This window comes from Oceanobacillus halophilus (genome assembly GCF_003628505.1).
Classification (GTDB): Bacteria; Bacillota; Bacilli; order Bacillales; family Amphibacillaceae; genus Oceanobacillus; species Oceanobacillus halophilus.
This window is the reverse complement of record NZ_RBZP01000001.1, coordinates 1-57,671: the sequence shown is the minus strand read 5'-3', so window position 1 is coordinate 57,671 and position 57,671 is coordinate 1. Positions and strand designations below refer to the sequence as shown.

The following is a 57,671-nucleotide window of genomic DNA, read 5'->3' as shown; positions in this document are numbered from 1 at the left end:
CACCTGTTAACAATTTCATATTAGATGCTGGGTGCATACGTATCTCTGCTTGATGTTCAAATAACAAATTTCCTGTTTGTGGGGAGCGTAGACTTACACCCGTTAAAGCTCCATTTAATTTAGGATGTTCTTCTATGTACTTTTTTAATTTTTCCTTCATAGTAATCCTCCTTTTCATAAATTCTCATAATTACAATATGTACTTATAATTCTACAAAACTACGATAATATCCTTTATTACAACAATTCCACCTTAGAATATACGTAGACTACTAAAAAAAGAAACCCGTCCCTCCAGAAAGCAGAATATAATTTTCTCAAAGGAAAACCCGAACATGATTGGTGGATTGGTGCATAAATACCGCTCCGGAAATATACTTCGCTTTCCGCGGGGAGCTGGTGAGCCTCCTTCGTGCTGCCGCACTACGCAGTCTCACCTATGCTCTTCTTCCCGCAGGAGTCTACGTATATTTCCTCCGCTATGTAGCACATTGTTCATTTTCTGAGTTAAACACTTTTTCGCTCCGCCGGAAGGTTTAGTCATTTTTGATATTAACCCTTTTTTTCTTTTGCTCCTCCGCATATTCCATCAAGACAGCACCTATTAATCGAAACGCGGACTGTGTATTAGGAAAGTTTCGGATAACTCGTTCTCTTCGTCTAACCTCTTGGTTTAATCGTTCCAGAGAGTTGGTACTGTGAATAAAACGATGGTATTTCGGCTCTTCATTCATATGTTGAATGGCGTCATCAAAGTCTTCCTCTAGCTTTCCAATAACTTTTTCTAACTTAGGGTTCTCTACATATTGATCAATGAATTCCTCTTTAAACTTTCTTGCATCTTTCACTTCAACTGCGTCAAAAATTCTTTTTATACCAACTTTAACTTTCTCCACGCCTTTTTTTGGCAGCTTGTCAAAAAGATTTCTTTTGAAATGAACTGTACAACGCTGCCAAGAGGTGCCTATAAACTCCTGTGATATAGCCTTTTTCAACCCTTCATGGGCATCAGAAATTACTAGTTTCTGAGATTGTACACCTCGCAATTTTAAGTGTTTAATAAAACTTCTCCAGGATTTGTAACTCTCATGATGATCTACCTTTAAACCAAGTATTTCTCGTTGGTTCTCCTCATTTAGTGCGGTCGCAATATACACACCTTTGGAAACGACCTTATGATGTTCTCGTACCTTGATATACATCGCATCCATAAAAATATATGGATAGTAGGTAGTATTTAAAGGCCGATTAGCCCACTCTTTTACTACAGGGTCTAGCTTCGCAGTTAAAGAGGGTACAAACGATTTAGAAACGGTCTCACCACACAATTCCTCCACAATATTCTTTACTTTACGGGTGGATACTCCATTCACCACCATTTCAAGCATGGAAAGCACAAATACTTAATCACAACGCGCATATTTTTTAGAAGGGGCAAATTCCCCACTCCGTGTTCGAGGTACACGTAAACGAATCTTACCAATACTCATCATGAAATCACGCTCATAATAGCCATTTCGATAGTCTTTACGGGCATCTGAACGCTCATAAGATGGAACTTGTAAATGTTCATCTCGTTCTTTTTCCATGTACTCATTTAAAACTAGAACAGCAGTTGATTTAAGTACCGCATCCATGTTCGAATTCATAATTGAGTCTTTAAAAGATCAAAATCTAGATTAAACTGTAATTGGGTCATATTAATTCCTCCTACTTTGTTTATCGTGGTTGAAAACATTGTATCATAGGGGGGTTAATAGACCCTTTTTTTATATCCTTTTTACACAATTATATGGACTTAATCCGTTTGGGGTTGTTGTTCCTCCTGAAAACCAATTTTTCTAGTTAAAATCAAGTAGAGCAGGAACTTAGCGGAGGAAATACACGGAGACTCCTTGAAAAAAGAAGACCACTTTTTTCTGCGTGCGATGTTTCGCTGCCGAAGCGTTCCTTGTCCTGCGGGAAGAAAAGCCTAGGTGAGACTACGGAGAGCGATAGCTCGGAGTAGGCTCAGCAGCGCCCGCGGAAAGCGTAGTGTATTTCCGTAGCGGACATATAGCAGTATTCTTAATTAAAGTAATCAATAGTCTATATAAAATACATAAAAAGCAACAAATATTTTCGGAGGGACGAGTAACCGCTGTCCGAGCTATTAGAAAGGTTCCTTTTTAAAAGAAAGTTTCTTTTGTTTCATTCTTATCTAGTTATCTCCATCTTATCGATACTTCCAAACGACAGCAATCTGAATCGTCCACTTTGGAGTTAAATACCATTCGGATATTATCTGGATTAAAACTTATATCTACATTAGAAGATATGCCTGTAGATTGTATTAACCGCTTCACTTCTTCCTTATTAGATTCCTGCGCCGCACTCATCACAGCTTCATCAAATTCCGTGGAATCTGCTAATCTGTCCAACACAATACTTGCATCATTCATTAGCATTCTCATCTCATTTGCAGATTGATGAAACAGATCTGGATTTACTGGAGGATATTGACGAACAGGTATATAGTTCGGGTAATAATTCGGATAATACATAGGGTAGTAATAGTAGTACATATTAAATATCTCCTTTCATCAAATTACACTATTATCCTATGCATGAATACCCATTTTGGGTAAGTAATTTTCTGTATTTCATATTAGTGCAATTTTACAGAATCATATGATTATATTATGATGTTTTTATGACAATGGAAGGAGTGCCATCATATTGACTACTACAGTAGAAAAAATTGCAACGGAGCTTTTTAATGCTTTTCAATTAAAAACACCTATTGAATTTATACAAAGTCACTATTCTCTTGACGAAAAAACAGCTTATGCTGTACAAGATGCATTAATCGAGAAAATACGCAAGAATCGAAATGAGGAGATTGTTGGATATAAAATTAGTATGACTAGCGCAGAAACACAGGCTATTGCAAACACACATGAACCAGCATATGGAACATTGCTACAATCTAATGTGCTAAAGAGTGATGAAACCGTATCTCTATCTAGCTTATTCACACCGTTAGTTGAACCAGAATTAATGTTCATTCTAACAGACGATCTTTCCCCAGAGGACACGGAGAACGAAATATTACGTAAGAGTAAATTAGCTGCAGGAATTGAAATTCCTGATTCGAGATACATAAATTGGTTTCCAAACTTTTCCTTGGCCGATTTGCTTTGTGATAATACGGCTACAGGGTTAGTAATCGTTTCAGAATCAATTCTTCCTCCTTCTCTGGAAGAGCTTGCCAATGTCAACATGGAACTTTTCCATAATGGAGAAAAGATAAGTGAAGGAAATTCATCTGCCGTACTAAGTAACCCTGTGTCTGCTGTTGCTTGGTTAGTTAAGAAACTTGCTAGTCACAATAAACAGCTGAAAAAAGGTATGGTAATTTCTTCAGGTACATTTATTTCGCCATTATCTGTAGATGCTGGTATTTATGAAGTAATTTATTCCAATATAGGTAAAGTTAAAGTATCTTTTACCAAATAGAATTAGATTTGCTTTCTCAAATTAGTTTTTTTTAGTTTTCAGCCCTTCCTCCCCCTCTTCCTTCCACATATACTATTTACAAATGATAAAGGGGGGTGTAAAAATGGGTTACAGCGGCGGAGGTACTAATAACTTTGCGTTAATTGTTGTTCTTTTCATCCTATTGATTATTGTAGGGAGTGCATATGTTGGAGGTTACTAATCCTCTATAACCTGCTTCATAAACTTACCTTCCTCCTCTTTAAATTTCGGCAAAAATAAAAGGAGATGCAAATATAAAATGCATCTCCTCTTATTTTTTATTGTTGGGGCGATGACGGTGTAGATATACTTGAAAGTGCTTGTTCAGCCTCATTTGCATATTGATTTTGTACTGCTAAATCTCCTAATGCGACCATTCCTACTAGCTGTCCATTCTCTACTACAGGTAAACGGCGAATTTGCTGTTGTGCCATCAACTGTGCTGCCTGATGCACATCCATATTAGGATTACCTTCAACCATGCGTTGTGCTGTCATTACTTGGGAAACCGGTGTTCCAGCATTTTGACCTTGTGCTGTTGTGCGAAGTGTGATATCACGATCTGTCACAATCCCTGTCATCTGTCCACTGCTGTTTACTACAGGTACAGCGCCAATATTATATTGGCTCATAATCGCCGCTGCCTCCTGTACAGATTGTGATTCATTTACTGTCATTACATTGGACGTCATAATATCTCTTAAGTATTGTGCCACATTCATTACCTCCTTTTACTGATCATGTATAGGTTGCTTGAGTTTTGATAATGTTATACTTAGATATTTTTGGGAATAATTTTCCATTGATATTTTTTTGCTAACTCTCTATAATATAAGAACAAACGTTCTCTTTAGAGTTAGGTGGTGATTTTTTGGATTATTCTTCTTATCCTCGAAATGATGTACTTTGTATTGACATGCGTTCTTTCTACGCAAGTGTAGAAGCTGTTAAATTAGGACTCGATCCCATGACTGCCTTGCTTGCTGTTGTCGGGGATCCAAATCGGTCAGGAAGCATTGTGCTAGCAGCTTCTCCTGCTCTGAAGAAAAAGCATGGTATTAGTAATGTCAGCCGTTATTTTGAATTACCAGAGGATCCAGACATTCATATCGTCCCAGCTCACATGGCGGATTATCTGCAAGTATCCGTTGAAATTACTAAATTAATTAATCAATATGTACCAAAAGAGGCCATTCATCAATACTCTGTGGATGAAGTTTGGGTTACAGTTAATGGACTAAAAAGGCTTTTTGGTAACCGTTGGGAAGTGGCAAGTAAAATAAAACAAGATATTCTTGATAACTTTGGTATTACTTCTTCCATTGGAATAGGAGATAATAAATTTCTGGCCAAAGTCGTCATGGACTTACATGGAAAAAAATTAGGAATTGCAGAATGCAAATATGAAGATGTGGAAGAAAAACTGTGGCCATTTCCTGTAGAAGACATATGGGGAATTGGCGGAAGAATGAAGCGCAATCTTAATCGAATGGGGATCGTCACCCTCGGGCAACTTGCTAATTATGATATAGAACAACTAAAAAAACGATTTGGCATCATGGGAGAGCAACTGTATTGGCATGCTTGGGGAGTTGATTTAAGCCCTGTATATGGTAATTTTACAAAAACAGAACAAAAAGGATTTGGTCATGGTGTTGCCTTATTGCGTGACTATACAAAAGAAGAAGTTGCTACTTGTATCCTTGACCTTTCCGAAGAAGTATGTCGAAGAGCTAGAACCGCTGACAAAACCGGCAAAACCATCCACCTTAGTATTGCCTACTCCAAAGAAACTGGTGGTAGCTTTTCACGTTCCAAATCGATTGAACTTCCAACTAATGTAACGATGGATGTCTACCGTGTTTGCATGCAGTTATTTCATCAGTTTTATGATGGCTATAGTAACATCAGGCATGTTTCTGTCAGCCTGGATAACCTATTTGATAAAGGAGAAACACAATTAGATTTATTTGAAGATCGGACTAAAAAGACTGACATCGGTTATGTAATGGATGCCATTCGTGACAAATTTGGTTCCACAGCCATCCTTCGCGCTTCCAGTTACACCAACGCAGGCGTAACCATCGACCGAAGCAAGAAAATCGGTGGACATTATGCATAGAGGCTGGGACATAAATAAAGAGTTAATTCAAGGGAAGAACAACGCACAAAATAAGCGTAGGAAATATACGTAGACTCCTGCGGGAAGAAGAGCATAGGTGAGACTACGTAGTGAGGGAACTACTTGAATAACCTCACTTGTCCCTTGCGCCGAGAAAGCCCGCTTCGAAGCATTACTGGAAGACGCAGGCGCACACGCTCTTCAGCACGAAGGAGGCTCGCCAGCTCCCCGCGGAAAGCGGAGTATATTTCTGGATCGGGTGTATGCTCAAATAAGGTTCGTATTTTTCACAATTAAACATCTTTTGTCCCAGCCTCTTAACTAATTTTTTTCGTCATCATAACTGAATCTTCTTTATTAACCTCCTCTTTCATATAAGCTAAATAATAGAAAAGACTAACAAAAATAGCGCCACCAACAGCATTTCCTAAAAATACGGGAATAATATTTAAAATAAAGTCTCCCCAGGTTAAATAACCGGCAAAAATAGCTGCTGGAATCACAAACATGTTTGCAACTACGTGCTGAAATCCAATCAGAACAAATGTCATAATAGGAAACCAAATGGCTAAGATTTTGCCGAGATAATCTTTCGCCCCATAGCATAACCATACTGCCATCGCAACTAGCCAGTTACAGCCAATACCAGAAACAAAAGCAACCCAAAAGGAAGCATCTACTTTTGCTTCAGCAGTATGAACTGTTTTTTCTAAAAAGGCTCCTTCCGTAAGTCCAACAAAATGACCAAAAAAATAGGCAACAAACATGGCTCCTATCATATTAAAAAAGGCAATAAGCAACCAGTTCTTGAGTAGCGCTGAAAACCGTACTTTCTTTGCGAAATATGCTATGCTAACAGCCATCATATTCCCAGTTAAGAGTTCCCCTCCTCCAATAAGAATACAAATCAGACCAATAGGAAAAACCGCTGCTCCCAAAAAGGTTCCAAAGCTCCCCCATTCTGGAGGGACCGTACCAGAAATACGGATGTATGCAAGATATCCCAAAGCAATAAAAGCACCACCTAGGAAACCCAATATGGCTACAGATACCTTTGAAAGCTGGACCTTCTCCATCCCTTTTTTAATAGCAACCTCTGCAATTTCTTTTGGATAATAATCGCTCATAGCTTCTTCCTACTTTCAAAATAAAATGGATAATAAATTAAGTACACTTTCCTTCTAAATCTTATCAGAAAAAATCGTTCCTTAGATTACAATGTTCAATAATTCACAAAAAGTTTATAATATATTACCCTTCTTTTATAAAAAGGCGCTTTTCGTATATTTGGTTAAACGTCTTGGTAGAAACTCCTGATTTATCTAATTTAAGAATAGTGCTTTATATCCGCTACGAAAATAATCTGCGAAGACGCTAAATCCGTGCCCGAGAAAAACGTAGTATTCTACCGGAAAAAGGCAGCTTTAAAAAAGCGATTCTATTATTAAAAATCAACGAAATCTTTAATTGTAATAATTTATTTGTTAGAATCTATTTATATAACTAGCATAATTGTTCGTAACAAACATTTGTAAGGAGGGTAACAAATGTATGAATTAAAAACAAAAGAGAATGATAATAGTGTATTAGAGTTTATCGAACAAGTAGATAACCCTAAAAAAAGAGAAGATGCATACAAATTACTGGATATCTTTACAGAAACAACTGGACACCAAGCTAAAATGTGGGGTACAAGTATTATCGGCTTTGGATCGTATCATTATAAATATGCTTCTGGTCATGAAGGAGATGCGCCATTAGTTGGGTTCTCTCCACGAAAGGCAAACTTTAGCTTATATTTTGCAACCGGAGATGAGAACCGGGATAAACTATTAGAAGAATTTGGTAAGCATAAAACTGGGAAAGCTTGTGTTTATATAAATAAAATTGCTGATATAGAAGTTGAAGTTTTAAAGAAATTAATCATTCAGTCTATTGAATTCCTACAAGAAACTTATCCCGCAAATAATTAATAATTTATCATAAGAAATTCAAACGTTTGTCTAATCATTAACAATCATGTAAGCTAGATGGATAATTTATAGAAAGTGTGTTTGTTATGGGCATTGTCATCATAGAAGTGTGTGATTATAATTTACTCTCTTCTGACGAACTCGAGGAGGTATTTAATCGACCTGAAGTTGCCGTCATGAGCTATGAGTGCATGAACTATTGTGGAATGTGTGCAGTTCGTCCATATGCAATGGTTAACGGAAACCGAGTCTTTGGAAAGACGAGAGAAGAATGTATAGAGAAAATAAAAAAGGCTGTTGACAAAGAATTAGAAGATTTCTATGCTTAAACAGACTTAGAAGCAGAAAGGAGATTGTCCCCAAACAACGGGAAAATCTCCTTTTTTTGCTTCCCTTCCTTATCTATTTTCGATATACTCAAATTATTATAGAAATGTAATAATTATTTGATATCGGAGGAGATTACATGGAAACTGTCATAAAGAATGCGGTCACTGATTTAGAAGATATCCTTCAAAACGATCAAATCAGTACGAACCCTACTATTCTCGAACAACACAGTAAAGATGAATCCTATCACAAATCGAGTTTGCCAGATGTTGTTGTTTTCCCAAAATGCAATAAAGAAGTAAGTGAAATTGTTCAAATTGCTGCTAAACACAAGCTACATGTGACACCTTTTGGATTAGGCTCATGCTTAGAGGGACACGTTATTCCATACGAACACGGAATAACTATTGATTTTTCCTTAATGAATAAAGTACTGGAAATAAGAGAAAAGGATTTTATCGTGAAAGTCCAACCAGGGGTAACACGTAAACAATTAAATAACGAGCTAAAAAAATATGGGTTGTTTTTCCCAGTTGACCCTGGTGCAAATGCAACAATTGGTGGCATGACAGCCACAAATGCTAGTGGAACCATGTCAGTAAGATATGGAATTATGCGCGATAATGTACGCAATTTAGAAGTAGTACTCGCTGATGGCAGCATTATACATACCGGAAATTCTGCTGCAAAATCATCTTCTGGACTACATTTGAACGGACTATTTGTTGGGTCTGAAGGAACTCTTGGATGTTTTACAGAGATTACTCTAAAGGTTTACGGAATACCGGAGCATATTACAGCAGCTCGAGCCTCATTTCAAACCATTAATGAAGCAGTAGAAGCAGTTGTCGCTATTAGACAGGCTGGAATTCCAGTTGCACGAATGGAGCTTGTTGATGAGCCATCAATGGTTCAAGTCAATCAGCACATGGATTCCAACTACCAGGAAGTACCAACCTTATTTTTAGAGTTTCATGGAAATGAGGCTGGCTTAAAACAAGATGTAGCCTTTACCGAGGAAATTGTAAAAGACTTCAATTGTATAGAAATCCACTTTGAAACCGATAATGCCAAACGGAATCAATTATGGGATGCTCGTCATAATTTGGCGTATGCATATATTCATGCATATCGAGGAAGGAAATTAATGGTAACTGATGTATGCCTACCCATTTCGGAGTTAGCTGGAGCCATTCATCATGCTAGAGAAGCATTAGATACACTCCACTTACCTGGAGGAATTGTTGGTCATGTTGGAGACGGAAATTACCACGCACTAATTATGGTTAATACAGAGGATTCAGAAGAAATTCAAAAGGCGGAAGCATTTAATAAACAAATAGTAGATTACTCCCTATCTCGTGGGGGAACATGTACCGGAGAACATGGAGTAGGTATTGGCAAAGCAAAATATCAACAGCAAGAGCATGGAGATGCACTAAACGTAATGAAGAGCATCAAAAAAGCACTTGATCCAACTGGACTGTTTAATCCTGGTAAGATATTTTAAAAATAGGCTCTTTTCTAAATATACGTTGCTATTTAACATGACTTTACTTTAACAGTTTATATAGACTATTGATTACTTTAATTAAGAATACTGCTATATGTCCGCTACGGAAATACACTACGCTTTCCGCGGGCGCTGCTGAGCCTACTCCGAGCTATCGCTCTCCGTAGTCTCACCTAAGCTTTTCTTCCCGCAGGACAAGGAACGCTTCGGCAGCGAAACATCGCACGCAGAAAAAAGTGGTCTTCTTTTTTCAAGGAGTCTCCGTGTATTTCCTCCGCTAAGTTCCTGCTCTACTTGATTTTAACTAGAAAAAATTCTGTATTCTAGAAGGACCAACTACCCTAAACGTAAAATTATGAAGTTTAGCTTTAAAAATATCTAGTGCATGTAATATAGCGGAGGCAGAATACAGGGACTCCTGCGGGAAAAGCACGTGTCCGAAGACCCCGCAGGACAAGGAAAGCTTCGTCAGTGAAACATCGCACGCAGAAAAAGTGCTCTTCTTTTTCAAGGAAGTGGGTTTCTTCCGAGGAGGCTGAGGCCGTGCCCGCGGAAATCGAAGTATTCTGCCGGAGCGAATCCTAGCACAAAACTTTCATCAGTGTAAGCGAGAGCAAACTATTCTTAATTAAATAGATCATAAGTTTCTAACAACTGTAAAAGTTCAAAAAACAAACTATACAGGGCCTAAAATTAAGTTAGAAAGTAATTGTGTCACCAAGTATTTTGAATAATTTCTAATTTCGTTATATATTTTTAGTAAAAAAACAGGCGCTTTTTCTAGCACCTGTTTTTTCTTTGAAATATACTATTCTGTTAATAAAGGATAATATCCTTCTTCGTTATGTGTTTCCGTTCCAACCAATGGAGGATTAAATACACAAATCATTTGCATTTTCTTTCGTACACGTAGTTTATGTTTATCATTATCGTTTAGTAGATACATAGTGTGAGGTTTTAGTTGCCATACTTCACCAGTTTCTACCTTTTCAATTTCGCCTTCTCCTTCAATCAGATAAACAGCTTCGATATGATTTTTATACCAGAAATAATTTTCTGTGCCCGCTTCGATAGTTGTATTAGTCACACTAAAACCAACACCGTCTTTTTTTAAGACAAATCTGCGGCTTGCCCAAGTATCTCCCTTTGTTTCATCTTCTGTTCCAATGATATCTTCTAGTGATTTTACAATCATTCTGTTATTCCCCTTTACTAGTTGTATTGATTGGTATAGTTATATGCTTTTTTATTTCGAAAGAACTTGTGCAATACTATCTTCAAGAATAGTCATACCTTTAGAAATTCCTTCTTCATCTATAACAAGTGGTGGAAGAAATTTTACTACTTCATCACTTGGTCCAGACGTCTCTACAATAAGTCCGCGGTCAAAAGCTTCTGCACAGATTTCACCTGCAAGTCCATCTACTTGGACTGCTATACCTTGCATAAGACCTCTACCACGTGCTTCAGCTTTTAGTTCCGGAAACTTAGCAATAATGGAATCGATTTTTTCTCTCAATAGATTTGCTTTTTGTTTTATACCATTAGAAAAATCATCTGTTTCCCAGAAACTTAAAGCTTCTTTTGCTGTGATAAACGCTAGATTATTACCACGGAAAGTCCCATTGTGTTCGCCAGGTCCCCATTGGTCAAACTCTGGTTTGATCAGTGTAATGGCCATTGGAAGACCAGAACCACCAATAGATTTAGAGAGACAAACAATATCTGGGTTAATTCCTGCAGGTTCAAAGCTGAAGAATGTGCCTGTTCTTCCACATCCTGCTTGAACATCATCAACAATTAATAAGATGTCCCAACGTCTGCAGATGCTTTCAATTTTCTTCAACCAATCCAAACGAGCTGCATTGATACCGCCTTCTCCTTGTACAGATTCTAGGATAATTGCTGCAGGTAATGCTACACCACTACCACTATCTTCTAGGAATCTTTCAAGATAGGCAATGGAATCTTGATTTTCCACATAGTCATCAAATGGCATTGCTACCGTATGATGTAGTGGAACACCAGCTCCATGACGTTTAAACGAATTACCTGTAACAGATAACGAACCAATCGTCATCCCATGGAACGCATTCGTGAAGCTTATAACTGTGTCACGACCTGTTACTTTTCTGGCAATTTTTAGTGCACTTTCAACTGAATTCGTTCCTGTAGGTCCTGGAAACATAACTTTATAGTCGAGGTTACGAGGTGTAAGTATGACTTCACGGAACGTTTCAAGAAATTCTTTTCTTGGTGTCGTTCCCATGTCGAGGCTATGGAGAATCCCATCTTCCCGGATATATTCAATTATTTTTTCCTGCATTTTCGCATCATTATGTCCATAATTTAATGCGCCTGCCCCTGCAAAGAAATCAATATATTCTTTTCCGTCTACGTCCCAAATTTTATAGCCTTTAGCTTTGGTAAAAACTGTTGGCCAACCACGGCTGTAACTCCTTACTGCCGATTCTAGTTCTTCAAATGTTTTCATTCTATCATTGCTTATTACAGCAGTTGTCATGATCTCATCCTTTAATTAATTATTTTTCAAGCGGTCCGATTTTAAACAACAATTCGTCTTCATGTCCTGTACCAGGGAAATCATCAGCTGTGAAATAGTCACTGATTTTCCAGTTTGTTTCAAACTTCCTAGCAAGACCTAAAAACAAACGTTTTGAAGGAGTATTTGACGGTGAAACTGTTGCCTCTACATAATGAACATCTTCGCATACATCACGATCTAGTAGTTGAAGCAACATCTTAGTCGCCAATCCATTTCCCCTTTCAGACGAATGAACAGCTACCTGCCAAATAAACAACGTATCAGGTTGATCTGGATGAATAAATCCAGAAATAAAACCAACCACTTTTTGTGTTTCCTTTCTTACAACTACAATGGATGTATCTGAGAAAATCTCACACCACATTAAATAGCTATAAGAAGAATTAAGATCAAGATTCCCCGTATGTTTAACGAGCTCCCAAGCAGAAGCTCCGTCTTCTTTATTTGGCTTACGGAAATGATATTCCGTTGTGGTTATATTTAACTTATCAGCTACTTCTGAAATATTAATGCTTTCACCTCCTGAGTGATTTCTGAAAATTAATTACGTTAATAAGCTTATATCCAATATTTGGTTTCGTCAAAATGGATTAAATGGTAAATAGCGTGTTTAATCATGATTAATTGCGTTGGTAGATAAATATATGCCATTGTCTACAAAATGCTAGCAAATAGTATCGAATAGTATGAATTTTAAGGAATTCAATAAAACAAAAAACTGAGAAACCCTTGATAAGGCAGGGTTTCTCAGTTTTTTTAAAAATAATACAAAAAAATTATTGATTACCACACATAACTAACTCTCCTTCATTTTCTCATTTTTGAATTCAATTCCGTACTGATAAATACCTGGCTGAACTTCTCTTGTCCAAAGAATTTCTCCACACCATTGAATCTCTTCTTCTAGTATTACCGTTTTGAATATTAAAACTTCCCCTTTTTTACTGTCTAAATTTGTCTTTGAAATAAATCGTAATCCTACAACAGTAATTTGATCAATTAGCACTTCTTCTGGTGGAATATTTTCCGTTCCGCTGTTACCAAAAGTCAACTGTGCTAAAATCGGATAATCAATTTGAACGACCCTGTGATTTTGAAGAATAGAATAATCTTTTTCACCATCATAGTCCTCTTTTATTTCTAATTGGTTTAATGATAATAGTTCTGCAAAGTCATCTGCTGGAACAGGCTTAGAAAATAGATACCCCTGGATCATGTTGCATTTGAAATTACTCAATATCTGCAGCTGTTCATATGTTTCTACACCTTCAGCAATAACATCCATTTTCAAGTACTGTGCTAAATTAATGATAGTTTTTGTAATATAGTTGTCTTCCGCTGTATCTCCAAAACTTAAATCAATAATAAAGGAACGATCTAACTTTAACGTATCAAATTTCCCTTTAAATCTTTTTAGATATGATAATGATGAATAGCCTGTCCCAAAATCATCTAAAGAAATACCAATTCCAATCCGACGTAAATCATCAAGAATAGCCAAAACCGTCGAGTCATTTACTAGCAACGATGATTCAGTAATCTCAATCTCTAAAAATTGTGGTGCAAGTTGTGTTGATTCTAATATCCTAATAACTGTTTGAACAAAATCTTTTTCTAAAAAACGATGAGCAGTGAGATTGACGGAAATAGGAATGGATGAAAGGTTTCGTCTTTGCCACATTTTAGTTTGTTTACATGCAGTATATACAACCCAACGTTCAATCTCACTAATCATTCCTGTCTCTTCTGCTATTGGTATAAATTCATTTGGAGGAATAATCCCCCATTTTGGATGTTTCCAACGTATCAGTGCTTCTGCTCCAACAATCTGATTTTTATCAGAACAAACTTTTGGCTGATAATATAGTTCCAGTTGATTAGTAACAATTGCATTCCTTAGATCATTTTCCAATTCAATTCGTTTATAGATTTGCTTATCTGCAGATGGTTTATATATATGATATGTATTTTTTCCGGTTGCTTTTGCTTTATATAAAGCAAAAGCAGCATATTTAAGTATGGAATCAACACTTCCCCCCACTTCAGGAAGAATACTTACCCCTATATTTGTTGGGATACATAATTCATATTCATCGACATTTAGCGGTTTTTCTAAAGCATGGATAATCCGACTCGAAACGTCAGCAAGCTCTTTTTCTCCTTGAAAATTGGAGAATAAAAGAGCAAATTCATCTCCCCCCATTCGTGCAATAAAAAAGTCCTCTTTCAAACATTTTTTTAATTGCCTTGCTATTTGCTTTAATACTAAATCACCTAAATGATGCCCTAAGGTGTCATTCATGTATTTAAATCGATCCAAATCTAAATAAAGTACTGCTGATCGATAATTCTGCCGTTTACTTGTATTAATCTCTACTTTTAGTCGTTCTTCAAAAAAACGTCTGTTAGGCAAGCCTGTTAAGGAATCATGATATGCTAAATACTCATTATATCTATCTTTTTCCTTTACAAATTCTTGCGCTAACGCAAATGCTCCTATTATTCTACCTTGCTTTCTAGCTGGCAGAAGGGTTAACCGAATATAAAGTATTTCTCCTTGCTTTCCGGTTAACTTCGTATGGAACCTTTTTGTACTCCCAGTTAATACTTTCTTAAAAGTATCTGTATATACTCCTCGATCCTCATTGGGTAATAACGATTCCAATGACTTATATATAACCTCGTTATTATCATATCCTAGTTTTGTAGAGAATACAGAATTCACTTTATTTATGACTCCTATATTATCCAAAAAGAATACCGGATCAGGATGGAGTTCAAAAAGAGAATGATAAAATGAATCTGTATTGGTTTGATTATCATTGGAATTCATTTCATACTTCCTTTCACACATCAAGACATACTTTTACCACAATGATAAATGTCGAATATAATAGAATTTTGTAAATAGTCCACTTAATACCTGTAGTATACTAAAACGAGATAGAGACTGTCTAGTGAAGTTTTCCTAAATAAAGAAAAATAAGAAACCTCGAAACAACCATTCAAGATTTCTTATTTATCATCATTTGTATAAGTTCATCTAATAATAAAGGTGTCTCTTTAAAAGCATTCTGCATATGCAAACGTTCGGTTCGTTTATGCGGATCTTTACCAAATGGTCCGATATTTAATACAGGAGCCTGCAACTTCTGCATCGCGTCAAATGGAATAGTATACGTATCATTCCATACTGGTGTATTTTGTTCAAAAGCATTCCAGCCATCACTTTTCCCTTCATAATTAACATAACTCAAATCACAAATGCCATTAAAATAATGTACTTGTTTTATAGATAAATTAAATTTTTCCTTTGCTCTTTTGATGATGAATTTGGTGCACCAGTCTACAAGACTATTTTCCGATGAATTAACTGCTGGATAAAAAGGAGGTGCAAATAAAATTATTATTGCTGGAGCTAATTCCTGACAATGAATCATTAGCTTATCCGTGATTCTTAGCGATTTTTCCCTGTCATCCCATTCATCATGATAATATGTCTCCGCTTTTATTTCTTTTATTAATTCTTTACCCAGTTTAGCTGTAGCATATTCTAATAAATCTTTATACTTTATAACCTTAACATCTCCAATAGGCTTTACTTGATGTTTTTTACAAATTTTTAGATAATCCTCATTACACTTTTTCGCTGCTCGATTAGCTACACTTTCAAATAACTCAAAAATATCTGTTGCACTCCGTTTGAATAAGAAGATATTGTATAATGCTGACGAGCGATATGGCGTCTGTGTAGAATATCTCAGTCTTAAATCTGTTTGTTGTAAAACAACAGGGAGCGGCGTTTGTTCTCCTAGAACCGTCTCCTGAAAAAGATCATTCCACTCCATTTCTCTAGTGAGGAAGGATCCAATATAAGGAGAGGTTATTCCTCTCAATGGTTCTCCTGCATGGGTTTCTTTCCCATAAAATAATGAAGCTGGAAGTATTTTCCCAACAGATCCCGTATAAATATAATGTTCATGATTGTCTGGTTCCATGGAGAATGCTGGTTCACTGTTTAAAAATAGTTTATAGTTCAAGTGATACTGTTCCTGTAGTTTTAACAATATTGGAACAGCTAAACGCATTCCAGCTGAATTCACTTCCTCATCAGGTACAGCCAGCACCAAAAGGTTAATAGGCCATTCTTCTGTACTTGCTTTTTCAATTAAGCGCATATGCATAACCAAACCCATTTTCATATCCATAGTTCCCCGACCAAACAAATAATCTCCAGAGTTTAAATCCTCCAATACATCTATCGGTAATTCATCAGTTGCTTCCTGCCAAATTTTCGTTAATTCTTCTGGTTGTGTAGCTAAAGGCTCATAATCACCGTATTCCTCTGTATTCACCGTATCAAAGTGACTAATTAAACAAATCGTATCTGTCGCTTCTGGATGTTTATAGAGGGCTGTTAAAAACTTTCGTCTTAAATCTGCATCATGCAATTCTAACTTATCAGGATACTGTTGAAAGTAAGACAAATCCTGCAGCTTGGCTTGTAATTTAAAAGGAAATTGCCTCTCCCCTTGAGAAAATGTCATACTTTTCCAGCTAACTAATTCATTCAGTAAGAATCGTAGTTCATCCGGTTTCTGCCATTGCATTTTAGTAGACATATACCTTTTCCTCCCTCTGCACCTATTTATTTTCCACTTCACAACACACAGCTATTGATTTTATTGGTTTATTCATTCTATGCAATACGTAGTCAATTCCTTACAACAAGAAATATATATCCCTTTTCCCACTATACAGAAAATTATCTCATTTAAGACCTTCAAAGTAAATATTACTAGACTATAACTTTCATTAAATATAAGAATGGCTACTTCAATTATTAATTACTAATTAAGCTGTCTTATTATCGATTAAGACTATGAACCCCTTCCGACTGTTGTATCAACTCCATATCAGTAATAAAACAAAAATCCGAACTTTAATTTAGTATCAAAGTTCGGATTTTATGTTGACCAAAAGAGTTATGTTCAGTCTTTTTCCTTTATCCTTCCAATTCTTTTTTTCTTTGCAGTAGGTTTCCCGTTTCTGCTTCACCTTCCCGTATGAAATGCCCTGAACCTAACCAGGCCGTTAAAGCAAATAATAAATATATTGCTTGTGTTGCATGAGGTCCTTGGAGTAGCACTTGAAGTCCCATTCCAAATCCAAGGGCAGGGATTACTATTAAAAAGGTACGGAAGATACGTTCAAATCCTTTATGTGGAGGTAGCGGCCAAATCCTGGAAAAGAAAACTCCTAAAGCTACTCCAACTCCAGTTATCACAAAAAGCTGAATGAGAATGATGGGTGTCGGAAATGGCCACCCCATTACGTAATGCCCAACTAAATAGAACACTTCTAAAAACAGGGTTATTCCAATAACTTTTTGTAAGATTTTTACATTCATCCAGGGATGAATCAAATAAAGCAAAGCCATGCCAATCCCTAATACTATGGTCCAAAACACTTAAATCTGCTCCTTCCTAATTCTTAAGCAATTATAATTGTATTGGTGACAACCAGTTAATCCTCCTCACTAGCAGCAACTTCATTATCTTCATCCATCTCAGGTGCGCGAACTTTCTCAATTAATTGCTGAATATGGAGTGGAGGTGCTTCTGTATTACGAGATACGACAAAACTAACAATAAAATTCAACAACATACCAACTACACCAATACCCTGAGCATTAATACCAAGGAAGTTTTCGAGGATTGGTCCATCTGTTCCAAATATCGATTCAGATAAGATAAGAGCAATTATAACAAGTGTAAATATTAGACCTGTGAGTATACCTGCAATAGCTCCTTCTTTATTCATCCGTTTATCGAATATCCCTAACAAAATTACGGGGAAAAGACTTGCAGCACCCAACCCAAAAGCTAATGCAACCACTTCTCCCGCAAAGCCAGGCGGTTTTACCCCTACATATGCTGCAATCAACAAAGCAACTAACAGAGTAATTCGCCCAACACGTAATCGTTGTCTTTCCGTTGCCTGCTTATTGAAAATCCGATAATATATATCATGGGAAACGGCACTGGTCATTGTTATTAACAATCCCGAAGCTGTTGACAAAGCAGCTGCCAATCCACCTGCTGCTACAAGAGCAATAATAAACGGTGCTAAGTTTGCCACCTCAGGTGTGGAAAGTACGATAATATCTCCATCAATCGCAACCTCGTTCCCTTCCCCTTCGGAAAAGTTAATGACCCCATCATCATTTTTATCATCAAACTGTAATAAACCAGTCGTCTCCCACTTATTTACCCATCCAATTTCCTGCACCTCTTCAAGTGGTTTATCAGCAATTGTCTGAATTAGATTATATTTCGCAAACGCGCCAACTGCAGGTGCAGTCAAATAAAGCAAGGCAATAAATAAAATAGCCCAAACGGCAGACCACCTGGCAGCGCGCACACTTTTCACCGTATAAAAGCGTACAATAACGTGAGGCAAACCCGCTGTTCCTGCCATTAAGGCCAGTGTAATCATGAAGACATTTAACATAGATAAATCAGTAAATGGAGCCATATACTCCGTCATACCGAGATCAACCTGTATTTGACCAAGTCGATCAACAATATCACTAGTAGTAAGAGCGAGTTGTGGAACTGGGTTCCCAGTTAATTGTAAAGAAATAGCAACTGCTGGAATGATAAATGCAATAATAATAACAAAATATTGTATAGCCTGTGTCCATGTAACCCCCTTCATACCACCTAAAAGAGCAAAGAAACCAACAATCGCCATACCAATTAACACACCAACAATAATGTCAACTTGTAAATAACGACTAAAAACAATACCTACACCACGCATTTGTCCAGATATGTAGGTAAGTGAGATAAAAATGGTAGCTATTGCAGCCACAGCTCTAGCATGACTAGAATAAAAACGGTCACCTATAAAATCAGGAACGGTAAATTTTCCAAACTTACGTAAGTATGGGGCTAACAATAAAGCTAATAGTACATACCCACCTGTCCAGCCCATTAAGTAAATAGTTCCATCAAACCCTAAAAATGCAACTAAACCTGCCATAGAGATAAATGACGCGGCAGACATCCAATCAGCTGCAATGGCTGCACCATTGGCTACAGTTGGAACATTTTGACCAGCTACATAAAAACCTGAGGTATCGCGAACTCTAGACCACCAACCAATACCTGTGTATATACCAAATGTAATGATAACCATCGTAATTGTAATAGCTTCTACACTCAACACTTACCCCTCCTTTATAACGATTTATGTTGATTTTCTTCCTTTTTTTCTAGCGCATACTGTTTATCTAACTTATCCATTCGAATGGCATAAATTAATATCAAGAAAATGAACACAAAAATAGCGCCTTGTTGGGCGATCCAATACGATAAAGTAACACCGAAAAAAGGTACATTACTTAGTGGTACTGCAAATAGAATACCGCCTCCAAAACCAACCACAGCCCAAACAGCGAGCAGGCTGCTGATTAATCTCAAGTTCTTTTTCCAATAACGAGTCTGCTTATCGTCGAGTGTCTTAATAGAATCTGGTTTTTCCAATGATAAATCCTCCTTTTTATTAATGGCTCTTTACGTGGTTTGTTGTTTTTGTAACTATGTCAGGAGTTGTTAGAAACTGTTGATAATCTGAATTCAGAGTAATGCGCTTAACTTTCGTATTTCCTCCGCTTAGTTCCTGCTATACTTGATTTCAACTAGGAAATTTCTCTTTTTACTGGAAAACTCTCCCGAACGTGACATTATGGACTATAGTTTTATAAATTTTTAGAGCATGTAACATAGCGGAGGTAGAATACGGAGACTCCTCGAAAATAAAAGGCAATTTTTTCCGTGTGTTGTAATGCTGACGAATCCTTCCTTGTCCTGTGGGAATAGCACGTGTCCAGACCTGAACAGGAAGCGAATGATCGCACAAATCAATCATAAGTGTAAGCGAGAGTACATTATTCTGAATTAAATATATTAACAATCTAAATAAAATACGACATAACCATAAAAACAACAAATCTTCTTGGTAGGGCGAGTAACCTTAGTCCACCACTTAGAAAAGAGCTTTATTTATTGCAAACTACAATTCGTAAAAACTGCACTAACGACCCTCCTTGTACAGAAAACGCTTACAGTCTCACAAATAAAAATACTGAATTTCCCCCTGCAGGTACTATTCAGTATATTAAATACATAATTAAATTTTTAAAATTTATCCAAAATGTAGCTCAGCCTGTCTAAATTGCATAAATGAGGAGCTAAATGACATTATATTCGTTCGCCATATAATACTTCAAAAAGTCCCTTTGCCGCTGTTCTACTTACCGGAACCGTTGACTTGATCGGATCCTTTATCACCAGATTATAGGCCCCATTAAACCATGGGGTTATCTCTCTAATTGCATCCATATTAACTAAATAGCTTCTATGCGGACGATAAAAAGAGAATCCGGCAAGTTTATCCTCTAATTCTTTTAAACTCATTTTTGTTTCAATTACTTCATTATTTATCGTATGTATTTTTAGTACTCTTCCTTCACGGACGGCGAATCCTATCTTTTTCGGTTCAACTACTACCATTCTTTCATCTTCTGTAATAATAAGTTTGTCTATCTTTGGTTTTAACGGTTCTCTTGAAGACAAGGCCTCTCTCACCCGTTTCATCGCTGTTTTAAATCTGACAGAATCAAATGGTTTTAGTAAGTAATCTGTCGCTTGAAGATCAAAAGCTTGCACTCCATAGGAATCATATGCTGTTGTAAAGACAATCAGTGGACCTTTTCCCTGTTTCGTGCGAAGTTTTTTTGCAATCTCAATTCCTGATAGACCAGGCATATGGATATCAAGAAAGATTACATCCGGTTGATATTCCTGGAATAACGATAATAGCTGTTCTCCATTTTCTGCACTCGGATAAAGAATCACGTGCTGCTCTTTCTGCAGCAGATATATCAATTCTTCTCTGGCTAGTCGTTCATCTTCTGCAATCATCGCTTTTATTTTCATTTAGGACTCCCCTCTCACACTTATCTAGTGGATTCCTTATACCTATTATTTTCTTCTATTAATCTATGTGTTAAAGGAAGTTGGAATGATACAATACTTCCTTTTGCAGTATTTATAAATTGTAAGGCACTTTTTTCCCCCAATAATCCCTTAAGTCGCTGATTAATATTATATAGTGCGGTACCATTTCCAGTTTTCAAATTTAAAGGTTTCTCTCCTATGGTTGAAATGAATTCTTTAGGAAATCCTTGTCCATTGTCTTTTACTTCTATATAGACAAGATCATTATTTTTAATTATGTTTATCTGTACGATTCCCCCTTTATGATTATTTCCTAAACCATGTTGCACACTATTCTCTACCAATGGTTGCAAAGTAGCAGGAGGTATTAAAACATGTTCCAGCCCTTCAGAAATATCAACTTCCACCATAATATGATCAGGAAAACGAGCCTTTACGATTTCCAAATAAGCATACAAATGTCTTAATTCATCTTGAAGGTGAATTAATGGTTCACTCGTAATTTTTAAATTAGCTCGCATATATTGACTTAACTGCACTAAAATGTAGCGGGCTTTTTCAGAATCCACTCTCATTAGTGAGTGAATTAAGTTAAAGGTATTAAACAAGAAATGAGGATTGATCTGTGCTTGCAAATTACGCATTTCTGCCTCCTTTAACAATTCTTTCATTCGTTCAGCCTCAAGACCACTAAGCTGATTTGAAATTAATGTACCAAGCCCTTTTGCCAAAGCTACTTCTACTGCGCGAATTTGCTGTGAATGCCGGAAGTATATATTTAATAATCCGATAACATCACCAGATTGATAGACTGGAACCATAATAGCCGTTTTCAGCGGACAATCTGCAAACCTACATTGAAGATCTGTTTTTTCATAGGCAACTTGAATTTCACCATCTTCCAGTGCCTTACGTGAAAGTCGCATTTTTAATGGTTCCCCCACTTGATGATGCTCACCTCCAAGACCAACATGCGCAAGTACTTTATCCTTGTCCGTCACCGCAATAGCGGCTACTTCTAATTCTTCATAAAATAGTTCTGCCATCTTCTTTGCATTAACAGCTAAAGGAGCATCTCGCAATAATGGTAATGCCTTTTCGGCGATAGATAGAGCACGATTGGTCTCAAGTGCTGCTTCTCTTTCTGATTCGTTGAATGCGACACGAATCATCATGGTAAAAATCGCTAAAGCCACGGAGTTTGTTACTACTAATGGTATACCTATCATGTTTACTAACTCAATCCCTATTTCTTGATTAGGTAAAAAGATTAATAGCAAACCCATGTGAAAAACTGGCGGAAAAATCCCTATAAAAAGTGCTTTATTTGGAGCGATTACTCTCTCTTCAGAAAAGAACTGTCCAGTCCAGCCAGTAATTAATCCCGCCAATGGATTAATAAGACTATTTGCAAACCAAGCTTCTCCTCCAAGTAAAGCAATGTATATTCCTGAAACAATACCTGCACCAAGTCCGACATATGGCCCACCTAAAAGTCCAGCTATCATTACTACTACTAAACTAAACCCGATTAAAACCTCATCATTATCAACATCTGCAATCACACTTTGCATCATTAATTCTTCCCCTTTAATTACCACACCAGTATGAGTAGCTAGAATGCCAATCACTCCAAAAACTAACGCATGATAGATAACGGTTTCTATTGTGATATCTCTGTCTAATAAGGAGCGAAACCCGGGAATTCGTGTGAGCATAAAAACAATCAATAATAATAAGCCAATCCTCTGAAATAATATTATTGTTAGTTCTACCATGAGCTAGTCACTCCAAACTCCAGTATTGATTTTAACCGACAATGCTTTATAGTTTTCACCTTGTCCTTTTTTTGTTAGAAGTGTACCAGCTATGGACCCTAAAAAACTTAAAGGAATCGAAATAATTCCAGGGTTATAAAGTGATAGGAGATCAACGCCCCAGGGACCAATACTAACGAGCAGCACTGAAACAATAAAACCTGTCGCAATCCCCGTATAGGCACCAGTTCGATTAAAACGCTTCCAATAAAATGTAAATAATAATAATGGAAATAATGTAGAAGCAGCAATGGAAAACGTTAAAGAAACTAAAAAAGCAACATTACTTTCCTCTAATCCAAGTGACAGCATAATTGAAATAAACCCCATTCCTACAGCTGTAATTCGCGCTACGAGAAGTTGTTCTTTTTCTTCTGCCTGTTTCTTTTTTACAATGTGAAAATAGATATCATGGGCAAAAGAAGAAGTAGCTGCAAAAATAAGTCCAGTAACTACAGCAATAATCGTTGCAAACGCAACCGCCATGACAAATGCTACAAGAAAATCTCCACCTAAAGCCTTAGCCAGCATTAGAGCGGCCATATTGCCACTCGAACCGTATTTAATTAAAGTATCCCAACCGACTATCGCAATTGTCCCAATCCCAAGCAATAAAGTCATGATATAAAACAATCCAATAATCCATGTAGATGATAAAACAGAAAGACGAGTACTTTTGGCATTTCTAACTGTTAAGAAGCGAATTAATATATGTGGAAGTCCTGAAGTACCCAAAATAAGTGAAAGTGTAAGCGAAATCCTCTCTATTGGATGCTGGAATAAATTTCCAGGTGTTAGAAATTGTTCCCCTAGTGGGCTTTCTTCCTTGGCTTGTACTACTAACATTGATAGATCCCATTTAATCCAGGAGAATAATATAAATACAAGTAATAACGTACCAGACATTAAAAGTACCGTTTTAATAATTTGAACCCAGGAAGTTGCGACCATTCCTCCAAACACAACATAAACAGTCATTAATATCCCTATTATCCAAACGGAAGCATGGTAATCTACACCTAACAATACTCGCAACAAAAAGCCAGAAGCTACTAATTGTGGAATCATATATAAAATCGAAATGAATATACCGCTAGTCGAAATAACTAAACGCATTTTATTTCCAGGAAACCGCTCAGCAACTACATCTCCTAATGAATATTTCCCCAAATGATGTACTGGTTCAGCAATCAATAATAATAAGATTACATAGGACAGAAGAAAACCCGTCGCATATATGAAACCATCATAACCATAAATTGCAATCAAGCCACTAATACCTAAAAACGATGCCGCACTTATGTAGTCACCCGCTATTGCCATACCATTTTGAAATCCGGTTAAACTACCCGAGGCAATATAAAATTGATTCGTTGTTTTACTGCGCTCTGCCGCCCAATGCGTTATGATGAGGGTACCAGTGACAATTGCTAGAAAAAATATAAAGTAAGTTAAATTCATAAAAATCCCCTCAGATTTCCTTCTTCAAATCCATTATTCTTTGATCGAGTATACGCATATATTTCCAATAAAACCAACCAATAGTCCAGGTAATAATAAATAATGAAAATACATAAAACCAAACGATATATATATATAAGTTGTTTTTAACAACAATAAGTGGACTATTAAATACTACAGGTAAAATCAAATAATAGAAAAGTAGGAAAGCTGTAAAATGAAAACGAAATCGATTCTTTTTTCTTATTAATCGCTGAAGTTCCAAATTGTCATAGATTGATTCTCTCAAATTTGATTCAGAAACATTTCCCTCCAAACACCTTCCCCCTTCATCCAGCATAATACTTAACAAGTATAGAACAAAAATCTAAATTATGTCAATATTATAAAAATTAAACCGATGGTGCCTGTCACTTCCCGAAATTTGTCGAAACAAAAAAAGTGCTTAACTCCCTTCCATACCAATGGTTAACGGTAATTTGAAAACCGTACAAAATTCGGGAAGTAACAGGCACTTCCCGAATTTAAGTGGCTTTTAAGATATAATGGATTAAGGTGTTGATATCAAATATGGGTAGTTCTGTTATTTCTCTTATTGCAGTTCGATATGGTGGCATGTTGGTGCATTCTAATAGGATTGCTTTTATTTCTGGATTACTTCTTATCATATTTTTCACTTTGTGTTTTATTTCTCTTTCCACTGCTTTCATGTCTAAGGACATACATTCTTCAACAATTGCTTGGGTAAAAGCAGGCATCGTATCCATTCCTTCTATAATAATAGGTATATTTTCTGCGTTTACCCCTTGTAAGTGTTTCCTAGACAAGCTTGCCTTACTAGCCGTGAGAACACCTATAGATCCACCAGCTAAAGAATGGACTATCGGTAACTGTATAAGACTGGAAGAAAAAAACGGAACATTTAATGCATGTTGAATTTCGTTCTGAAACAAGGCTAAAAACCCACAGCTTGTTTTAATTGCTTTAACACCTTTTTTCTCTAATTCTCTTGCTGACTTTATAATAAGAGGGACTAAAGAGGAATCTCCTTTCTTCACAACTCTCTCTACAGTAGCACTTTCGACTACTCGGTATTCTACTGGAAATGAATACGTAGCAGGATTGCCAATATCCCCTAATGGCCTTTGAAAACTTGTATCCAGCATGATAATTCCTAATTTTGGGCTCTCCATCTATATGAACCACACAATTAAACCAAGTATAATGAAATATAAAGAATTTGGGACGGCTAAAGTCATTACTTTTAGCGGATCAACCTTCTTATCCAAAATACCGCCAATTAAACCACACACAACAAAGGCAGTTAAACCAACTGGGGGTAGATTTTGGCCAGCTGATGCTATGTGCGACGCACCTAAAGCGATCATTGTGGGATCTACATTCATATTTTCCAAGATTGGTCCAAGAAAAGTTACAATTACGGATTGTGCAGTTGTTTGGGAACCAGTCAACATCCCGACAACGATTAATGATAACGCTCCACCTACCTTTACCATTGAATCAGCTAATCCTTCCGTCATTAGTGCGACTTTGTCAATTAACCCTGAAGCATAAAAGACGCCAACCATAATCCCGGCACAAAGCTGAATTTGCACTGTTTTACTTACTTTTGTTAGACCATTTTTAAATACCCCTCCCGTATGTTTACGGACAGATGGAAATAGAAAACTAACAAGAAAAGCAATGATAATAGCGGAAACCACTTGAAATGTAATTCCTTGAATGATAGGAATTTCCTGTAAAGGTTCAACGATAAAAGCCAAAACTGTCCATTCCGAGAAGATATTATACTCAAATAGCGTGTTGGCAATAACAATAGCAATCAGCACAATTAGCGGTATTAACGTAACCCATCTTTCTTTTAAGATTTGTGTAACAGTTTGTTTGGGTATTAACTCTTGTGGCATTTTCCTCCCACGAACAAAACGAAAGGATTCTAAAATAGCTAGAATCGCTCCTATAGTAACTGTGATATAAGAAATCATGACAACAGGACTAGGATCAATTCCAATTAAAGACGAAGATAAGTATACTGCTTGTGTAATAGGAGGCATTATGGAACCAATCGATGCGCCAAGTAAAATAATCATTCCTATTTGTTCCGGTTTCAATTTTAATTCAGTCAAGGAATGAATGACCAGAAATCCAATTACTGTTGCTGCAGCAATTGCATCACCAAGAAGAGACCCCGCTAATATTAAAGTAATAAAAATGGCTACAATCAAACCTTTAGGCGAATTACCAAATGCTGCCCTTAAACTATTTAACGTTGTATCCATCGTTCCAAGTTTCACTTGTGATTCTGCATAAAGACTCCCAAATACTGATAACATAATAACCCAGGATAATCGATCTATCCCATCAACAAAAGCCCAAGCTGTTTCTGTAAAGCTTAAACCAGAAATAATAGCTGATGACAATGTTGCGATAATTAAAGCTGCTCTAATATCACCACCAATTTTTGGAATGCCTTGAACCAAAGCTATCATAAACAGCAACACTAACGGCACAAGAATCTCTATCATAAAAGCTCCCCCTGTTTATTCAGTTTTTAACTTTAAAGGTTCCAGTAAATCTTTGTAATTCGACTCACCTGCAACTAAACTAGCAACTAAAATACCCGTAATGGGTGCTAGTGCAATACCATCTCCTTCATGTCCTGCAGCAATAACGAAACCTTGCACTCCCGGCACTTCATCAATAATAGGCAGTCCATTACCAGTAAACGGACGAAAACCTATCATTGAGCGAATAATCTGTACATTTCCCAAAGATGGTACCATCCGGATTGCATGTGACGCAATGGAGGCTAAAAGTTCTGGATTAATTTCTTTGTTGTAACCTGTAAATTCTCTACTTCCACCTATTAATAAATTTCCGCTATCTGTTTGACCGAGTGATAAACCAATTCCAAACGGCGGAGCTTTACCATATTCTTCAGATTGATGTTTCGCTGCAATGTACTGAGAACATAATATATTTCCATGAATCATAGGAGGTACTTTTTCTGAAATTAAAATGACACCACGACGCGGTATTATTGTTAAAGGAACACCAACCATTTCTGCGATTTCACCTGCGAATGGGCCTGCAGCATTAATGACTAATTCTGTAGAAATATATCCTCTGTCTGTTTTAACACCAACTACCCTCCCGTTTTGGCAATCAATACCAACAACCTCTGTATATAACCGGATATCTACCCCACTTCTTCTGGCAGCTCGAGAAAATGCTTGCGTTAATAGGAGAGGGTTAACTTCTGCATCTTCCGTGCTATATGTGGCTCCGACTAAATTGTCAGATAAATATGGCTGAAAAGCCTTTGCTTCCTTTGCATCAATTAACTTCACTCGAAGTCCTGCTTTATTTTGCCTATCTACAAACTTCTTCATGAAATTCAAATGCTCTTCTTTTTCAATTAAGATCATTCCACCGTTTTTGTTATACTCGATTGAGGTTTCTAATTCTTCTTCCAATTGGTCGTAGATTCTCCTGCTTGCTTTTGCCAGTTTAATAGGAAATCCAGGTTTTTTGGACTGTAAGATAATTGCTTTATCACAGTTCCCTGAAGTCTGTCCCCCAATTTCTTTTCTTTCGAGCAAAATAACTTTTCTCTCTTTTGCCAATCGATAGGCAACGGAAGTACCTATTACACCTCCCCCTATCACAACCGCATCAGCTGTTTCCATAACGCCCTCCTTACTCATTCATTCGTTTATTCCATAACTCGGCAATTTTTTCTTTTCCTATTTCAATCTGTGGTTGAAACGAAATAACGGCCTCTTCCCTTGCGAGCAATACTTTCTTCTTTGCTTTAATAATTTCTTTAGAATTTTTCAATAAGCCTAATCTATCACTAATCACAAGCCCAACTAAATTACCCTGTTCAATCGCAACATTGGCGCCTTCAATTCCTGTAATATTACCTGCAGTAAAGATTCCAGCTTGTGTTGTTTCTAAGTTTTCATTATGAAGTGGTACATATCCCCCAACTTCTTCTAAATAGGCAAACTCACACCCTGCCACTCTAGCGATCTCTCCTAAAGGATATAAACCACCAGAAATACAGACACAATCTACCGTTACTTCCTCCATTTTCCCATTAGCAGATCCATTCTTATCCACTTTTTCTACTTTTATCGCATCGACCTGATTCTCTCCAACTATCTCGACCACTGCTTTCCTTATATGCAAAGGTACTCCAAAAACTTTTATCCCAAATGAGGGGTAATAAGTTATAGCTAAATTTTGTATAACTGGATATTTCAACATTTTCCCAAAAAGTTTCAGAAAAGGATTTGGTAGAACATGAACAAAATTAGATAAGTAAGAGATTAGTTGTTTTGGTTCCGCTTTCATATGTGAGAATTCGCTTTTCTTTGGAAGGTAAATACCAACCACATGTATCCCTGCAAGTCTCATATCATAAGCAATAGTCAAAGATAATGGGTCAATTCCTATAATAGCTATTTTTTCTCCAGGTTTTACACGATGATAATTGGTTAACATTTGTGCTGCCCCGATTGCCATTACTCCTGGCAGGGTCCAACCTGGAATCGGTAAAGCTTTTTCTGCAGCTCCGGTAGCAATGATAATATATTTCCCATGCAGTCGTTCTCCACTAGATAGTAAGACTTCCCACCTTGGGAATATTCCACAAACTTGCTCCTCAAGAAAAAAGGCTATATTTAGGTCTGTTAACTTTTTTCCTAATTCATCTGCTATTTTTTGCCCAATCCACCACCCACTCTTTGAATCCTTATAAAGCTGCCCTAATAACTTACCACCAACTTCAGGGTTTTCATCAATAATAGCCACGGATACACCATTTTCTGCTGCTTTAATCGCTGCACTCATACCAGCAGGTCCTGCTCCGATAATGACTAGATCAAAATTCATTTGAATCCTCTCTTTCAGAAACAATCGTCATGTTATCTCTTACTCTTGTCAGACATGCTCGAACACTTACTTGACCATCTAAAAGAACACGACACTCGTAACAGTGGCCAATTCCACAGTAAATTCCTCGTGGGCGTTTTTCTTTCATTGAATATCGCAATATTCGAATATTATGAGCTAGTAAAGCTGCAGCAATTGTTTCTCCTTGTTTTGCCAAATATTTCTTACCATCAAATGTAAATTCGATTTCATCACCCGCTGTATTTTCAAGTACAGGATGATTACTAATGCGCATAGCTTCAACCCTTTCTTGTGTTTGCTAGTTCAGAAAGACGAATGGGACGAATGGGATTGCCAAAATTTAATTGTTGAACGTCATTACTATCTTGCTTTATAGTCTTTGACAAGCAATCTTCTATTAATGGTCTGCATGTTCTCCCCTGACAAATACCCATACCCGCCCTCGTTACTACTTTTATAGCCCTTAATGTTGTTGCTCCACTTTCAATTGATGAAATAATTTCACCTAATTTAACCTCTTCACATCTACACACAATTGTATTTTGCACCTTCCAATCCCTCCACTTCATCAAAATATTGTAGGCATATGATAGTGTGTTATGTTATACAATGGGTAATGGCGCAATTTCTAAATATGCTTTATGCTATATTTAAATTTATGTTAATATTATAATTTCATGCTTTTATACATTAAAGAAAGGTGGGAAAATTATTGACAAAGAATTTAAAAGTGCTTGTTATGGGAGGAGACAATCGTTATTTAGAAGTAATTAATAAACTTGCTTCAAATGATGTAAGAGTTTTTTTAACTGGATTTGATCAACTATCCTTCTCTACCCCCTATGTAAGCCACCGAGAATTAATGGATATTGATTTCAGCATGTTAGATGCCATCCTACTTCCTGTATCTGGGACAGATAGCAACGGGGTAATTGAAACGACTTATTCCGATAAAACTATTAAGTTAACAGAGTACCTATTAAATAAAACACCTAAGCATTGCGTAATCTATACTGGTATCGTGAATGATTTCCTAGTAAATATAGCAGCATCTACAAATCGAAAATTAGTTCGCTTGTTCTCACGTAATGACATTGCCATCTACAATTCCATTCCGACTGCTGAAGCGACTCTGAAGTTAGCCATAGAGGAAACGGATTTTACTATTCATGGATCAAATGTTCTAATTTTAGGTTTTGGCAGAATAGGAATGACAATAGCTCGCTTATTCTCAGCTATAGGGGCCAATGTTACAGTTACAGCCAGAAAAACAGAACATTTTGCTCGTATTAGCGAAATGGGACTAAAATCCATTTCAACAGAAAAAATGGATAGAATTATATCAAGTATGGATATATGTATTAACACTATACCTAAAATGATCATCGATTCCAGTGTCATTAATAACATGTCAACTTCCACTCTTATACTGGATCTTGCATCAAAACCAGGCGGTACCGATTTTGAATACGCTTGTAAAAAAGGCATTAAAGCAATACATGCACTTGGCCTACCAGGTAAAACAGCACCAAGAACTGCTGGAGAAATCATTGGGAGCGTATTATTGGAATTGCTGAATGAGATAGATTATGAATAATAATTACTTATGTATATGCTTTTATCTTTTCCTAGTAGAATGAAAAAGTACATGAACCCAAAGTTCATGTACTTTTTTATTTTGGTTTTTTTCTAAAAGATTGTTGCCTTTTGAAACATTACTCTGATTCATATTTTATAAAGACTTTTAACTTCATTGATTCAGAATATTCCCTCGGTCACACTTATGCTTGTTTATGCGGTCATTCGCTCCGAAATAGGCTTCCTTATTACTTGAGAGAAATTTATACAAGTTGCGATATAAACGGTTAAACAATAATCCTTGTAGTGGGGCGAGAGTAATCGTAATCTCACTCTTTTACAAAACAGCCTGATAATATCTTTGGATTAAAGTGTAATTCCAGCTTATCTGGGAAACAATAAAACAAGGACGACCTCGCTTGCAAGAATTTGCTAGCGAAGGATTTTTTCAATGGTACCAGTGCTAACTGTGCCAGTAAAGTAAATAGACACACCCTATATTCTTCAGGTAGAAAATTATGATGAAATTCCACTTTAATATAATTGGAGGTTATTTATAATGGTTAAAAATGTACTTTGGTTCCTAACTATCGCAACTGCTTTTTTCTTGCTTTCTGGATGTGCTGATGGAGAAGACAAAGAAGAAGAATTCCAGGAGTCTGCCGAAGAAAAAGCAAATGTTATTTTCGCAGAGGAGTTTATTATGTTCATATCTGAAGACCGTTACGAAAGAGCAACTGAATATTTAGATGAGTCTGTGAAGGAAGAGTATCCCGCATCTGAACTAGAAAATATTTGGAGTTCTTTTGAAGAAAGATTAGGCTCATTCGTTAATCAGAACTATGAGTCCATGGAAAAAGATAATGATCAAGATGTCATAACCATTATTGGTGAGTTTGAAGATGGAGAAATCAAATTTCAAATAGCCGTAAATCAGAACGAAAAAATTTCTCAATTTACATATGAAAACGAATAAAAGGTTCATGTAGGGTACGGGTAGTTTGTACCCTACATTTTTCTATTTATGAAAGCACTAATTATTTCACTAATAAACTTCCATCATCTATAATCTCAATTTCTTTGTATTGCTTTAAATCTTCCATTAGCCTTAATAAAGCACTATCCTTTTGTTTGGCTTCAATCATACAATCTATTTGAGGTACACTCCCCTTTATTGCACGCAAAAAGTCCATAAACATTTCGCTATCTACATAATCTGCGTGTGCTCGGAACTTATCAGATGATTTCGGGCTAGATATATGCATTTTTACAGGTAATTCAGAATGTTTCCACGTGTTTAACACGCGTTCCCAATAGAGATACCAATTTGGATCATGATGATGTGCGAGATGATGATGGTAGTCGAATACTAAAGGAACTCCTAATTTCTCACATAAATATAAAGTCTCTACTAAAGAAAAAGTTTTATCGTCATTTTCTAAAATAATCATTTGCTGTAAATCAGAAGGAATGAATGCCCAATTATGAATAAACTTTTCCAAAGCCTTCTCGGGATCATCATAACCACCACCAACATGCATCACACAACGATGAACAGGCTCTACACCCATTCCCTTTAATAAACGATAGTGCATTCGTAAAGTTTTTATAGACTTAGTCAGGACATCTTTTTTTGACGTATTTACTAAAACAAAATGGTCGGCATGAAAATCAACTCGCATTTTTGGATGTTCCTTAAGAAATTCCTTTATGTCACCTAATACTTGCTTTAAAGGTTTCATATAATTCCAGTCTGATGTTTCTGGGTGATCTGCTAACGGAATTAACTTCGAAGATATACGATAAAAATAAATGTCACTTGCAATATTATGTCTTAGTATACGAAGTACGTTCAATATATTTTCTTTTGATATTTTTTCTAATTTACGTAGCGCTGCCTCCCTATCTTGTATTTTCGAAAAGTTTGCATATGTCATTGTTCTTGATGTGGAACTGTTCTGTACTTGGGTACTTATAGCTGAATATCCTAGCCTAACTAACGTCAATGTACTTACTCCTCAACAATTATTCATTATTAAAAAGTTTTCCCATAAGTAGCAAATATAATGCACGATACGAAAAAAGAAATAGGGTGCAAATAGCACCCTATTTCTTTTCACCTATTTCTTTTCAATATGGAAAGTATTAATTCCTTAGAAGTATATAATTATGTCCATAGACTGATTCGTCACCTTAATATGGGCCTGAGTGGACTCGAACCACCGACCTCACGCTTATCAGGCGTGCGCTCTAACCAGCTGAGCTACAGGCCCATAATAAAAAAATGGAGCGGGTGAAGGGAATCGAACCCTCGTCATCAGCTTGGAAGGCTGAGGTTTTACCATTAAACTACACCCGCATAATAAAAGAGTATTTTTTTAGTGTATTCCACGACAATCATGCCCCTGTATCTTCTAGCATATTCAGTGATGATGGATGCTTCGGGGCAACTCGTAGATTATTCGGTAGAGGCCATGCTCGTGGCTGAGGTTTTACCATTAAACTACACCCGCATAATAAAAGAGTATTTTTTTAGTGTATTCCACGACAATCATGCCCCTGTATCTTCTAGCATATTCAGTGATGATGGATGCTTCGGGGCAACTCGTAGATTATTCGGTAGAGGCCATGCTCGTGGCTGAGGTTTTACCATTAAACTGCACCCGCATACTAAAAGAGTATTCTTTTTCGTTTGAATGCCGCAATCTTCTAATGGTCGGGAAGACAGGATTCGAACCTGCGACCCCATGGTCCCAAACCATGTGCTCTACCAAGCTGAGCTACTTCCCGAAATGAGCGCGCCCGAGAGGAGTCGAACCCCTAACCTTTTGATCCGTAGTCAAACGCTCTATCCAATTGAGCTACGGGCGCATATGATGCCGAGGACCGGAGTCGAACCGGTACGATAGTTACCTATCGCAGGATTTTAAGTCCTGTGCGTCTGCCAATTCCGCCACCCCGGCATGGGTCTAATGCGGGTGAAGGGAGTCGAACCCCCACATCCGAAGATACTAGATCCTAAGTCTAGCGCGTCTGCCAATTCCGCCACACCCGCATAAATGGTGAGCCATGAAGGATTCGAACCTTCGACCCTCTGATTAAAAGTCAGATGCTCTACCGACTGAGCTAATGGCTCCTTAGTAAATAGTCTACTTATCTATCATGTAAGTTTCTGTTTGTTGACCCAATAATGTAAAAAAATAACTTTGAAATTATCTCATAGTATATTTATCTTTGTCAACAATCAATTATATATATTGAAATTCGAAATAAATTTTATGAGCAGAAATTATATTACTCTCCTAAATGGTAAAAGTCAATAGTTTTTTGAGTTTAATCATGTGTCTTACACGATATTTTCATTCGATTAACAATTGCTTCTATTATATAGGTATGAGCCCTTGTAAGACTTTACTTCTGTTTTTTGTGCAGACTGTTTCATTTTGTACGAAATTTATACAAAAGTTCATGAACATTTTGTGAAAGTTATGCAAACCTATTGTTTTTTATTTACTAGAATTATAGGATATAAAGCAATGCTAGTTAGTAACCACTCACGATTATTCAAATAAAGTCAGCAAAAGAAAGGGGTAACTACATGAAATTGAAATTAACCTTATTATCATTAGTTTTCACTATATTCACAGTGTTAATAGGTTGTGAACCGCTCTTAGTATTGGATCCTAAAGGTCCTCAGGCAGCAACCACTGCGAATGTAATATGGATTTCAATTGCAACAATGGCATTTATTGTAATTGCCGTATTTGTTTTGTTAGTCTTCGTGTTATTTAAATACCGAGCTTCAAAACAAAGTAAAGATTACGAACCACCACACATAGAAGGAAATAAATATGTTGAGGGTATTATCGTCGGTATACCAGTATTAATCATCATATTCCTTTCTATTGTCTCTGTAAAATCAACTTATGAAGTTGAATCCGTTCCAGAAGGATATGAGAATCAAGATCCAATAGTAATTTATGCATCCTCTTCAAATTGGAAATGGCATTTCAGTTATCCTGAGCAAGATATTGAAACGGTCAATTATGTTTTCATACCTACTAATCAACCAATTGAATTTAGACTATATTCACACGGGCCGATTACAAGTTTTTGGATTCCACAACTAGCTGGACAAAAATATGCAATGGCAGACATGATTACAACCATTAATCTCGCTGCAGAAACTCCAGGTGAGTATATGGGAAGAAACGCAAACTTTAGTGGAGAAGGATTTGCTGAAAATACATTTAATGTAACAGCTTTATCAAATGATGAATTTGATACATGGGTCGATGAAATACACGACACCGCTGAGCCACTAACAGAAGATGAATTTAATGAATTGTTGGAACCAGGGCATCTCGGACAGATGACGTACACTGGAACACACCTAGACTTCTCCCCTGCACCAGAAGGAGAACATGGTGGACATGATCATGGTCCAGAACTTGAGACAGATTCATCTTCTGATCATGGAAATTCTGAACACAACAACCACGAGTAATTTCGAGTCTGATTACAGCTAGATCGACCAAAACACATTATCTCGAAAGGAGTTACAAACATGGAATTTTTTGAAAGATTTGCTGTTCCCCATCCCAGTCCATTGATATATGCATCAATGGTTGCTATTGGTTTAACAGTAATTGCGATAATGGCCGGAATCACTTATTTTAAAAAATGGGGATATCTTTGGCGTGAATGGTTAACTACCGTTGACCATAAGAAAATCGGGATTATGTATATAATTTCCGCTCTACTTATGCTTTTCCGTGGAGGAGCAGATGCAGTTATGATGCGTCTGCAAACCGCAGTACCAGAAAATTCATTTCTAGATGCACAACATTATAACGAGGTATTTACTACTCACGGAATTGTCATGATTATCTTTATGGCAATGGCGTTCATTATTGGTTTAATGAACTTTGCTGTTCCACTGCAAATCGGTGCACGAGATGTCGCATTTCCTCGATTAAATGCAATTAGCTTTTGGTTGTATTTTGCAGGAGCAATGTTATTTAATATTTCCTTCGTTATTGGGGGATCACCTGATGCAGGATGGACCAACTATTACCCACTTGCAAGTAATGATTTCAGTACCTCTGTAGGTGTCAACTATTATAATTGGGCATTGCAAATTTCTGGAATTGGTACTTTAATGACAGGAATCAACTTTATCGTTACCATCCTAAAAATGAGAGCACCAGGCATGAAACTAATGAAAATGCCAATGTTTACATGGTCAGCTCTAATCACAAACATTATTATAGTATTTGCATTCCCTGTACTAACAATAGCTCTATTAATGGGTACTTTCGACCGTCAGTTTGCAACACACTTTTTTACAACAGGTGATGGTGGTATGGATATGATGTGGGCAAACCTATTCTGGGTTTGGGGACACCCTGAAGTATACATTTTGATACTACCAGCATTTGGTATATATAGTGAAGTTATCTCAACCTTCTCAAGACGTAACTTATATGGATACAAATCTATGGTTGCATCAATGGTAATCATCTCTCTCCTATCGTTCTTTGTTTGGGTACACCATTTCTTTACGATGGGACAGGATGCACTAACGAACAGTATCTTTTCTGTCACAACGATGGCAATCGCTATTCCAACAGGGATTAAAATTTTCAACTGGCTTCTTACAATGTGGAAAGGAAAAATTGAATTCACCGTTCCGATGCTCTATTCTGTAGCATTCATTCCACTATTTACTATCGGAGGAGTTACGGGAGTTATGCTTGGTATGGCAAGTGCTGACTACCAATATCATAACACTATGTTTTTAGTAGCACACTTCCATAACGTAATTATTCCAGGTGTAGTATTTGCTATGTTAGCAGGGCTTACTTACTGGTGGCCAAAAATGTTCGGATTTAAGTTAAATGAAAGAATTGGTAAATGGGGATTTTGGAATCTTACTATCGGTTTCTGTTTAGCCTTCTTCCCAATGTACATTACAGGATTAGATGGGCAAGCTCGAAGAATGTACACTTACTCTGAAGCAACAGGATTCGGCCCACTAAATATGCTTTCATTCTTAGGTGCCGGAATTATGGCAATTGGTTTTATCTTTATTGTCTACAACGTGTACTATAGTTTCCGTTATGCACCTAGAAATGTTGGGGATGATCCATGGAATGCACGTTCTTTAGAATGGGCAACGCATAACCCAGTTCCAGAATATAACTTCGCGATTACACCGCAAGTTAATTCATCACAGGCTTTCTGGGATTCTAAGAAACATGGTCATCAATTATTTAATAAAGATGACTTAAAAGAGATTCATATGCCTAATAATAGTGGTTTACCAATTATTATGGCTGGATTATTCTTTGTATTTGGTTTCTCATTCGTTTTTTATATTTGGCCTGGGGTCATCTTATCAGGTATCGGTATTTTAGCTTGTATGGCATATCGTTCCTTTGAAAAAGACGATGGATACCATATTTCAATAAAAGAAATTAAAGAAACAGAAGATAAATTTGGAGGTGCTAAGTAATGAACATGAATCACACGCAGCCTCTTGAATATAGTACCGAACAAAATAAAATGAATATTTTAGGATTCTGGATCTTCCTTGGTGCGGAAATCATGCTTTTCGCAACATTATTCACTTCCTATTTTGTCTATGAAAACCGAACAGGAAATGGTCCATCCGGAGCAGAAATATTTGAAATAACACCTGTTCTATTTGAAACTATCATTTTATTAACAAGTAGTTTTACCATTGGTTTAGCCATTCATGCAATGCGTATTAATCGTTCCAAGGCTATGCTAGTATTTTTAGGAGTGACCCTCCTTTTAGGTGCAGCATTCCTAGGAATTGAAATTTATGAATTCGTTCATTACTATCATGTCGGTGCTACCCTACAAACTAGTGCATTCACAGCTATTTTATTAACAACACTAGGAACGCACGGTGCACACGTCACATTTGGTTTATTCTGGGGATTATTCATCCTTATGCAAATCAAGAAGCGTGGGTTAACGGCAGAAACTGCAAATAAGTCGTTTATTTTCTCCTTATATTGGCATTTTCTTGATGTTGTTTGGATCTTTATCTTCAGCTTCATCTACTTGAAAGGAATGATGTAACAATGAGAGAGTTATTTCCAATGAAACAAGTAAATGGCTTTATCTTCTCTTTGCTGCTTACTATAATTGCGCTTAGCGTTTATTTCATGGATATGTCATTTGAACTTGGTATGACAATTCTTCTTGTGACAGCATTCGTTCAAGCAGCTGTACAGTTAGTCTTATTTATGCACGCTGGTGAAAGCGAGGATAAAAGCTCTATTTACACAACTGTGTTCTACGGGGTAGTTATTGCCTTAGCTACCGTGTTCGGTTCCCTATTAGCAATGATTTGGGGATACCTATAAAATAAAAATTCAAATGACCATCATGTTGCAAAACATAAGATGGTCATTTTTTTTAGGCTCTTTTCGTATATTTGTTGCTTTTAGAACTTTTACAGTTGATACTGCTTTATTTTATTCAGTATAGTTAGCTCACGCTTACACTTATGAATGTTTTCTGCTGCATCAGTTATCCATTTTTCCTCCGAACCAATACCTCTTGAGTTGCTTCTAAAAATAATCCCATAATAAATATAAATACTCCACCTAATACCGCGCCATATCCAAGACCGACCACATTATAGAAACCGTTTACAAAACCGTATATAAATAAAATGACACCAAGCGTTAGAATAGGTACACAAACATATTTGGTAGCTTTTAATATTCGATAATTAGTTTCCACTTCAATCAATCCTCCTTGCTATATATTATTCATGTTGTTCACAGTTTTGTCAAATAAATTTTAATTTTTTATAAAATATAAAAAAATATCTTGACAAGCACGCGGACTCCTCCCGTGTTGAATGTAAGTTCTTTCAATCTTCTTGTATATGACTAAAATAGGTGTCCTATGTAAAGCATCTTTATATTCCGTTTCTACCGTTCATAAATAACAGAAAGAACCCATGAATACTGGGTTCTTTCTTTATGCGCTCGTGCACAAGCGTAGTATATTAAATACTAGCAACAAAGCATGTCGCAAATCGCTTCTTGAAGCGCATTTTGAACATTGTTGTTACTGCGGTTAAATACAGTTACTAAGAACCATACAATTAGCAAGATAACAGCTACGAGAAAAGTTACTAAACCTAAATCCATTTGATCATTCTCCTTTATGCAAAATATTTGTAAGATTTCTCTTACATTAACATTCTATGTAGGTATTACGGACATGCATAAACTACTATCACTATTGTCAAGAAAAAAGGCGAATGCTATTGATAGATAGTAGTCTAGTTTTTATCTAAGCCCTTATCTAATAGATTGGGAACTGTGGTTACCCGCTCCACCAAAAGGATTTGTTGCTTCTTCTGGTTACCTCACATTATGAAGATTACTACATATTTTACCCCTCCGTACAAATCAATCATAAGTGTGTGCGAGAGCTACACTATTCTGACTGAAATTAGTAAGGACTTTTTTTGACATAAGTAAACATAAAATTTACTCTCCTATTAAATTGGAAGTTTAATAGGAGAGTAATGTAAATTTACATATCTGAGCAGATAACACACTCAAACTTTATTTAAAATATTAACGTTTATTTTGATTATTATTTAAATTTTTATCCCTTAACTCTTCACCAAAAATAACCCGATCTATATCTAGATATGACTTCCCCTTTATTGCGTTGTTTGAAAATAAATCCATAGATTGCTGCTTATTACTTTCCTTAGCCACATTAGCACCTCCTAAGTCTTCATTTATCATATTCTTAATAATAGCTATTATGTACCAGATTCCCTAATTCATTCATATTGAATCATCTTTTAAAAGCGAACTAAATAAAAACTTCACTCTTAATGATAATCCCTTTGTTAAGAATGAAGTTTCTCAAATAAATTATTTATTTTTTACGTCGTCTTCCACAACCACAACCAGATTTTCTCACTCTTTTTTTTGTTGGTCTTGTTCTTTTATTAGATGTTTTTTTATATTCACTCAATTTGACTCTCCTCCTCCTTATTCCTCTATCAGCCTATTTATGATGGTTTCTAATACTCCTGCAGCACCTGCTACTGCTAAGATAATAATAATTACTTCCATGATGTCCGCCCAGATATAGTATAATCCAATCAAAGTAGCAGCACACCATATCCCTGTACACCAGTAGCAACTAAGTAGTTCACCTATCCAAGCTCTTAATCCTGTTCCCTTAATTTGGATGTATGTTACTACATCTCCGTCAGTTTCTTTTTCTTCCACCTCCTCATGAAATGGTGATCTAAGAAACTGACTTATTTTATCAAATACAATAAGTCTAGTAAGACGAAAGGTTGCTAGTGCTAGTAGGATAACTTCTAAACCCGTTATCGTCATTTTTCAATCACTTCACTTCCCTGGGGGTACGGATTATAAAAATCACGTACACTATTTTATGCTTAATTAAACTAATTGGTTATTACAGCCACCCAGTTTTATAACCAAATGAAGTTTTCTTATTGAAAATGAACGGATTTTACATGAAGTAGATTTATATATACGGAGTCTTCTCTTGCTGTTGCTAGCTCCAAATAATTATCTGTGATTTTCTTCAATTGTCCAATTTTATCGGTTGCCAAGCCAAGATCAAGTATAATGATTTGTCCAATGAGCTTTTCTAATTGTATATCGAATGTTCTAGCTACCGTTATATTGGATGGTTTTACTGGAAATCTTTCATTGCCTAAAGCATATGGGGTTTGGTGGCTGCGGTAAGGAATTAACCATTTTATATTTTTTAGGGGAATGAACATCGTTTTATATACTGGAGAATAAAAAACAAAATAATCATTTAGAACACTTGTAACATATCCATGTATGGTTTCTGTATCAGTGACAGAGATTTCCGTAAATACTCCTTTATAAGAGGTGAGAATTTTTCGGATAGATAAATTGTTCCATTCAATTTCATCTTCACTAGTCATTTGAATTTTTTTTCTTTCACTTTTCTTTAGCTTTTGAATGTGTGAATTTGATATATAGACATAATCCTCTCCATTGTAAATAACAATTGTATCTGTTCCTTGCGCAAGAAGAATTCCTGAGTGACGTTTTGTGCCTGAGACTATTACTTCTATTTGTTGTTGTAAATACTTTTCAAAAAGATCCATTAATGCCATCCCTCCCTTAGTAAAATTCCAAATATTATTAGTGGGATTATAGAGATAAGTTTCCTTATTTATTGTCATCCATTTCATTAAGATAAAATGGGGGCATCCTATATCCCCCTTTATCTTAAGAAAATTAAATTATCGTACCCGTTTCTTTTTTCTGTTAGAAGTGGATCGGTAAACAACCTTTTTTCTTCCACCAGAATTTGGTTCAGAGTGGTTACGTTTGTTTTCTTTTTGAATAAGTTTAGGGATCTCCTTAAATGGGATAATAAAAGATGGGTCCTTCTTCTTAGGTTGTTTTTGTTTCTCTTCTTTAGCATCACCCTTGTCTTCTTTTTTTGGTTTGTGTACATGTTTATCTTCAGATGATCTGTGATTCTTACATTCTTCTTTTTCTTTTTTCGTCGTATGCATAACTTCCTTACTGGAAAGATAAGCAATTTGTTGTAATGGAATGATAGATATCTCATCTTTTACAATAAATATAATATGAGAATTTTGTACTTTACTAATAAACCCCTGTATCGTTTTAACACCTTCTCTTGTTAACTTCACCCAACTATTCTCATATGCTCTTAATAAATCTGGAAATGTTGAACAATTTGTAAAAGGAATTTTTTTCTTCATCTCTGGAACAACATCTTTTGTGTTCTTTGATATACCTCGAATTTTATCTAGCTTAATATAATGAACAACATCATCCTCATCATGTTTTAGCACAATGTGGTCATCATTTATTTCTAGTAACAAACCTTTCATTGTATGAAAATGAACATCAGGATAAGTTACCTTCACCTTGTGACCTTTAAAATTATTAAGTTCACTTTTGTGATTTTCCAAGGTATTTACCTCCTTTAGATTCTATATAAAGATATTGACATTTAATGTTTCTTCGGTTTTTCCCCTATTGAAACATTTTTTATCTTGTCTATAAATACACGAATAACTTCTTTATTATCCACTATAGTCAGCACATGATCTTTCACTTCATTAACAATGCCATCTACTTTTTCTTTTCCTCCACGATTTATTTGCAGCCAATCATATTTACATGAAATCAGAAGTTTTATAAAATCATCTGGTAAATGGTCTTTTTTATTAAGTTCCTTAACTTCTAAGTCATAATGATGTTTAACATTTTCTGTGACACTTTTTATATGCTTCGTTTGATAATATATGACACCATCATCCTTAGTTAATAATGCAACATAGTCATCCTTCACAGCAATTAACTTACCAATTTTTGACTCTGAACCGCCCCGATTGATCTGAACTACTTTGCCTTTTAAGGCTTTAAATGTTTTCGTTTTTTCCATCGTTCTATTCGTCTCCTTTTCTAAAAGATTCTGTGCGTATTCCATGTATATATATGCATCATATAGGGACGCTGCACTATACAAATGCCCGATTTACCTATATTGATTAGAAGGCCTACTATAGTTGTACATAACGAATAATAGACAATTATCTTACAGTTGATAGACCTACAAATCGTCTGAAACATCTAGAGATATCATTCATAATGTAATAAAAGAGAAATAATCATTTAGAAAAGATTCTTCATATCTGGGAGGCTTATAAATGAGTGTTATAAGAACAGACAAGTGGTTAAAACAGGAAATGTACCTCGATCCTTTAAAATTATGTACAAAATTAGAAAGGTATTTCCAGGATGTCACTGAGTATGACATCTTTCAGCATCTTTCTAGAAACGGGATGTATCGACATCGATTGAAAAATGGAGATGAATTTATCGAAAATCTTTCCAAGACCAATATATATAAAATCGTTAAACAGGAGCATCTGTACCTTATGAACAAATGGAACGGACCAGATATCCCTATTTTTATACTTCCATCTGACTATACGAACCGAAAATTAATAAACGAATTCAATGGGAAATCTGGCCTAGCTTTTCATGATAAACTCTTTCTATTTATCTCAGATGATAATTCTATAAATGAAATTAAAGCTTTATTTACACACGAATATAATCATGTTTGTAGACTTCTACATTATCCAAAGAAAGAAAGAAAATATACATTACTGGATACCATCATCCTGGAAGGATTAGCCGAAAACGCGGTACGAGAAAGATTCGGAAAGAGTTATCTTGCTTCTTGGACAGCTTATTATTCCTCTGATAACCTTAGAAAATTTTGGGAGAAGATAATTTCTCCAAATAAACATCTAATCATTACCAATAGAAAACATAATGAACTACTATATGGGTTACGTTTTTATCCAAGAATGTTAGGATATGCTGTTGGATATTATTTAGTTGTAAACTACGTAGAAGAGAACAAGATTTCCATGGAAGAACTTCTCTGTATTCCATCTGAAAGAATTCCGCCACAATAATAAAGGTCTTACAAAAGCAACAACCGCCCAAATGTGGCAATTCTGGGGAAATACCTATATCAACATACCTTTCTACACATATAGTAATTGTGTAAATCACTTTGGAGGTGATGTTTAGATGAGTGAAAATTATGGAGCTGGCTTCGGTAGCGGCTTTGCTTTGCTTGTAGTGTTATTTATCTTATTAATCATAGTAGGGTCTGCATACGTTGGCTACTAACTACTATATGATTAAAATATGAATTAAAAATTATAAGGAGGAATTAAATTATGGGCTTCGGTAACTGCGGAGGATACGGCTACGGTGGATATGGCTACGGTGGCGGCTATGGCGGTGGCTATGGCGCAGGCAGCGGTTTTGCGTTAATCGTTGTATTATTTATCTTATTAATCATTGTAGGAGCAGCGTGGTTTTAAATCAAACTTGATTAGGAAGTAATTTCTAGACTGTCATATATTTAGCAATCTATGTGCCAACAAAAATAATAATTTAGAATCTTTTTACCCAAGAAGTATAAAGCAAAGACCACTTTATGAAACAAAAGCGGTCTTTGCTTATTTATTTAGGCTATTTTAGTTGGTTTTGTTGCTTTTTTCAAAAAGGATGAAGCCGTGAATTAAGTTGCGCTACTGCCTGGAATGGAAATCACGGTAGCAACTTACCGTATTCTATAAAAAATACCCTAATTTAAAAACGGTAATGATGTAATCATTGCCAATAAGAAAATGATGGTTAAATAATTAACAGAGTATAAAAAATTCCAATGTGCCCATTTCAAATCATCTTTTGTTTTAAATCCAGCAAAAACTAAAATAATCCAACCAATATTTAGTATAGTAGCTGTTACAAGAAACGTTATTCCTAAAGATGATAGTAAAAATGGGAGTGGTAACAGGCACGAAATATAAATGGCCATCTGCCTTTTTGTCATATTGAATCCATAAACCACTGGTAACATCGGAACACCAGCTGCTCGATATTCTTCACATTTTTTCATCGCTATGGCAAAAGTATGTGGAATTTGCCATATAAATAGAAAGAGAAATAAAGTTAATGGCACAATATGAACTGCAGTACCAATTGTTGCCCAACCAATAAGTGGAGTTACAGCTCCAGAGACACTTCCTATTATCGTATTCAGTGTATATCTTCGCTTAGACCATATCGTATACAAAAACACGTATGTAAACCAGCCTATAAATGTATAAAGTGTTGTCTCCCAATTTACTAACAATAATAAGCCAAATCCCACTATTGATAAGCCTATACCAATTTTTAACACTTGTTTTAGTGTGAAGTGCCCTGTCACCGTAGGACGTTTTTTGGTTCGATTCATAATCGAATCAATATCTACATCAAACCAATTATTTATAACTAATGCACCTGCCATAGCCAGTGTAGATCCCAACAATACCAATATCATATTAATCCAGTGATTTTGAATAGATGCATCTTCAAAATGAAGTGCTAAAACGATACCTGCTAATACTGGCAAGACGTTTGCTATTAACACTCCGGATTTAACAAGTAGTTTTAAATCGTTCAACAAAAACCTATTATTTTTTTGAGGTACTTTTTGTTTCTGAGCATTTTCTAATTCTTTTTTCTTTTTCACCAATAATCACCCTTTTACCATATTGCCCACAATCAATTATCTGAATTCTGATTTCCCATTATTCCAACATTGAATTTAATCTTTTCTTCGGCTACACTATGTAATAACTAGAATATTATAAAGACAGGTGACAAATTTGACAGATTTCACACATTTTAATGAGCATGGGCGAGCGAAAATGGTCGATATTACGAATAAAAAAGAAACAGCTCGCAAAGCCATTGCCCGTTCAAGTATCCAGATGAATCAACAAGTATATGATAGTATTACCGAAAACAAAATCAAAAAAGGAGATGTATTATCTGTTGCACAAGTTGCAGGCATTATGGCCGCAAAACAAACCTCCACTTTAATACCAATGTGCCACCCCATTCCTATTAGCGGAGTTGATCTTTCCTTTGAATGGAGTACACTCGAAAATAATTATGAATTAGTCATTCATGCAGAGGTAAAAACCATTGGCAGCACAGGAGTGGAAATGGAAGCTTTAACAGCAGCATCTGTTGCGGCTTTAACCGTATATGATATGTGTAAGGCAGTCGACAAAAGTATGGTTATCGGCCAAACATATTTATTAGAAAAAAGCGGCGGCAAAAGCGGTGACTATAAAAGATAAATACAGTAAGAACCAGCAAATACGCTGGTTTTTTCTAACTCATATCAGGTATGTCGTATTAAACAGATCTTACATCAAAATTTAATGACGGATTTACATATCAGTCCGAATACGATTAATCAATAGTAACAGAACAAAAGAAAAACTAATACTAATTAACACATAATACCATGCAATATTCGTAGCACCGGTTTCAATAGCTAAATAGATCGCAGTTGGTATGGTCTGGGTCTTACCTGGTATATTTCCTGCAAACATTAAAGTTGCTCCAAACTCTCCGAACCCACGTGTGAACCCAAGTACAACTCCTGTTAAAATCGAACGAACGGACAAAGGAATCGTTATTTTTACCAGCACCATCCAATCAGTTGCCCCGTCAACCTTTGCAGCACCAATTACATTCGTATCAACAGATAGAAATCCGGTTTTTATCGATTGATACATTAAGGGGAAAGCAACGACGATTGCTGCAATTATTGCTGCAGTAGAGGTAAATAAGACACTGTTCCCTGTTATACTTTCTATTACATTTCCAATCCAGCTATTTCTACCAAATATAATCACCAAGAGGAAGCCTATGACAGTTGGCGGCAATACTAAAGGTAAAAAGAAAATCGTTTCAAATATTGCTTTTCCTTTTCTCTTCTTCCGAATCATCCAGTACACTGCCATTATGGCGAATAAAAAAGTACACACTGTTGCTATAGTAGCAACAAAAAAAGAAAGTTGAACCGGGTGCCAGGACCATTGCATAAGTAATTCACCTACTTCTCCATCTGAAAACCGTAATGTTCAAAGATTTCCATGGCAGTATCTTCTAAAATAAATTGGTAGAATTTTTCCCTCGCTTTAAAAACCTCGTCATTTTGTTCCCTGTTTTTAATAACAGCTGCAAAATATTCAATTGATGAGTGGAGTTCTCTAGTAAACTCTTCCACAAGGAATATATTATTTGAGTGCATTAAATCACTGGAATAGACAATCCCTGCTTCCACCGCTCCTTGACTAACTAAGGTAAGAACCTGACTAACATCTTTTGTAAATACAACGCGATCCTTGAGTTTTTCCCATGCTTCCAAGTTCTCCAATGCCTCTTTAGCATAGTTTCCTGCTGGGACAGATTCAGGAGTACCAATAGCCATCATTCCATCTTGCTGCAAAAATTTACCTATTGAATTAAATTTTGCTTGCTCTGATTTTATCAATACTAATTTATTTTCAAAAATAGCTGTTCCAACATGAACCATCTCATGTTTAACCAATTTATTATAATCATCCGAAGATGCGGAAAAAAACAAATCAATTGGAGCACCTTGTTCGATCTGTTTTCTCAAAGCACCTGACCCACCAAAATTATAGGATATTTCTATCGATGGATTTTCTTTTTCAAAAGCATCCTTTAACTCTAATAAACTTTCAGTCATACTAGAAGCTGCTGATACGGTAAGTTTTATTGTATTACTAGATTCAGAAGAGGAGGCACATCCTGAAGAAGTCAAAAGAAATAAAATGAGCAAAATTAATCGAAACCTTTTCAAATCGGTTCATCCTATCTATTTATGTATATCTTTGTTTACTTCTTTCACCATATGCCCTATTTCTGGAAGAATTAATCGTTCCATAGCAAGTGTTACAGCTCCAGTTGATCCAGGAATAGAGAAAACCAAGCAATTATTAGCAACTCCACAGGCCGCACGAGAAAGAATACTAGCTGTTCCAATATCATACTGATAACTCAAATGACGAAATAATTCACCAAAACCAGGAATTTGTTTATCAAATAACGGCTCAATCGATTCAATCGTCACATCACGATAAGAAATTCCCGTACCGCCATTCAAGATTACTGCATCAATTTTATCACTATAAATAGCTTTTTCAACTGTCATTCTGATTAGTTCTCTATCATCTGGTATAATTTTATAGAGCGGCACTAAATGATCTGCTTCTGTTAATAGTTTTATTATTTTTTGTCCGCTTTTGTCCGTTTGCCTTGTCCTTGTATCACTAATGGTTACAACTGCACACTGAATATTTCTGGATGCATTATTGCGGTGTTCTGAAATCATGGCGAATTCCCCCCTCATTTAAATTTCTTTCTATTTTCCAATCCATTTTTCATAATCACTTACTTGATTTATATTGTAAAATGGTTGTTCTTCTTGTATTGAAATATACTTCACTTTACATTTATTCAACATATCTTTGACCGAAAGATTGTCCCCTTCCAATTGATCTCTAATTTCTTCTTTCACGGAATAGTGATAAATAGCTATAAGAGGCTGTATCTTTCCAGAAACGACAGGTATAATAGCATGGGCTTCCCCATCTAGATGTTTTAAAAGTTTTTGAAATACCTGATCATCTATAAATGGTACATCTACCGGAGTAACAGCATACCATTCAGAATCAACAGCATCCATAGCTGTAAAAATACCAGCTAGTGGTCCTTTTCCCTCATATTGTTTTCTATCATTTATTATAGCAAAATTTCCGTTTTCCATTTGGAATAATTTTTCCAAATCTGGATTGGTAATCACGACAATTTTATTTGTTAATCTTGTTAAAGCATCTATAGAAATTTGATAAAAATATTTCCCGTTTCTTTTGACAAATGCTTTTGGTGTGCCAAATCTTCTGGAATACCCACCTGCTAAAACAATACCCATTATATCATTTACCACCTTAAAGTCTCCTTTATCTAACTATTAAATGTTTTCTTTTCTAAAACCATTTTATATGAACAAATTTCACAATATCGTAACTGAAAGATAGTCGATTGCACTATTTTCAATGTTAAAATATACATATATAAAGTTTTGCATTAAAGGAGCTGACTGGTATGCAAACAAGTTTATTATTAAACGCACGGCGGAATGAAGAAAAAATTTCTCCAGAACTTCGTGCTCTTTTAGATTCTATAAGTACAGTTAGAAAGATGGAAATAGACTCGTATCTTTTCCACGAAGGTACAGATGCGCAAGATATTTATATTATAAAATCGGGGCTTGTACAGATTTCCAAACTTACAGCAGACGGCAAAGAAATGATACTCAGAATTTGTCGAGATAACGATATTATTGGGGAATTGACATTGTTTAGTGACAATCCCAAATATCTGCTAAGTTCCAAAGTTTTGGAACCTGGAGAAGTATTTGTTGTCAATAAAAATCAACTAGAAGAAAAGTTAATGGAAAATAGTTCATTGACTTTTGAGTTCATGAAATGGACAAGTAACCATATGCGTAAATTCCAATCAAAAATTAGAGATCTATTATTAAACGGTAAAAAAGGTGCCTTATATTCAACACTTATCCGTTTATCCAATAGTTACGGTGTTGATCAGGAAGATGGCGTCTTAATAGATCTATCCATGACAAATCAGGAATTGGCAAAATTCTGCGCTGCTACTCGCGAAAGTGTCAATCGAATGTTAGTCGAACTGAGAAAATTAGATGTTATTTCTATCGATAAATCAAGCAGAATCTTTATTAAAGATATGCAGTATTTGCGTGACAAAATAGGGTGTGAATATTGCCCGATTGAAATATGCAATATCAATTAAGAGACTTGCACAATAGACATTTAAAGAAATAAAATGCGAACTTTAACTTGAGCGCAAACTCGCTCCGGAAATATACTCCGCTTTTCTTGGTGAGCGTAGTGTATTTCTGGAGCGGTAGATATTTTACAAACAAACACATCTGTTTGCGAGGAGTTACGTCGCACTTTCTATCCATTCCGACAAGTTAAATAGCAACAAAACTTACGAGAAACGACTTTTAGTAAAACACTCACACAATGCTTCTATCTGTGAAAAGTAATAAATCGGATAAGGTACTTCTATTCTTTCCAAGGGAACTGAGGTTAATATCACTTTTATATCATTTAATTGATCTAATAGAACAAGATCTTCTTCCCTATTAACAATTACAACCTTTGGAAAGGCATATTTCTTAAAACCTTCTATTACTAGAACCTCAACCTTTAGGAAGTCATAGATGGCTATCATTTGTTCTACGTCCCATGTATCAGAAGAAAGTTGCAATAATCCTTCACCCTCGACTCCCGCGATAACTGCACCCTCCTTTTTGTGCTTTTCACTATCCGTTTCCTTAATCCCTAGAGGAATCCCTCCATGTCCATGGTGTTTCAACGATGCAACCCGCATCCCCTTTTGGGAAAAGTATTCAATGATTTTACCAGCGGTTGTTGTTTTCCCACTATTTTTATATCCGACAACTTGAATAATCAGCATGCTATCAGCCGCCACTAACAGGTGGAATAAATGCTACCGTATCACCTGACTTCACGATATCTTCATCCATAGCGTACTCTTCATTAATAGCTGTCATGACCGAGTTTAATTCATATAATTGAAACTGGTTTTTTAGTTTGTTTTTTAACTCAGCAACGGTACTTTGAATAATCTCCAGTTCGAGCTGGTCCTTCCCTATTTTTTCCTGTAAATGCGCAAACAGTAAGACCTTAATCATATTTTCACATCCTTTAAATTCGGCTCTCCTTCTGGATAAGGTGTGTTTTCTAATTGATCACCAATCCACGTCTCACCATGTTCCCAATGCTCTTTTTTCCAAATAGGTACAATTTGTTTAATTCGTTCAATTGCGTACTCATTGGCTTCATATGCAGCTTTACGATGTGGGGAAGAAACTGCAATAACTACCGCAATATCTGAAATATCCAATCGTCCTATTCTATGCGTAATTGCCACCTTTGTATCCGGCCATCTTTCTCCAATTTCATCCCCGATTTTAGCAAGCATTTTCACAGCCATCGGAACATACGCTTGATATTCTAAATAAATAGTTCTTTTTCCCTTTGTCCACTCTCTAACCGTTCCAATAAAAGTTGTAATAGCCCCAGCTTCTCTTCTCTCAACTTTACTTACAAGTGATTCTACCTGAATTGGCTTGTTGACAATCTCATACAGTGATTCACCCATGCTTCCTCCGACTCCTTCTAGAATTTACATCAGTAGTCATAAACTTCTCCATCGTTGTTCCTTCTTGATCTTCCAATAATATAACAGAAACCTCCATCCCCTCTTTATAACCTCGTGTGCCACCGGGTAATACAATTAATACATTCGCTCCTGCTAAGGAAGAAACAACATTTGACTTATCCAATCCTACAGGTGTTGCGATTAATTGACCATCATGAAAGGATAAATGACCTCTCACAAAACGATCAAATGGATTAGGCTTTGGAAAGTCAGAACCAAGTATCGCTGTCTCTTTCTTAGAAAAAGGGTTATTAGCATGAAGGTATGTTCGAATAACTGGCCTTGTAAATAACTCGAATCCTACATAACATGCAGATGGATTGCCTGATAAACCAAATAATAGCTTCCCATCTAATTCTGCAACAGTTGTGACACTTCCTGGACGCATCCCAATTTTATTAAATAATACATTTGCACCTAATTTTTCATAGATTGCCGGCAAATAGTCATAATCTCCGACTGAAACTCCACCAGTTGTAATCAAGATGTCTACTTTTTCAAGTGCATCATTCACCTGGTTGTAACAAGTTTCTAATTCATCACTAAATTGACCGAAATAAATTGGTTCTCCACCTGCTCTTTTAATTTGCGAATGTATCATATAAGCATTACTGTTTCTAATTTTTCCTGGTTGCATTGGTTCATCCAACCCAAGTAATTCACTACCAGTAGCAATGATACCTACTTTGGGTTTTATACTAACCGGTACATATTTATATCCAAAGGTGGCAAGTAATGCTACTACCCCCGGGTTAATATAAGTTCCTTTGGGTACAAGTGGCGTCCCCTTTTCCGTATCCTCACCTGTAAAGGATATATTGTCTCCTTTATGAACTTTTCGTTTTAATTGAATATAGCTTTTACCTTCCATCGACTCTTCCTGCACCACTTCAAACATTACAACTGCATCACAATCTTTAGGAACTTGGGCCCCAGTCATTATTCGTACTGCTTGCATATGATTTACAATTCCTTCAAAGACACTGCCTGCACCAATTTCACCCACCACTTCAAACCGAATAGGATTTGAACTTGATGCAGTAATGGTATCTTCTGATCTAATTGCAAAACCATCATAGGGGGATCTGTCAAACGGCGGCACATGGTGATCTGCAATTAGATCTTCTGACAGAAAGTGACCATAACTATCCTCAATTGGAACTTGATAGCAATTTCCTGGTTTCGCAAATTCCATGACTTTCGTAATTGCTTCATTTACTTTAATTGGTTTCCGTCTTTCAACCATCGTCATCACCTCTATCCTGCTAATTGATTATAGATTGATTTTGCTTTTTCTATAGAGTTGGTACCATGAATAAGCGTTCTTCCATCATAAAAAAATACCAGTCGATAAGATTTATATTCTATTGATAATAAAAAGTCATTATGTTTAATAGGAGCGATGTTCTGTAGGCGACTTGCCAGCTCTTCTAAATTCATTTTTTGTGGGATTCGTATTTGTACGGTATTCCTTCCACATAGAACTTCCGTTTTGCTGCTTGCCTCTTCATTTAAATTTGGATAGGTAGGATTATTACCACATGTTGGACAATCAGTCTTTTTGGCGCGATTGACATTCATCGTATGATAATGATTATGCCATAAATCAAATGTTACTAACTTGGTACGAAGTGCTTCCATATCATCAATTAATAGTTTCAGAGCTTCCGTTGTTTGGTGTGCAACGACCATCTGCACTGCCGGTGATATAATCCCAACTGAATCACATGTTGCACCTGATACTGGTATCGTATCCAGCAAACATTGCAGACACGGCGTTTCATTTGGCAAAACCGTGTAGCTCATACCAGTACTTCCTACACAAGAGCCAAAAATCCAAGGTATACGATGCTTTTGCATTAAATCATTTAACATGAATCGTGTTTCAAAATTATCTGTTGCATCTATGACTAAATCTATATCTGCTAGTAATGGCTTTAGAGAAATTGGAGTAGCATCTAAGACATGTGGCATTATTTCTACTTCTGAATTAATTTCCTGTAAACGTTTCTTTGCAGCATTCGCTTTTGGTACTTGATCGCATACATCTTTTTCCGTATATAATTGCTGCCTTTGCAAATTACTTAGTTCCACATAATCTCGATCAACCAATGTAAGTTTCCCTACTCCTGCGCGCACTAGATTTTCTGCATTACTCGAACCGAGCGCACCACATCCAACGATCAGTACATGTTTATTACAGATTCTCTGTTGACCATTTGTACCTATAGGTTGAAACAGCACCTGACGAGAATATCTTTCTGACATATTCTTCTTCCCCTATCCGCCAATATAGGACATTTCAATTTTCTTCTTGTTTTTAGCTGATTCTGCTGTTCGCTCATCAGAATAGCGATCTGTACGATTACTCCAGATGTTCATGATGGTAGTACGTACTTCCCTATCACTTTTATCTGATCGCAATAACGCTCTAAAATCAAATCCATCAGCAGCAAAAAGACATGTGTACATTTTTCCATCTGCTGCAATTCTTGCCCTGGTACAAGTGGAGCAGAACGACTCTGAAACGGAAGTAATAAATCCAACTTCACTATTTGTTCCCTTATAGCGATATCTTTTAGCGACCTCTCCCACATAATCAGGGTCAATAGCTTCTAAATCAAAATGCTTAGTAAGTTCATGATAGATATCATTTTTCGTAATTACTTTAGTGAAATCCCAACCATTAGTTTGACCGACGTCCATAAATTCAATATATCGCAGGCAAATACCTAGCTGTTTAAAATATTTTGCCATTGGAACAACTTCTTGGTCGTTCATTCCCTTTTTTACAACCATATTGACTTTTACTTCAAGACCAACCTCTTGCGCTTTTTTAATTCCTTGTAGAACACGTTCAGGACCTACACCACTGTCATTGATGGATTTAAATAATTCAGCATCTAGTGCATCCAAACTGACATTCACTCTCTGTAGTCCCGCATTTTTTAGTTTTTGTGCCATATGTCCCAACAATGATCCATTCGTGGTAAGACCAATATCTTCTAAACCTTCTATGGCAGTTAACTTTTCTATTAATACAGGCAGGTCTCTTCTAAGAAGTGGCTCTCCACCTGTTAATCGTATTTTTTTCACACCTAAATCTATAAAAATCTTTGCTAATCGTTCTATTTCTTCAAAACTCAGTAGCTGCTCTCTTGGCATAAATGCAAAATCTCTGCCAAAAATTTCTTTTGGCATACAATATGTGCACCGAAAGTTACAGCGATCAATAACAGAGATACGAAGATCCTTCATCGGCCGACCAAATTTATCTGTTATTACTGTCATGCGGATCATCTCTCCTTTTTATACTTTAACTATAAATCCATATTACTTTCTATTATAAGAGAAGTCTGTTACAAATATCACTCTTCTAAGCTAAATTTCTTAAAAGCTTAAGCTTTATTTTTTTGCGATTGTAGTTTTACAAATTTGTCTTCATACAATCTTCGTTTTTTTGCATTTTCATTTCTTGTGAAGAAGTCAATAATACCTGCTAATGCTTCCTCCAAAAGTTCCTGGTTTCGACTCTTTTCAATGATTTTGAACCCTTTTTCATAATTACTTTCTGCTTGTTGATGATCTTTATCTTCTATATTCTCGTAGCAATATGCTAAGCGTATATAGGTAAGTCCCATTTCTTCCTTACAATTTGAAAGAGATTCATAGATACCTAATGCGTTTCTATAATAAACCAAAGCTTCTTCCATCAGTTCTTGTTCCAAATAATTAAAGGCAATTGCTTGAAGAGTATTTCCATAGGCAATCGATTTTTTACGCCCATCTTGTTCAAGCCTCTGTAAAAATTCTTTAAAGACTTCGAATGCTTCATCGTAGGCCTTTTCATCTGAGTATATCTTTCCTAGTGCATAAAGGAACTGCATCCTGATTTTAGGAAATTGAGTAGATAAATCCAATCCTTTTTCAAGGTATTCTTTTGCCTGATTCAGTTTAAACGTCTTAATGGAAATGGTGCCTATTTTGGAATATACATATACTACAAGAAAATGCGTCTCATCATAAAAGTGAGTCAACTGCTGTAAAGCCTGTTTATAATAGTTAATTGCCCTAGGGAAATTACTCATGTTTTCATCAATTTCTGCTAACATTAGGATTGCATTTGCTATATCCAAATGATTTCCTTTATAGATTTCAGACATAAGCTTAATTGCATTAGTAATGATCTTTCTTGCTTCTTTTAGATCAATATAAAAGTGAATTTCACCCAATCGCAACATAGTTCTTGCTTCTGCAACTTTGTGCTTAGCTTCCCGATAGTTTTCTAATAATTCTTGATAAAGTTCTACAGCTTTATGATAATGTTCAACTTGAATGTAAGCATCTGAGAGGGTTTTAATAGATGATGAGATGATTGGATGTGTTTCAGAAACAGCTTTCTTGAAATAGTTTAATGACTTCTCTAATTGTGTTAAACCACTTTCCATATTCTCTTCATCAAGTGCAATTTTCCCTAAATTACTAAAAATAACACCATATGCGTATGGTTCCTTATAATCAATTGTATCGAGAAAAGCTAATAATTTTGCAAGTTCCATTCTCGCATTAGATAGTTGTCCATACTCTCTTTCAAGGGAAGCATAATCTAAGTAGGTATCAATAATAACTTCTATAAATTCAGTGGAAACCTTCTTGGAAAGACGAATTGCCTGTCGACCATAGTTTCCAGCTTTGTCATAATTACTTACCTTTTGAAAGTGTTTTGCCACTGTACTTAACATAAAAAATCGCTTGTCTGAAGAAAACTCAACCCCTGAGTTCAACTGTTCTTCAATTTCTTTGATTGTTTCTTTTATTTTCTCGGTATTGCCATCAATAATCTGTTCTCTTATTTCTCTATAAAAAGTAAAACTGTCATTAAGTTGTTCTTGAACTGGTTCTAACTTACTTGTCATATTATTTCACAACCTTCATTACATATTTTCATTTAGGATCTTTTAGAAAGATAGCCTACAATAATAGATGTATCGCAATGATAAAAAATAAAGAAATACCTAGAAGTAAATGAATACGCCGCAATTTCCCTGTTGGTTTAAATAATCTCCACCATCCCGTAAGGACCATAAGTAATAAGTTAACCAATGCTACCAATCCTGCAACCATCTTCAAGTTATGAAAGGATAAACCATACCAATGAAGAATAAATCCAGCATGCAACAAGATAAATACTAATGCCAAAGTCCCTGTCCAGCGATGAAACGGCATCGCCTTCTTAGATAAATTGGCTAATTTAATTTTCGTTTTTCGGTCTGGATTATTGCGTATCGTTGAAAAGACGGCATTCCTCGTCCAGTTAAATAGAAAAAATAAAAATCCAATGAATCCAAATAAGATAGTTATTGATAAGACTGGAAACGAAAAATGGTTTACAACCTTCCATATAGCCAACAGTAGAATTACGAGATTTAAATAAAACCATTTACTCATACTAAAGCCCCTTTAAATAAATGAAGAGAGCGGATATTAATAGCTGCTCTCTTCTGTTGTCTTCCTAGGAATCCTTCTTTTATAGATGACATAGTTTCTTCGTAAATACCGAATTGGAAAACTGAATGCATGTACCAATCGAGTGAAAGGCCAGACAACATATAAAGCAAATGTGCTGTAAATATGAATTTTAAACCATATTGGTACAGTAGCCATTAGTTCTGGTTGCACGTTAAAAACGAACAATCCGCGCAGCCAAGGTGCAATCGTAGTACGATAATCGAACCCATTAGAATCGATGTTAAGTGATGTTGCAATAAGCCCTGTCATTATGGCCAATAGGATAAAAATCAAACTAACCCAATCACTGGTTGAACTGGTTGCCATAATTCTTTTCACACTTAATCTTCGGTAGGTTAATAAAGCAATACCAACAAATGCCGCAATTCCTGCTGGCAAACCAAAACTTATAGCAACAATATGATACATATGCTCTGTAATACCTAACGCATTGTATAATCCAATCGGAATAATCAAGCCCAATACATGACCACCGAATACAAATATTATTCCCCAATGAAATAATAGTGAACCAATTCTTAATCGTTTCTTTTCCAGAAATTCACTTGACTTCGTTGTCCACCCAAATTGATCTTTTTGATAGCGATAAATGTGACCACCTATAAAAAGGGTTAATACAATGTAAGGAAAAATCCCCCATAATAGTAAATCCATATTATTTTCCTCCTAAACTCTCTTCTGCGACCGTAAAAGTTAGTCCGTTATCAGACATATTAAGGAAGAGTGCATCAAACAATAAACGATAGTAACTGTTATTTTCATTGAATTTGTTTTGAATTTCGGCAATAGCTTTTCCATGCATGGATAACAGCTCATTACTTATATCGACTGGAACATGTCCACAAAATTCAAGCATCAGTGGCAAGTAATCTGGTAATTCTTTTTCTGTCACATGAAATCCATGTGCTTCATAGTATTTTTTTAGTTTTAACAGTTCCAGACCACGTTCTCTTTGCTCCCCTAGCTTTAAATATGTGACATAGAGATTGGTCAACCTTCCAAAATCAAAGTGTTGAATATAGTGACTTATCCAGTCATCTAAGGACCTATTCTGAGATAGTTTAATAAATTCTTTAATATTTTCTTTCACTTTTGGATTTTCTATTTCTTCTAGTTCTTCTTGTAATTCTGGTAAAATTTCTACCATCTTTTTGTTTGGATAATTTAAGAGAAATGAAATCATTTGATAGATGCTTTGATTCATTATCCATGCCTCCTTTTACAGAAATCCCTCTGGCAAGAATAAACTTGCCAGATGACTTCATATTTCTAATTACTATAAAACCTCGTCTATTCTAGTGCGTAGTTGATAGAACTTGTTAATGACTTGAATTCAGAGTAATGTGCTCAACCTCGCTACGGAAATACACTACGCTTTCCGCGGGGTTACATGTAGAGTAGAGAACAGGAAGTAGATAGCGCCTTCTTGCCTTCGGGTTTCAGGGTTTTCCACCTTACTAAGCCAGACTTGAATGCAATCCC

General features: G+C 36.0%; 60 protein-coding genes, 7 tRNA genes and 2 pseudogenes (1 of these 69 running past the window's edge). 17 read left to right on the top strand and 52 right to left on the bottom strand.

The genetic code is table 11. The annotated features are described in order from the left end of the window. From dacB to D8M06_RS00335, 3 genes and pseudogenes are all read right to left on the bottom strand, one after another. A protein-coding gene (gene dacB / locus D8M06_RS00345) for a D-alanyl-D-alanine carboxypeptidase/D-alanyl-D-alanine endopeptidase (protein WP_241558779.1) crosses the window boundary here: on the bottom strand, window positions 1–160 show its 5' end (the start). The gene continues 1,202 nt to the left of window position 1, outside the view; the window shows 160 of its 1,362 coding nt (coding positions 1–160); it begins with the start codon at window positions 158–160; its stop codon lies beyond the left edge, outside the window. 376 nt (window positions 161–536) lie between these two features. Continuing rightward, window positions 537–1,699: pseudogene (locus tag D8M06_RS00340) on the bottom strand (IS256 family transposase). Between the two features lie 505 nt (window positions 1,700–2,204). After that, a complete protein-coding gene (locus tag D8M06_RS00335) occupies window positions 2,205–2,564 on the bottom strand; it encodes a YuzC family spore coat inner layer protein (RefSeq protein ID WP_121202372.1) in 360 nt (119 codons plus the stop codon). Window positions 2,565–2,718: 154 nt separating this feature from the next. On the opposite strand from D8M06_RS00335, the gene D8M06_RS00330 reads away from it, so the two are divergent. Both D8M06_RS00330 and D8M06_RS00325 read left to right on the top strand, forming a co-directional pair. After that, complete coding sequence (locus tag D8M06_RS00330; protein WP_121202371.1) at window positions 2,719–3,498, top strand: 2-keto-4-pentenoate hydratase; 780 nt, start codon at window positions 2,719–2,721, stop codon at window positions 3,496–3,498. 103 nt (window positions 3,499–3,601) lie between these two features. Then, window positions 3,602–3,700, top strand: a complete 99-nt coding sequence (locus D8M06_RS00325; protein ID WP_121202370.1) for a YjcZ family sporulation protein — start codon at window positions 3,602–3,604, stop codon at window positions 3,698–3,700. Between the two features lie 97 nt (window positions 3,701–3,797). Here D8M06_RS00325 and D8M06_RS00320 read toward each other — a convergent pair whose 3' ends face one another. Continuing rightward, window positions 3,798–4,241 (bottom strand): CBS domain-containing protein, encoded by a 444-nt coding sequence (locus D8M06_RS00320; protein ID WP_206613282.1) that lies wholly within the window; start codon window positions 4,239–4,241, stop codon window positions 3,798–3,800. A 149-nt stretch (window positions 4,242–4,390) separates the two neighbouring features. Here D8M06_RS00320 and D8M06_RS00315 point away from each other — a divergent pair, with 149 nt between their 5' ends. Further along, window positions 4,391–5,641, top strand: coding sequence for a DNA polymerase IV (locus tag D8M06_RS00315; protein ID WP_121202368.1), 1,251 nt, complete (start codon window positions 4,391–4,393; stop codon window positions 5,639–5,641). Window positions 5,642–5,958: 317 nt separating this feature from the next. Here D8M06_RS00315 and D8M06_RS00310 read toward each other — a convergent pair whose 3' ends face one another. Then, complete coding sequence (locus D8M06_RS00310; RefSeq protein WP_121202367.1) at window positions 5,959–6,768, bottom strand: formate/nitrite transporter family protein; 810 nt, start codon at window positions 6,766–6,768, stop codon at window positions 5,959–5,961. Window positions 6,769–7,188: 420 nt separating this feature from the next. Between D8M06_RS00310 and D8M06_RS00305 the strand changes: the two genes are divergently transcribed. From D8M06_RS00305 to D8M06_RS00295, 3 genes are all read left to right on the top strand, one after another. After that, on the top strand, window positions 7,189–7,614 hold the full coding sequence (locus tag D8M06_RS00305) for a DUF1801 domain-containing protein (protein ID WP_121202366.1): 426 nt from the start codon (window positions 7,189–7,191) through the stop codon (window positions 7,612–7,614). Window positions 7,615–7,700: 86 nt separating this feature from the next. Beyond that, window positions 7,701–7,943, top strand: a complete 243-nt coding sequence (locus D8M06_RS00300; protein WP_121202365.1) for a YuzB family protein — start codon at window positions 7,701–7,703, stop codon at window positions 7,941–7,943. Between the two features lie 137 nt (window positions 7,944–8,080). Further along, a complete protein-coding gene (locus tag D8M06_RS00295; protein WP_121202364.1) occupies window positions 8,081–9,454 on the top strand; it encodes an FAD-binding oxidoreductase in 1,374 nt (457 codons plus the stop codon). An 811-nt stretch (window positions 9,455–10,265) separates the two neighbouring features. Here the strand turns inward: D8M06_RS00295 and D8M06_RS00290 are convergent. The 18 genes from D8M06_RS00290 to D8M06_RS00205 form a co-directional block, all read right to left on the bottom strand. Further along, window positions 10,266–10,652, bottom strand: a complete 387-nt coding sequence (locus D8M06_RS00290) for an ectoine synthase (RefSeq protein ID WP_121202363.1) — start codon at window positions 10,650–10,652, stop codon at window positions 10,266–10,268. A gap of 51 nt (window positions 10,653–10,703) precedes the next feature. Then, on the bottom strand, window positions 10,704–11,981 hold the full coding sequence (gene ectB, locus D8M06_RS00285) for a diaminobutyrate--2-oxoglutarate transaminase (protein WP_121202362.1): 1,278 nt from the start codon (window positions 11,979–11,981) through the stop codon (window positions 10,704–10,706). 19 nt (window positions 11,982–12,000) lie between these two features. Next, on the bottom strand, window positions 12,001–12,501 hold the full coding sequence (gene ectA, locus D8M06_RS00280; RefSeq protein WP_241558804.1) for a diaminobutyrate acetyltransferase: 501 nt from the start codon (window positions 12,499–12,501) through the stop codon (window positions 12,001–12,003). 318 nt (window positions 12,502–12,819) lie between these two features. Then, window positions 12,820–14,856: an EAL domain-containing protein gene (locus tag D8M06_RS00275; protein WP_158591715.1), complete on the bottom strand. Its 2,037-nt coding sequence runs from the start codon at window positions 14,854–14,856 to the stop codon at window positions 12,820–12,822. Window positions 14,857–15,028: 172 nt separating this feature from the next. Further along, entirely contained in the window at window positions 15,029–16,645 is a 1,617-nt protein-coding gene (locus D8M06_RS00270) for a M20/M25/M40 family metallo-hydrolase (protein ID WP_121202359.1), read from the bottom strand. A gap of 383 nt (window positions 16,646–17,028) precedes the next feature. Next, on the bottom strand, window positions 17,029–17,493 hold the full coding sequence (locus tag D8M06_RS00265) for a hypothetical protein (protein WP_121202358.1): 465 nt from the start codon (window positions 17,491–17,493) through the stop codon (window positions 17,029–17,031). Window positions 17,494–17,549: 56 nt separating this feature from the next. Then, complete coding sequence (locus D8M06_RS00260) at window positions 17,550–19,253, bottom strand: sodium:solute symporter family protein (protein WP_121202357.1); 1,704 nt, start codon at window positions 19,251–19,253, stop codon at window positions 17,550–17,552. A gap of 14 nt (window positions 19,254–19,267) precedes the next feature. After that, a complete protein-coding gene (locus tag D8M06_RS00255) occupies window positions 19,268–19,573 on the bottom strand; it encodes a DUF4212 domain-containing protein (RefSeq protein ID WP_121202356.1) in 306 nt (101 codons plus the stop codon). Window positions 19,574–20,290: 717 nt separating this feature from the next. Then, the gene (locus D8M06_RS00250; RefSeq protein WP_121202355.1) at window positions 20,291–21,028 is read right to left on the bottom strand and encodes a LytR/AlgR family response regulator transcription factor; all 738 of its coding nucleotides are present in this window, start codon (window positions 21,026–21,028) and stop codon (window positions 20,291–20,293) included. 20 nt (window positions 21,029–21,048) lie between these two features. Continuing rightward, entirely contained in the window at window positions 21,049–22,827 is a 1,779-nt protein-coding gene (locus tag D8M06_RS00245) for a LytS/YhcK type 5TM receptor domain-containing protein (protein WP_121202354.1), read from the bottom strand. A gap of 3 nt (window positions 22,828–22,830) precedes the next feature. Continuing rightward, window positions 22,831–24,327, bottom strand: a complete 1,497-nt coding sequence (locus tag D8M06_RS00240) for a solute symporter family protein (protein ID WP_121202353.1) — start codon at window positions 24,325–24,327, stop codon at window positions 22,831–22,833. 10 nt (window positions 24,328–24,337) lie between these two features. After that, on the bottom strand, window positions 24,338–24,643 hold the full coding sequence (locus D8M06_RS00235; RefSeq protein ID WP_158591714.1) for a DUF485 domain-containing protein: 306 nt from the start codon (window positions 24,641–24,643) through the stop codon (window positions 24,338–24,340). A gap of 208 nt (window positions 24,644–24,851) precedes the next feature. Next, a complete protein-coding gene (locus D8M06_RS00230) occupies window positions 24,852–25,520 on the bottom strand; it encodes an aspartate/glutamate racemase family protein (RefSeq protein ID WP_121202351.1) in 669 nt (222 codons plus the stop codon). Then, window positions 25,521–26,873 (bottom strand): TRAP transporter large permease subunit, encoded by a 1,353-nt coding sequence (locus tag D8M06_RS00225; RefSeq protein ID WP_121202350.1) that lies wholly within the window; start codon window positions 26,871–26,873, stop codon window positions 25,521–25,523. Window positions 26,874–26,888: 15 nt separating this feature from the next. Beyond that, window positions 26,889–28,037, bottom strand: a complete 1,149-nt coding sequence (locus tag D8M06_RS00220; RefSeq protein WP_158591713.1) for an NAD(P)/FAD-dependent oxidoreductase — start codon at window positions 28,035–28,037, stop codon at window positions 26,889–26,891. 10 nt (window positions 28,038–28,047) lie between these two features. Then, window positions 28,048–29,247 (bottom strand): NAD(P)/FAD-dependent oxidoreductase, encoded by a 1,200-nt coding sequence (locus D8M06_RS00215; protein ID WP_121202348.1) that lies wholly within the window; start codon window positions 29,245–29,247, stop codon window positions 28,048–28,050. After that, the gene (locus D8M06_RS00210) at window positions 29,237–29,542 is read right to left on the bottom strand and encodes a (2Fe-2S)-binding protein (RefSeq protein ID WP_121202347.1); all 306 of its coding nucleotides are present in this window, start codon (window positions 29,540–29,542) and stop codon (window positions 29,237–29,239) included. The genes D8M06_RS00215 and D8M06_RS00210 overlap by 11 nt, the downstream gene beginning before the upstream one ends. Before the next feature lie 4 nt (window positions 29,543–29,546). Beyond that, the gene (locus D8M06_RS00205; RefSeq protein WP_241558775.1) at window positions 29,547–29,816 is read right to left on the bottom strand and encodes a (2Fe-2S)-binding protein; all 270 of its coding nucleotides are present in this window, start codon (window positions 29,814–29,816) and stop codon (window positions 29,547–29,549) included. Between the two features lie 164 nt (window positions 29,817–29,980). On the opposite strand from D8M06_RS00205, the gene dpsA reads away from it, so the two are divergent. After that, complete coding sequence (dpsA, locus tag D8M06_RS00200) at window positions 29,981–30,865, top strand: dipicolinate synthase subunit DpsA (RefSeq protein WP_121202345.1); 885 nt, start codon at window positions 29,981–29,983, stop codon at window positions 30,863–30,865. Window positions 30,866–31,405: 540 nt separating this feature from the next. Further along, window positions 31,406–31,822 (top strand): DUF3887 domain-containing protein, encoded by a 417-nt coding sequence (locus D8M06_RS00195; RefSeq protein ID WP_121202344.1) that lies wholly within the window; start codon window positions 31,406–31,408, stop codon window positions 31,820–31,822. Window positions 31,823–31,883: 61 nt separating this feature from the next. On the opposite strand, the gene uvsE is transcribed toward D8M06_RS00195, so the two are convergent. The 8 genes from uvsE to D8M06_RS00150 form a co-directional block, all read right to left on the bottom strand. Continuing rightward, window positions 31,884–32,852 carry a UV DNA damage repair endonuclease UvsE gene (uvsE, locus tag D8M06_RS00190; RefSeq protein WP_121202343.1) on the bottom strand — a complete coding sequence of 323 codons (969 nt, stop codon included), beginning with the start codon at window positions 32,850–32,852 and terminating at the stop codon, window positions 31,884–31,886. Between the two features lie 193 nt (window positions 32,853–33,045). Further along, a tRNA-Ile gene (locus D8M06_RS00185) sits at window positions 33,046–33,119 on the bottom strand. Window positions 33,120–33,131: 12 nt separating this feature from the next. Further along, a tRNA-Gly gene (locus D8M06_RS00180) sits at window positions 33,132–33,205 on the bottom strand. 354 nt (window positions 33,206–33,559) lie between these two features. Further along, window positions 33,560–33,636 (bottom strand) — tRNA-Pro (locus tag D8M06_RS00170). A 7-nt stretch (window positions 33,637–33,643) separates the two neighbouring features. Further along, window positions 33,644–33,717, bottom strand: a tRNA-Arg gene (locus D8M06_RS00165). 6 nt (window positions 33,718–33,723) lie between these two features. Beyond that, window positions 33,724–33,809: transfer RNA gene (locus D8M06_RS00160), tRNA-Leu, on the bottom strand. Between the two features lie 10 nt (window positions 33,810–33,819). Then, window positions 33,820–33,901 (bottom strand) — tRNA-Leu (locus D8M06_RS00155). Window positions 33,902–33,906: 5 nt separating this feature from the next. Continuing rightward, a tRNA-Lys gene (locus tag D8M06_RS00150) sits at window positions 33,907–33,982 on the bottom strand. Window positions 33,983–34,444: 462 nt separating this feature from the next. On the opposite strand from D8M06_RS00150, the gene qoxA reads away from it, so the two are divergent. The 4 genes from qoxA to qoxD are packed head-to-tail and all read left to right on the top strand — an operon-like array spanning window position 34,445 to window position 38,246. Next, complete coding sequence (gene qoxA, locus D8M06_RS00145; RefSeq protein WP_121202341.1) at window positions 34,445–35,353, top strand: cytochrome aa3 quinol oxidase subunit II; 909 nt, start codon at window positions 34,445–34,447, stop codon at window positions 35,351–35,353. A gap of 60 nt (window positions 35,354–35,413) precedes the next feature. Further along, the gene (qoxB, locus tag D8M06_RS00140) at window positions 35,414–37,363 is read left to right on the top strand and encodes a cytochrome aa3 quinol oxidase subunit I (RefSeq protein WP_121202340.1); all 1,950 of its coding nucleotides are present in this window, start codon (window positions 35,414–35,416) and stop codon (window positions 37,361–37,363) included. After that, window positions 37,363–37,959 (top strand): cytochrome aa3 quinol oxidase subunit III, encoded by a 597-nt coding sequence (gene qoxC, locus D8M06_RS00135; protein WP_121202339.1) that lies wholly within the window; start codon window positions 37,363–37,365, stop codon window positions 37,957–37,959. Before qoxB ends, qoxC begins: the two co-directional genes overlap by 1 nt. 2 nt (window positions 37,960–37,961) lie before the next feature. Further along, a complete protein-coding gene (qoxD, locus tag D8M06_RS00130; protein ID WP_121202338.1) occupies window positions 37,962–38,246 on the top strand; it encodes a cytochrome aa3 quinol oxidase subunit IV in 285 nt (94 codons plus the stop codon). Window positions 38,247–38,412: 166 nt separating this feature from the next. Here the strand turns inward: qoxD and D8M06_RS00125 are convergent, their stop codons facing one another. The 6 genes from D8M06_RS00125 to D8M06_RS00105 form a co-directional block, all read right to left on the bottom strand. Further along, complete coding sequence (locus D8M06_RS00125; RefSeq protein ID WP_121202337.1) at window positions 38,413–38,628, bottom strand: hypothetical protein; 216 nt, start codon at window positions 38,626–38,628, stop codon at window positions 38,413–38,415. A gap of 851 nt (window positions 38,629–39,479) precedes the next feature. Further along, window positions 39,480–39,626 carry a hypothetical protein gene (locus tag D8M06_RS19780; protein ID WP_158591712.1) on the bottom strand — a complete coding sequence of 49 codons (147 nt, stop codon included), beginning with the start codon at window positions 39,624–39,626 and terminating at the stop codon, window positions 39,480–39,482. Between the two features lie 282 nt (window positions 39,627–39,908). Then, window positions 39,909–40,265: a DUF1360 domain-containing protein gene (locus D8M06_RS00120; protein ID WP_121202336.1), complete on the bottom strand. Its 357-nt coding sequence runs from the start codon at window positions 40,263–40,265 to the stop codon at window positions 39,909–39,911. Between the two features lie 119 nt (window positions 40,266–40,384). After that, on the bottom strand, window positions 40,385–41,038 hold the full coding sequence (locus tag D8M06_RS00115) for a DUF2642 domain-containing protein (protein ID WP_121203058.1): 654 nt from the start codon (window positions 41,036–41,038) through the stop codon (window positions 40,385–40,387). A gap of 138 nt (window positions 41,039–41,176) precedes the next feature. Continuing rightward, window positions 41,177–41,881, bottom strand: coding sequence for a hypothetical protein (locus tag D8M06_RS00110; protein WP_121202335.1), 705 nt, complete (start codon window positions 41,879–41,881; stop codon window positions 41,177–41,179). A gap of 41 nt (window positions 41,882–41,922) precedes the next feature. Next, on the bottom strand, window positions 41,923–42,357 hold the full coding sequence (locus D8M06_RS00105; protein ID WP_121202334.1) for a hypothetical protein: 435 nt from the start codon (window positions 42,355–42,357) through the stop codon (window positions 41,923–41,925). A gap of 265 nt (window positions 42,358–42,622) precedes the next feature. Here D8M06_RS00105 and D8M06_RS00100 point away from each other — a divergent pair, with 265 nt between their 5' ends. The 3 genes and pseudogenes from D8M06_RS00100 to D8M06_RS20370 all read left to right on the top strand — a co-directional run. Further along, complete coding sequence (locus D8M06_RS00100; protein ID WP_121202333.1) at window positions 42,623–43,402, top strand: DUF2268 domain-containing putative Zn-dependent protease; 780 nt, start codon at window positions 42,623–42,625, stop codon at window positions 43,400–43,402. Window positions 43,403–43,520: 118 nt separating this feature from the next. After that, window positions 43,521–43,622 (top strand): YjcZ family sporulation protein, encoded by a 102-nt coding sequence (locus D8M06_RS00095; protein ID WP_121202332.1) that lies wholly within the window; start codon window positions 43,521–43,523, stop codon window positions 43,620–43,622. Window positions 43,623–43,735: 113 nt separating this feature from the next. Next, window positions 43,736–43,819, top strand: a pseudogene (locus tag D8M06_RS20370) (YjcZ family sporulation protein); the annotation flags it as partial. A 266-nt stretch (window positions 43,820–44,085) separates the two neighbouring features. On the opposite strand, the gene cyoE reads toward D8M06_RS20370, so the two are convergent. Continuing rightward, entirely contained in the window at window positions 44,086–45,018 is a 933-nt protein-coding gene (cyoE, locus tag D8M06_RS00085; protein WP_121202330.1) for a heme o synthase, read from the bottom strand. A 136-nt stretch (window positions 45,019–45,154) separates the two neighbouring features. On the opposite strand from cyoE, the gene moaC reads away from it, so the two are divergent. Then, window positions 45,155–45,634: a cyclic pyranopterin monophosphate synthase MoaC gene (gene moaC / locus D8M06_RS00080; RefSeq protein WP_121202329.1), complete on the top strand. Its 480-nt coding sequence runs from the start codon at window positions 45,155–45,157 to the stop codon at window positions 45,632–45,634. A 93-nt stretch (window positions 45,635–45,727) separates the two neighbouring features. Here moaC and modB read toward each other — a convergent pair whose 3' ends face one another. From modB to mobA, 4 genes are read right to left on the bottom strand one after another with little or no spacing between them, the layout of a single operon-like run. Further along, entirely contained in the window at window positions 45,728–46,387 is a 660-nt protein-coding gene (gene modB / locus D8M06_RS00075) for a molybdate ABC transporter permease subunit (RefSeq protein ID WP_121202328.1), read from the bottom strand. Window positions 46,388–46,398: 11 nt separating this feature from the next. Beyond that, complete coding sequence (modA, locus tag D8M06_RS00070; RefSeq protein WP_121202327.1) at window positions 46,399–47,172, bottom strand: molybdate ABC transporter substrate-binding protein; 774 nt, start codon at window positions 47,170–47,172, stop codon at window positions 46,399–46,401. Between the two features lie 15 nt (window positions 47,173–47,187). Continuing rightward, complete coding sequence (locus tag D8M06_RS00065; protein WP_121202326.1) at window positions 47,188–47,703, bottom strand: MogA/MoaB family molybdenum cofactor biosynthesis protein; 516 nt, start codon at window positions 47,701–47,703, stop codon at window positions 47,188–47,190. A gap of 30 nt (window positions 47,704–47,733) precedes the next feature. After that, on the bottom strand, window positions 47,734–48,318 hold the full coding sequence (gene mobA / locus D8M06_RS00060; protein ID WP_121202325.1) for a molybdenum cofactor guanylyltransferase: 585 nt from the start codon (window positions 48,316–48,318) through the stop codon (window positions 47,734–47,736). Between the two features lie 158 nt (window positions 48,319–48,476). On the opposite strand from mobA, the gene D8M06_RS00055 reads away from it, so the two are divergent. Beyond that, on the top strand, window positions 48,477–49,199 hold the full coding sequence (locus tag D8M06_RS00055; protein WP_121202324.1) for a Crp/Fnr family transcriptional regulator: 723 nt from the start codon (window positions 48,477–48,479) through the stop codon (window positions 49,197–49,199). A 201-nt stretch (window positions 49,200–49,400) separates the two neighbouring features. Here D8M06_RS00055 and mobB read toward each other — a convergent pair whose 3' ends face one another. The 10 genes from mobB to narJ all read right to left on the bottom strand — a co-directional run bounded on the left by mobB (window position 49,401) and on the right by narJ (window position 57,393). Next, complete coding sequence (gene mobB, locus D8M06_RS00050; RefSeq protein ID WP_121202323.1) at window positions 49,401–49,892, bottom strand: molybdopterin-guanine dinucleotide biosynthesis protein B; 492 nt, start codon at window positions 49,890–49,892, stop codon at window positions 49,401–49,403. A gap of 4 nt (window positions 49,893–49,896) precedes the next feature. Continuing rightward, window positions 49,897–50,130 (bottom strand): molybdopterin converting factor subunit 1, encoded by a 234-nt coding sequence (gene moaD, locus D8M06_RS00045; RefSeq protein WP_121202322.1) that lies wholly within the window; start codon window positions 50,128–50,130, stop codon window positions 49,897–49,899. After that, window positions 50,127–50,600 (bottom strand): molybdenum cofactor biosynthesis protein MoaE, encoded by a 474-nt coding sequence (locus D8M06_RS00040; RefSeq protein ID WP_121202321.1) that lies wholly within the window; start codon window positions 50,598–50,600, stop codon window positions 50,127–50,129. Before D8M06_RS00040 ends, moaD begins: the two co-directional genes overlap by 4 nt. Further along, window positions 50,593–51,906, bottom strand: coding sequence for a molybdopterin molybdotransferase MoeA (locus tag D8M06_RS00035; protein WP_121202320.1), 1,314 nt, complete (start codon window positions 51,904–51,906; stop codon window positions 50,593–50,595). Before D8M06_RS00035 ends, D8M06_RS00040 begins: the two co-directional genes overlap by 8 nt. Before the next feature lie 11 nt (window positions 51,907–51,917). Then, a complete protein-coding gene (locus D8M06_RS00030; protein ID WP_121202319.1) occupies window positions 51,918–52,928 on the bottom strand; it encodes a MoeB/ThiF family adenylyltransferase in 1,011 nt (336 codons plus the stop codon). Window positions 52,929–52,940: 12 nt separating this feature from the next. Then, window positions 52,941–53,960 (bottom strand): GTP 3',8-cyclase MoaA, encoded by a 1,020-nt coding sequence (gene moaA, locus D8M06_RS00025; protein WP_421903919.1) that lies wholly within the window; start codon window positions 53,958–53,960, stop codon window positions 52,941–52,943. A gap of 98 nt (window positions 53,961–54,058) precedes the next feature. Beyond that, a complete protein-coding gene (locus D8M06_RS00020) occupies window positions 54,059–55,576 on the bottom strand; it encodes a tetratricopeptide repeat protein (RefSeq protein WP_121202317.1) in 1,518 nt (505 codons plus the stop codon). 55 nt (window positions 55,577–55,631) lie between these two features. Next, window positions 55,632–56,108, bottom strand: a complete 477-nt coding sequence (locus D8M06_RS00015) for a hypothetical protein (RefSeq protein WP_121202316.1) — start codon at window positions 56,106–56,108, stop codon at window positions 55,632–55,634. Window positions 56,109–56,144: 36 nt separating this feature from the next. Continuing rightward, the gene (narI, locus tag D8M06_RS00010; RefSeq protein ID WP_121202315.1) at window positions 56,145–56,843 is read right to left on the bottom strand and encodes a respiratory nitrate reductase subunit gamma; all 699 of its coding nucleotides are present in this window, start codon (window positions 56,841–56,843) and stop codon (window positions 56,145–56,147) included. A gap of 1 nt (window position 56,844) precedes the next feature. After that, complete coding sequence (gene narJ / locus D8M06_RS00005; RefSeq protein ID WP_121202314.1) at window positions 56,845–57,393, bottom strand: nitrate reductase molybdenum cofactor assembly chaperone; 549 nt, start codon at window positions 57,391–57,393, stop codon at window positions 56,845–56,847. Window positions 57,394–57,671: the final 278 nt, after the last annotated feature.

Coding starts and splice junctions, on each gene's coding strand:
- D8M06_RS00100 (WP_121202333.1), top strand. CDS start 42,623: ATGAGTGTTATAAGAACAGACAAGTGGTTAAAACAGGAAATGTACCTC.
- D8M06_RS00335 (WP_121202372.1), bottom strand. CDS start 2,564: ATGTACTACTATTACTACCCTATGTATTATCCGAATTATTACCCGAAC.
- D8M06_RS00215 (WP_121202348.1), bottom strand. CDS start 29,247: ATGAATTTTGATCTAGTCATTATCGGAGCAGGACCTGCTGGTATGAGT.
- D8M06_RS00290 (WP_121202363.1), bottom strand. CDS start 10,652: ATGATTGTAAAATCACTAGAAGATATCATTGGAACAGAAGATGAAACA.
- D8M06_RS00250 (WP_121202355.1), bottom strand. CDS start 21,028: ATGAAAATAAAAGCGATGATTGCAGAAGATGAACGACTAGCCAGAGAA.
- qoxB (WP_121202340.1), top strand. CDS start 35,414: ATGGAATTTTTTGAAAGATTTGCTGTTCCCCATCCCAGTCCATTGATA.
- narJ (WP_121202314.1), bottom strand. CDS start 57,393: ATGAATCAAAGCATCTATCAAATGATTTCATTTCTCTTAAATTATCCA.
- D8M06_RS00120 (WP_121202336.1), bottom strand. CDS start 40,265: ATGACGATAACGGGTTTAGAAGTTATCCTACTAGCACTAGCAACCTTT.
- modB (WP_121202328.1), bottom strand. CDS start 46,387: ATGCAATGGTCCTGGCACCCGGTTCAACTTTCTTTTTTTGTTGCTACT.
- D8M06_RS00210 (WP_121202347.1), bottom strand. CDS start 29,542: ATGCGCATTAGTAATCATCCTGTACTTGAAAATACAGCGGGTGATGAA.
- D8M06_RS00230 (WP_121202351.1), bottom strand. CDS start 25,520: ATGGAGAGCCCAAAATTAGGAATTATCATGCTGGATACAAGTTTTCAA.
- D8M06_RS00295 (WP_121202364.1), top strand. CDS start 8,081: ATGGAAACTGTCATAAAGAATGCGGTCACTGATTTAGAAGATATCCTT.
- D8M06_RS00020 (WP_121202317.1), bottom strand. CDS start 55,576: ATGACAAGTAAGTTAGAACCAGTTCAAGAACAACTTAATGACAGTTTT.
- D8M06_RS00055 (WP_121202324.1), top strand. CDS start 48,477: ATGCAAACAAGTTTATTATTAAACGCACGGCGGAATGAAGAAAAAATT.
- D8M06_RS00105 (WP_121202334.1), bottom strand. CDS start 42,357: ATGGAAAAAACGAAAACATTTAAAGCCTTAAAAGGCAAAGTAGTTCAG.
- D8M06_RS00225 (WP_121202350.1), bottom strand. CDS start 26,873: ATGATAGAGATTCTTGTGCCGTTAGTGTTGCTGTTTATGATAGCTTTG.
- ectB (WP_121202362.1), bottom strand. CDS start 11,981: ATGACAACTGCTGTAATAAGCAATGATAGAATGAAAACATTTGAAGAA.
- narI (WP_121202315.1), bottom strand. CDS start 56,843: ATGGATTTACTATTATGGGGGATTTTTCCTTACATTGTATTAACCCTT.
- D8M06_RS00220 (WP_158591713.1), bottom strand. CDS start 28,037: ATGGAAACAGCTGATGCGGTTGTGATAGGGGGAGGTGTAATAGGTACT.
- D8M06_RS00015 (WP_121202316.1), bottom strand. CDS start 56,108: ATGAGTAAATGGTTTTATTTAAATCTCGTAATTCTACTGTTGGCTATA.
- D8M06_RS00300 (WP_121202365.1), top strand. CDS start 7,701: ATGGGCATTGTCATCATAGAAGTGTGTGATTATAATTTACTCTCTTCT.
- D8M06_RS00275 (WP_158591715.1), bottom strand. CDS start 14,856: ATGAATTCCAATGATAATCAAACCAATACAGATTCATTTTATCATTCT.
- D8M06_RS00270 (WP_121202359.1), bottom strand. CDS start 16,645: ATGTCTACTAAAATGCAATGGCAGAAACCGGATGAACTACGATTCTTA.
- D8M06_RS00115 (WP_121203058.1), bottom strand. CDS start 41,038: ATGGATCTTTTTGAAAAGTATTTACAACAACAAATAGAAGTAATAGTC.
- D8M06_RS00240 (WP_121202353.1), bottom strand. CDS start 24,327: ATGAATTTAACTTACTTTATATTTTTTCTAGCAATTGTCACTGGTACC.
- D8M06_RS00035 (WP_121202320.1), bottom strand. CDS start 51,906: ATGGTTGAAAGACGGAAACCAATTAAAGTAAATGAAGCAATTACGAAA.
- D8M06_RS00030 (WP_121202319.1), bottom strand. CDS start 52,928: ATGTCAGAAAGATATTCTCGTCAGGTGCTGTTTCAACCTATAGGTACA.
- qoxA (WP_121202341.1), top strand. CDS start 34,445: ATGAAATTGAAATTAACCTTATTATCATTAGTTTTCACTATATTCACA.
- moaD (WP_121202322.1), bottom strand. CDS start 50,130: ATGATTAAGGTCTTACTGTTTGCGCATTTACAGGAAAAAATAGGGAAG.
- D8M06_RS00310 (WP_121202367.1), bottom strand. CDS start 6,768: ATGAGCGATTATTATCCAAAAGAAATTGCAGAGGTTGCTATTAAAAAA.
- D8M06_RS00095 (WP_121202332.1), top strand. CDS start 43,521: ATGAGTGAAAATTATGGAGCTGGCTTCGGTAGCGGCTTTGCTTTGCTT.
- mobB (WP_121202323.1), bottom strand. CDS start 49,892: ATGCTGATTATTCAAGTTGTCGGATATAAAAATAGTGGGAAAACAACA.
- D8M06_RS00065 (WP_121202326.1), bottom strand. CDS start 47,703: ATGATTTCAGAACACCGCAATAATGCATCCAGAAATATTCAGTGTGCA.
- D8M06_RS00325 (WP_121202370.1), top strand. CDS start 3,602: ATGGGTTACAGCGGCGGAGGTACTAATAACTTTGCGTTAATTGTTGTT.
- qoxC (WP_121202339.1), top strand. CDS start 37,363: ATGAACATGAATCACACGCAGCCTCTTGAATATAGTACCGAACAAAAT.
- D8M06_RS00305 (WP_121202366.1), top strand. CDS start 7,189: ATGTATGAATTAAAAACAAAAGAGAATGATAATAGTGTATTAGAGTTT.
- D8M06_RS00320 (WP_206613282.1), bottom strand. CDS start 4,241: ATGAATGTGGCACAATACTTAAGAGATATTATGACGTCCAATGTAATG.
- qoxD (WP_121202338.1), top strand. CDS start 37,962: ATGAGAGAGTTATTTCCAATGAAACAAGTAAATGGCTTTATCTTCTCT.
- D8M06_RS00245 (WP_121202354.1), bottom strand. CDS start 22,827: ATGGTAGAACTAACAATAATATTATTTCAGAGGATTGGCTTATTATTA.
- D8M06_RS00040 (WP_121202321.1), bottom strand. CDS start 50,600: ATGGGTGAATCACTGTATGAGATTGTCAACAAGCCAATTCAGGTAGAA.
- moaA (WP_421903919.1), bottom strand. CDS start 53,960: ATGATCCGCATGACAGTAATAACAGATAAATTTGGTCGGCCGATGAAG.
- D8M06_RS00195 (WP_121202344.1), top strand. CDS start 31,406: ATGGTTAAAAATGTACTTTGGTTCCTAACTATCGCAACTGCTTTTTTC.